General features: G+C 70.0%; 53 protein-coding genes (2 of these 53 only partly in view). 27 read left to right on the forward strand and 26 right to left on the reverse strand.

Translation table 11 applies throughout. From position 1 onward, the window contains the following. Both IM787_RS05990 and IM787_RS05995 read right to left on the reverse strand, forming a co-directional pair. Positions 1-1,077 carry the 5' portion of a VanZ family protein gene (locus IM787_RS05990; RefSeq protein WP_193675736.1) on the reverse strand. Its footprint begins 57 nt before the window's first position, so the window shows 1,077 of its 1,134 coding nt (coding positions 1-1,077); it begins with the start codon at positions 1,075-1,077; the stop codon falls past the left edge of the window. 1 nt (position 1,078) lies between these two features. Continuing rightward, positions 1,079-1,501, reverse strand: a complete 423-nt coding sequence (locus tag IM787_RS05995; protein WP_193675737.1) for a CopD family protein — start codon at positions 1,499-1,501, stop codon at positions 1,079-1,081. A gap of 312 nt (positions 1,502-1,813) precedes the next feature. On the opposite strand from IM787_RS05995, the gene hemB reads away from it, so the two are divergent. The 3 genes from hemB to IM787_RS06005 are packed head-to-tail and all read left to right on the forward strand — an operon-like array spanning position 1,814 to position 4,648. After that, positions 1,814-2,815, forward strand: a complete 1,002-nt coding sequence (gene hemB, locus IM787_RS06000; protein WP_193675738.1) for a porphobilinogen synthase — start codon at positions 1,814-1,816, stop codon at positions 2,813-2,815. Between the two features lie 13 nt (positions 2,816-2,828). Further along, positions 2,829-3,923, forward strand: a complete 1,095-nt coding sequence (locus tag IM787_RS21445) for a magnesium transporter CorA family protein (protein ID WP_354004360.1) — start codon at positions 2,829-2,831, stop codon at positions 3,921-3,923. Continuing rightward, positions 3,920-4,648, forward strand: coding sequence for a DUF72 domain-containing protein (locus IM787_RS06005; protein WP_354004361.1), 729 nt, complete (start codon positions 3,920-3,922; stop codon positions 4,646-4,648). The genes IM787_RS21445 and IM787_RS06005 overlap by 4 nt, the downstream gene beginning before the upstream one ends. Here the strand turns inward: IM787_RS06005 and IM787_RS06010 are convergent. From IM787_RS06010 to IM787_RS06020, 3 genes are read right to left on the reverse strand one after another with little or no spacing between them, the layout of a single operon-like run. Then, positions 4,631-5,284: a glutathione S-transferase family protein gene (locus tag IM787_RS06010; RefSeq protein ID WP_193675740.1), complete on the reverse strand. Its 654-nt coding sequence runs from the start codon at positions 5,282-5,284 to the stop codon at positions 4,631-4,633. The genes IM787_RS06005 and IM787_RS06010 overlap by 18 nt on opposite strands. Then, positions 5,281-6,165: an amidohydrolase family protein gene (locus IM787_RS06015; RefSeq protein WP_193676338.1), complete on the reverse strand. Its 885-nt coding sequence runs from the start codon at positions 6,163-6,165 to the stop codon at positions 5,281-5,283. Before IM787_RS06015 ends, IM787_RS06010 begins: the two co-directional genes overlap by 4 nt. Further along, positions 6,165-6,848, reverse strand: coding sequence for a dienelactone hydrolase family protein (locus IM787_RS06020; protein ID WP_193675741.1), 684 nt, complete (start codon positions 6,846-6,848; stop codon positions 6,165-6,167). Before IM787_RS06020 ends, IM787_RS06015 begins: the two co-directional genes overlap by 1 nt. 125 nt (positions 6,849-6,973) lie before the next feature. Between IM787_RS06020 and IM787_RS06025 the strand changes: the two genes are divergently transcribed. The 3 genes from IM787_RS06025 to IM787_RS06035 are packed head-to-tail and all read left to right on the forward strand — an operon-like array spanning position 6,974 to position 8,868. Then, positions 6,974-7,720 carry an SDR family oxidoreductase gene (locus IM787_RS06025; RefSeq protein ID WP_193675742.1) on the forward strand — a complete coding sequence of 249 codons (747 nt, stop codon included), beginning with the start codon at positions 6,974-6,976 and terminating at the stop codon, positions 7,718-7,720. Then, a complete protein-coding gene (locus IM787_RS06030) occupies positions 7,720-8,220 on the forward strand; it encodes a MaoC family dehydratase (RefSeq protein WP_193675743.1) in 501 nt (166 codons plus the stop codon). Before IM787_RS06025 ends, IM787_RS06030 begins: the two co-directional genes overlap by 1 nt. Beyond that, complete coding sequence (locus tag IM787_RS06035; protein ID WP_193675744.1) at positions 8,221-8,868, forward strand: MarC family protein; 648 nt, start codon at positions 8,221-8,223, stop codon at positions 8,866-8,868. 3 nt (positions 8,869-8,871) lie between these two features. Here IM787_RS06035 and IM787_RS06040 read toward each other — a convergent pair whose 3' ends face one another. Next, entirely contained in the window at positions 8,872-10,827 is a 1,956-nt protein-coding gene (locus IM787_RS06040; protein ID WP_227494139.1) for a cytochrome c/FTR1 family iron permease, read from the reverse strand. A gap of 121 nt (positions 10,828-10,948) precedes the next feature. On the opposite strand from IM787_RS06040, the gene IM787_RS06045 reads away from it, so the two are divergent. The 4 genes from IM787_RS06045 to IM787_RS06060 all read left to right on the forward strand — a co-directional run bounded on the left by IM787_RS06045 (position 10,949) and on the right by IM787_RS06060 (position 16,703). Then, positions 10,949-13,153: a TonB-dependent receptor gene (locus IM787_RS06045; protein ID WP_193675746.1), complete on the forward strand. Its 2,205-nt coding sequence runs from the start codon at positions 10,949-10,951 to the stop codon at positions 13,151-13,153. A 5-nt stretch (positions 13,154-13,158) separates the two neighbouring features. After that, a complete protein-coding gene (locus IM787_RS06050) occupies positions 13,159-14,304 on the forward strand; it encodes a PepSY-associated TM helix domain-containing protein (RefSeq protein WP_193676339.1) in 1,146 nt (381 codons plus the stop codon). Continuing rightward, a complete protein-coding gene (locus IM787_RS06055; RefSeq protein WP_193675747.1) occupies positions 14,301-14,483 on the forward strand; it encodes a hypothetical protein in 183 nt (60 codons plus the stop codon). The genes IM787_RS06050 and IM787_RS06055 overlap by 4 nt, the downstream gene beginning before the upstream one ends. A gap of 108 nt (positions 14,484-14,591) precedes the next feature. After that, positions 14,592-16,703 carry a TonB-dependent siderophore receptor gene (locus tag IM787_RS06060; RefSeq protein ID WP_193675748.1) on the forward strand — a complete coding sequence of 704 codons (2,112 nt, stop codon included), beginning with the start codon at positions 14,592-14,594 and terminating at the stop codon, positions 16,701-16,703. Positions 16,704-16,706: 3 nt separating this feature from the next. Here the strand turns inward: IM787_RS06060 and IM787_RS06065 are convergent, their stop codons facing one another. Further along, positions 16,707-18,422, reverse strand: coding sequence for a methyl-accepting chemotaxis protein (locus IM787_RS06065; protein WP_227494140.1), 1,716 nt, complete (start codon positions 18,420-18,422; stop codon positions 16,707-16,709). Positions 18,423-18,754: 332 nt separating this feature from the next. Here IM787_RS06065 and IM787_RS06070 point away from each other — a divergent pair, with 332 nt between their 5' ends. Together IM787_RS06070 and IM787_RS06075 are read left to right on the forward strand one after the other, a co-directional pair. After that, positions 18,755-19,756 (forward strand): NAD-dependent epimerase/dehydratase family protein, encoded by a 1,002-nt coding sequence (locus IM787_RS06070; RefSeq protein WP_193676341.1) that lies wholly within the window; start codon positions 18,755-18,757, stop codon positions 19,754-19,756. Positions 19,757-19,840: 84 nt separating this feature from the next. Then, entirely contained in the window at positions 19,841-20,818 is a 978-nt protein-coding gene (locus IM787_RS06075) for an ABC transporter substrate-binding protein (protein WP_193675749.1), read from the forward strand. Positions 20,819-20,830: 12 nt separating this feature from the next. On the opposite strand, the gene IM787_RS06080 is transcribed toward IM787_RS06075, so the two are convergent. Then, positions 20,831-21,526, reverse strand: coding sequence for a FadR/GntR family transcriptional regulator (locus IM787_RS06080; protein ID WP_193675750.1), 696 nt, complete (start codon positions 21,524-21,526; stop codon positions 20,831-20,833). A 197-nt stretch (positions 21,527-21,723) separates the two neighbouring features. Between IM787_RS06080 and IM787_RS06085 the strand changes: the two genes are divergently transcribed. The 3 genes from IM787_RS06085 (at position 21,724) to groL (ending at position 25,025) form a co-directional block, all read left to right on the forward strand. Then, positions 21,724-22,725, forward strand: coding sequence for an amidohydrolase family protein (locus IM787_RS06085; protein WP_227494142.1), 1,002 nt, complete (start codon positions 21,724-21,726; stop codon positions 22,723-22,725). 288 nt (positions 22,726-23,013) lie between these two features. After that, positions 23,014-23,334 carry a co-chaperone GroES gene (gene groES / locus IM787_RS06090; RefSeq protein WP_193675752.1) on the forward strand — a complete coding sequence of 107 codons (321 nt, stop codon included), beginning with the start codon at positions 23,014-23,016 and terminating at the stop codon, positions 23,332-23,334. Positions 23,335-23,381: 47 nt separating this feature from the next. Next, a complete protein-coding gene (gene groL, locus IM787_RS06095; RefSeq protein WP_193675753.1) occupies positions 23,382-25,025 on the forward strand; it encodes a chaperonin GroEL in 1,644 nt (547 codons plus the stop codon). 79 nt (positions 25,026-25,104) lie between these two features. Here the strand turns inward: groL and IM787_RS06100 are convergent, their stop codons facing one another. Together IM787_RS06100 and IM787_RS06105 are read right to left on the reverse strand one after the other, a co-directional pair. After that, positions 25,105-26,028, reverse strand: a complete 924-nt coding sequence (locus tag IM787_RS06100; protein WP_193675754.1) for a hypothetical protein — start codon at positions 26,026-26,028, stop codon at positions 25,105-25,107. Further along, positions 26,025-27,200: an AAA family ATPase gene (locus IM787_RS06105; protein WP_193675755.1), complete on the reverse strand. Its 1,176-nt coding sequence runs from the start codon at positions 27,198-27,200 to the stop codon at positions 26,025-26,027. Before IM787_RS06105 ends, IM787_RS06100 begins: the two co-directional genes overlap by 4 nt. A 374-nt stretch (positions 27,201-27,574) precedes the next feature. On the opposite strand from IM787_RS06105, the gene IM787_RS06110 reads away from it, so the two are divergent. Genes IM787_RS06110 through IM787_RS06135 form a run of 6 tightly spaced genes read left to right on the forward strand, consistent with a single transcriptional unit; the run spans position 27,575 to position 33,968 of the window. Beyond that, positions 27,575-29,821 carry a TonB-dependent hemoglobin/transferrin/lactoferrin family receptor gene (locus IM787_RS06110; protein WP_354004362.1) on the forward strand — a complete coding sequence of 749 codons (2,247 nt, stop codon included), beginning with the start codon at positions 27,575-27,577 and terminating at the stop codon, positions 29,819-29,821. 11 nt (positions 29,822-29,832) lie between these two features. Beyond that, positions 29,833-30,906, forward strand: coding sequence for a hemin-degrading factor (locus IM787_RS06115; RefSeq protein WP_193675756.1), 1,074 nt, complete (start codon positions 29,833-29,835; stop codon positions 30,904-30,906). Further along, the gene (locus tag IM787_RS06120) at positions 30,903-31,730 is read left to right on the forward strand and encodes a heme/hemin ABC transporter substrate-binding protein (RefSeq protein ID WP_227494143.1); all 828 of its coding nucleotides are present in this window, start codon (positions 30,903-30,905) and stop codon (positions 31,728-31,730) included. The genes IM787_RS06115 and IM787_RS06120 overlap by 4 nt, the downstream gene beginning before the upstream one ends. Next, on the forward strand, positions 31,727-32,146 hold the full coding sequence (locus IM787_RS06125; RefSeq protein WP_193675758.1) for a VOC family protein: 420 nt from the start codon (positions 31,727-31,729) through the stop codon (positions 32,144-32,146). The genes IM787_RS06120 and IM787_RS06125 overlap by 4 nt, the downstream gene beginning before the upstream one ends. Continuing rightward, the gene (locus IM787_RS06130) at positions 32,143-33,189 is read left to right on the forward strand and encodes a FecCD family ABC transporter permease (RefSeq protein ID WP_354004363.1); all 1,047 of its coding nucleotides are present in this window, start codon (positions 32,143-32,145) and stop codon (positions 33,187-33,189) included. Before IM787_RS06125 ends, IM787_RS06130 begins: the two co-directional genes overlap by 4 nt. Beyond that, entirely contained in the window at positions 33,186-33,968 is a 783-nt protein-coding gene (locus tag IM787_RS06135) for a heme ABC transporter ATP-binding protein (protein ID WP_193675760.1), read from the forward strand. Before IM787_RS06130 ends, IM787_RS06135 begins: the two co-directional genes overlap by 4 nt. On the opposite strand, the gene IM787_RS06140 is transcribed toward IM787_RS06135, so the two are convergent. The 3 genes from IM787_RS06140 to IM787_RS06150 form a co-directional block, all read right to left on the reverse strand. Further along, a complete protein-coding gene (locus IM787_RS06140) occupies positions 33,969-34,364 on the reverse strand; it encodes a VOC family protein (protein WP_193675761.1) in 396 nt (131 codons plus the stop codon). A gap of 69 nt (positions 34,365-34,433) precedes the next feature. Beyond that, positions 34,434-35,408, reverse strand: a complete 975-nt coding sequence (locus tag IM787_RS06145; protein ID WP_193675762.1) for a hypothetical protein — start codon at positions 35,406-35,408, stop codon at positions 34,434-34,436. Positions 35,409-35,542: 134 nt separating this feature from the next. Next, positions 35,543-36,301: an IclR family transcriptional regulator gene (locus tag IM787_RS06150; protein WP_193675763.1), complete on the reverse strand. Its 759-nt coding sequence runs from the start codon at positions 36,299-36,301 to the stop codon at positions 35,543-35,545. A 96-nt stretch (positions 36,302-36,397) separates the two neighbouring features. Between IM787_RS06150 and IM787_RS06155 the strand changes: the two genes are divergently transcribed. The 4 genes from IM787_RS06155 to IM787_RS06170 are packed head-to-tail and all read left to right on the forward strand — an operon-like array spanning position 36,398 to position 40,593. Continuing rightward, positions 36,398-37,732, forward strand: a complete 1,335-nt coding sequence (locus IM787_RS06155) for a flavin-containing monooxygenase (RefSeq protein ID WP_227494144.1) — start codon at positions 36,398-36,400, stop codon at positions 37,730-37,732. Between the two features lie 16 nt (positions 37,733-37,748). Beyond that, positions 37,749-38,678: a bile acid:sodium symporter family protein gene (locus tag IM787_RS06160; protein WP_193675764.1), complete on the forward strand. Its 930-nt coding sequence runs from the start codon at positions 37,749-37,751 to the stop codon at positions 38,676-38,678. After that, entirely contained in the window at positions 38,675-39,667 is a 993-nt protein-coding gene (locus tag IM787_RS06165) for an SDR family oxidoreductase (protein ID WP_193675765.1), read from the forward strand. The genes IM787_RS06160 and IM787_RS06165 overlap by 4 nt, the downstream gene beginning before the upstream one ends. Positions 39,668-39,684: 17 nt before the next feature. Next, the gene (locus IM787_RS06170) at positions 39,685-40,593 is read left to right on the forward strand and encodes an EamA family transporter (protein ID WP_435531150.1); all 909 of its coding nucleotides are present in this window, start codon (positions 39,685-39,687) and stop codon (positions 40,591-40,593) included. 10 nt (positions 40,594-40,603) lie between these two features. On the opposite strand, the gene IM787_RS06175 is transcribed toward IM787_RS06170, so the two are convergent. Further along, a complete protein-coding gene (locus tag IM787_RS06175) occupies positions 40,604-41,503 on the reverse strand; it encodes a LysR family transcriptional regulator (RefSeq protein WP_193675767.1) in 900 nt (299 codons plus the stop codon). 52 nt (positions 41,504-41,555) lie between these two features. Here IM787_RS06175 and IM787_RS06180 point away from each other — a divergent pair, with 52 nt between their 5' ends. Then, complete coding sequence (locus IM787_RS06180; protein ID WP_193675768.1) at positions 41,556-41,870, forward strand: hypothetical protein; 315 nt, start codon at positions 41,556-41,558, stop codon at positions 41,868-41,870. 21 nt (positions 41,871-41,891) lie between these two features. On the opposite strand, the gene IM787_RS06185 is transcribed toward IM787_RS06180, so the two are convergent. The 4 genes from IM787_RS06185 to IM787_RS06200 all read right to left on the reverse strand — a co-directional run bounded on the left by IM787_RS06185 (position 41,892) and on the right by IM787_RS06200 (position 46,384). Then, entirely contained in the window at positions 41,892-42,764 is an 873-nt protein-coding gene (locus tag IM787_RS06185) for an alpha/beta fold hydrolase (RefSeq protein WP_193675769.1), read from the reverse strand. Between the two features lie 113 nt (positions 42,765-42,877). Beyond that, a complete protein-coding gene (locus tag IM787_RS06190) occupies positions 42,878-43,849 on the reverse strand; it encodes a Bug family tripartite tricarboxylate transporter substrate binding protein (protein ID WP_193675770.1) in 972 nt (323 codons plus the stop codon). A 40-nt stretch (positions 43,850-43,889) separates the two neighbouring features. Further along, entirely contained in the window at positions 43,890-45,167 is a 1,278-nt protein-coding gene (locus IM787_RS06195) for a DUF1254 domain-containing protein (protein WP_193675771.1), read from the reverse strand. A 5-nt stretch (positions 45,168-45,172) separates the two neighbouring features. After that, positions 45,173-46,384 (reverse strand): CaiB/BaiF CoA transferase family protein, encoded by a 1,212-nt coding sequence (locus IM787_RS06200; protein WP_193675772.1) that lies wholly within the window; start codon positions 46,382-46,384, stop codon positions 45,173-45,175. A gap of 94 nt (positions 46,385-46,478) precedes the next feature. Between IM787_RS06200 and IM787_RS06205 the strand changes: the two genes are divergently transcribed. After that, the gene (locus tag IM787_RS06205) at positions 46,479-47,435 is read left to right on the forward strand and encodes a LysR family transcriptional regulator (RefSeq protein ID WP_193675773.1); all 957 of its coding nucleotides are present in this window, start codon (positions 46,479-46,481) and stop codon (positions 47,433-47,435) included. Here the strand turns inward: IM787_RS06205 and IM787_RS06210 are convergent. The 8 genes in view from IM787_RS06210 to IM787_RS06245 are tightly spaced (at most 40 nt apart) and all read right to left on the reverse strand, a layout consistent with a single transcriptional unit that may run on beyond the window. Further along, positions 47,432-48,166 (reverse strand): SOS response-associated peptidase, encoded by a 735-nt coding sequence (locus IM787_RS06210; RefSeq protein WP_193675774.1) that lies wholly within the window; start codon positions 48,164-48,166, stop codon positions 47,432-47,434. The two genes, IM787_RS06205 and IM787_RS06210, sit on opposite strands and share 4 nt — an antisense overlap. Before the next feature lie 40 nt (positions 48,167-48,206). After that, positions 48,207-49,235 carry a galactofuranose ABC transporter, permease protein YjfF gene (yjfF, locus tag IM787_RS06215; RefSeq protein WP_193675775.1) on the reverse strand — a complete coding sequence of 343 codons (1,029 nt, stop codon included), beginning with the start codon at positions 49,233-49,235 and terminating at the stop codon, positions 48,207-48,209. Then, positions 49,232-50,281, reverse strand: a complete 1,050-nt coding sequence (locus IM787_RS06220) for an ABC transporter permease (protein WP_193675776.1) — start codon at positions 50,279-50,281, stop codon at positions 49,232-49,234. Before IM787_RS06220 ends, yjfF begins: the two co-directional genes overlap by 4 nt. Further along, on the reverse strand, positions 50,278-51,777 hold the full coding sequence (locus IM787_RS06225; RefSeq protein ID WP_193675777.1) for a sugar ABC transporter ATP-binding protein: 1,500 nt from the start codon (positions 51,775-51,777) through the stop codon (positions 50,278-50,280). Before IM787_RS06225 ends, IM787_RS06220 begins: the two co-directional genes overlap by 4 nt. Beyond that, complete coding sequence (gene mmsB, locus IM787_RS06230; RefSeq protein ID WP_193675778.1) at positions 51,777-52,991, reverse strand: multiple monosaccharide ABC transporter permease; 1,215 nt, start codon at positions 52,989-52,991, stop codon at positions 51,777-51,779. The genes IM787_RS06225 and mmsB overlap by 1 nt, the downstream gene beginning before the upstream one ends. After that, the gene (mmsA, locus tag IM787_RS06235) at positions 52,984-54,525 is read right to left on the reverse strand and encodes a multiple monosaccharide ABC transporter ATP-binding protein (protein WP_193675779.1); all 1,542 of its coding nucleotides are present in this window, start codon (positions 54,523-54,525) and stop codon (positions 52,984-52,986) included. The genes mmsB and mmsA overlap by 8 nt, the downstream gene beginning before the upstream one ends. Position 54,526: 1 nt before the next feature. Then, positions 54,527-55,591 (reverse strand): multiple monosaccharide ABC transporter substrate-binding protein, encoded by a 1,065-nt coding sequence (gene chvE / locus IM787_RS06240; RefSeq protein ID WP_193675780.1) that lies wholly within the window; start codon positions 55,589-55,591, stop codon positions 54,527-54,529. A gap of 22 nt (positions 55,592-55,613) precedes the next feature. Beyond that, a protein-coding gene (locus IM787_RS06245) for an ABC transporter substrate-binding protein (protein WP_193675781.1) crosses the window boundary here: on the reverse strand, positions 55,614-55,773 show its 3' portion. 803 nt of this gene lie beyond the right edge of the window; only the last 160 of its 963 coding nucleotides appear in the window; the start codon falls outside the window, past its right edge; it ends in the stop codon at positions 55,614-55,616.

The following is a 55,773-nucleotide window of genomic DNA, read 5'->3' on the forward strand; positions in this document are numbered from 1 at the left end:
CAGTACCGCGTAAGGCCACAGCCACCCGAGCCACTGGGCCAGGCCGTGGAAGCGGATGAAGCGGCCCTGCTCCCACTCCTGCAAGGTCACGGTGAAGTACGCGCTGGCGGGCGCCTGGTTCAGCACGGCCAGGTGGATCACCAGCACCAGCAGCAGCACCGCCGCGCAACCTCGCCGCGGCACCGCGAGCATCAGCATCGCCAGCACCAGTCCGAACAGGAGGCCGACGCGCACCGGCATGCTGAGCCAGGCCCAGGCATGTTGCGGGCCCCAGCTCAGCGCGGCGGACAAGGCCGTCACGCTGGCGCCGAGGGCGACGGCCACGACGGCGAAGACGGCACGGTGGCGGGCAGATCGCAGGATGGTGTAGCCCAGCAGGCAGGGGATGAAGGCGCCGAGCCCGACGCACAGCAATTCGGCCGCGGGCACCAGCGGCTGCAGCTCCACCTCGCGCAGCGGCATCCATTCGAGGAAGGGCGTCTCCTCCAGCCACTCGGCCACGGCGGTCTCCAGCCGTTCCAGCACCTGGCCCAGGCCGAGCGGCACCGCTGCCGGGAACAGCAGCGCGAAGGGCCAGAGCGCCAGCAGCACCAGCGCACCGCGCGCGTGCGGGATGAACCAGCGCTCGCGGAAGCGGCTCCAGCGGTCGATCGCGCCGCCGAGTTCCAGGCCCGTCGCCGTGATCGCACCGATGAGCGTGCCCGACACGTTGAGGCCGAAGTCCACGTTCGAGGCCACGCGTGAAGGCAGGAAGGTCTGCACCGCCTCCATCACGAAAGACAAGGCGGTGCCCGCCACCAGAGCCACCGCAATCGACGCCAGGTTCGGATGCGTCGCGAAGTAGCGCACGTTGCCGCGGCGCATGAAGCTCAGGGCCAGCAGGAAGCCGAGCGGCACGTAGCCGATGACGTTGGCGACCAGGTCGAAGACCGTCCAGTACTTCGGCCAGCCCGCGAACAGGAACTCCCAGGGCGGGATCTCCTGGTTGCGCCAGCCGGAGAAGGGATACAGGCTCGCGTAGACGATCAGCAGCGCATAGGCGCCCGCCAGCGGCCAGGCGGAAGTCTTGTGCTGCATGTCAGAACGGCTTCACGACCACCAGCACGACGGCGGCAACCAGGAAGAGGACGGGAAGTTCGTTGAACCAGCGGAACCAGCGGTGGCTGCGCCGGTTGGTGCCGGATACGAACTTGCGCAGCACCAGCGCGCAGGCGTGGTGGTAGCCGACCGCGAGCACCACCACCGCCAGCTTGGCGTGCATCCAGCCCGCGCCGCGCCCGATGCCCCAGTGCAGCCAGAGCACGAGGCCGAGCGCGAGCGCCGGCACCGCCAGCAGGGTGGTGAACCGCAACAGCTTGCGCGCCATGACGAGCAGCCGCTCGCGTTCGGCGTCCGACCCCGGCGGCACCATGGCCAGGTTCACGAAGATCCGCGGCAGGTAGAACAGGCCCGCGAACCAGCTGGCCACGAACACGATGTGGAAGGCCTTGACCCAGAGCATGGCCGCGAGTGTACGGACCGGCTGCGTGCCGCGGTGGCGAAGCGCGCGTTCCGCCGGCGCGAAAAAAAACCCCGGTCGCAGCGCGCCGGGGTCAGGAAGCCTTTTTGCTGTCACACATCAAGGCGCCCGCTCAGGGAGGAAAAGCGGGGGGCGGCAAGCCGCCCGACGCGTAATTTAACAGCGGCCCCTGGCCCTTTCAAGCCTGGAGTCCCGGGAATCCCGCCTTCGCGGCAGGCGTGCGCTTCCCGGTGACAGGCGGCCCTGGCGGCCGGTCGCGCAACGCGCCGCGCGGCATCGGGCACAATTTTCACCATGACTTCCTACGCACCCTATCCCCAGGGCCGCCCGCGCCGGTTGCGGCGCGACGAGTTCACGCGCAACCTGGTGCGGGAGCACGCGCTCACGCCGCACGACCTGATCTACCCCGTGTTCGTGCTCGACGGCCAGAAGCAGCGCCAGGAAGTCGCCTCCATGCCGGGCGTGCAGCGCGTGAGCCTCGACCTGCTGCTGCCGGTGGCGGAGCAATGCATGAAGCTGGGTGTCCCCGCGCTCGCGCTGTTCCCCGTGATCGATCCGGCGCAGAAGACGCCCGATGGCCGCGAAGCCTGCAATCCCGAGGGCCTGGTGCCGCGGGTGGTGCGCGCCCTGAAGAAGGAGTTCCCCGAACTGGGCGTGATGACCGACGTCGCGCTCGATCCCTTCACCAGCCACGGCCAGGACGGCCTGCTCGACGACACCGGCTACATCCTCAACGACGAGACCATCGCGGTGCTGGTGCGGCAGGCCCTCACGCAGGCCCAGGCCGGGGTGGACATCGTGGCGCCTTCCGACATGATGGACGGGCGCATCGGCGCGATCCGCAACGCGCTGGAGAAGGACAACCACATCCACACGCGCATCATGGCGTACAGCGCCAAGTACGCGAGCGCCTTCTACGGCCCGTTCCGCGACGCGGTGGGTTCTGCGGCCAACCTGGGCAAGAGCAACAAGAAGGTCTACCAGATGGACCCGGGCAACACCGACGAGGCCCTGCGCGAAGTCGCGATGGACCTTGCCGAGGGCGCCGACATGGTGATGGTCAAGCCCGGCATGCCTTACCTCGACATCGTGCGGCGCGTGAAGGACGAATTCCGCGTGCCCACCTTCGCCTACCAGGTCTCCGGCGAGTACGCGATGCTCAAGGCCGCTGCCGCCAACGGCTGGCTGGACCACGACCTCGTGATGATGGAAAGCCTGCTCGCCTTCAAGCGGGCCGGTGCCGACGGCGTGCTGACCTATTTCGCACTGGACGCAGCCCGCAAGCTGCGCGCCTAGCCGAGGGCCGCACGTGCACATCGTCGAATTCGGTGCCGGCACCCTGCGCTTCCTGGAGCAGCCGCCGGCACGCGTGCCCGAAGGCGGCTTCGTGTGGATCTACATCGAGCGCGAGGAACTGCAGGAGCGGCTGACCGAGCTGCAGCGCGCGGCGAACACCCTGGGCGGCTCGGCCCTCCTCGACCTGCACGTGAAGGACCTGGGCAACCGGTCCCACCCGTCGCACTACGACTACACGTCGGTGTACGACCTGGTGATCTTCCGGCGGCTGGCCACGGAGCAGGAAGTGCGCGTGGAGCTCGGCGAGGACGTGCCCGCCGATCGCGCGCTCGCCTCCTTCGGCCGCATCCGCACGCGGGCCATCGGGTTCGCCGTGTTCGACCGGCTGCTGATCACCGTGCATCCTTCCGGCTGCCAGTCCGCGCGCACCTTCATCCAGCGCTACCTCGGCGACGTCGTGCAGAGCGAAGGCGTGACCGCGGTCGCGCGCACGCGCCTGCCCGCCAGCCCCGCGGACCTCATGCTGCGCATGGTCAACATGATGGTCGACAGCTACCTGGAGCTGCGCAAGGTGCTCAGCGCCGAGCTCGACGACTGGCAGCACGCGCTGCTGGCCGCGCGCGCGCGCGGCGCGGACTGGGCGGCACTGATGTCCGCGCGCAATGCGCTGCACACGCTGGAGGACCTCTGCGAGGAGCAGAACGACGCCATGCAGGAATGGCTGGACGGGCAGCAGGAGCAGCCCCCGCCGTGGATGGGACAGGCGGAACGGGACTCGCTGCTGGCGCGTGCGCGCGACGTCGTCGAGCACATCGAGCGCGTGGTGCACCACGTGCGGCGCATGGAACACGGCGCCGAGACGGCGGTGCAGATCCACTTTTCGGCGCTCGGCAACCGCACCAACGAGATCATGCGCACGCTGACCGCGCTCACCGCCATCTTCCTGCCGCTGAACCTGATCGCGGGCGTGTTCGGCATGAACTTCGAATTCGTGCCGCTGATCCATGCGGCCACCGGCTTCTGGTGGACGCTGGGCAGCATGGTGTTCATCGCGGTCGCGCTGGGCGTCGTGTTCTGGCGCAAGCGCTACCTGGCGCGCACGCGGTGATCCGCATCGGCACGGCGGGCTGGAGCTTGCCGCGCGAGGTGCAGGACCGGTTCGCGCCGGGTGACTCGCACCTCGCCCGCTATGCCTCGGTGTTCCCCGTGGCGGAGATCAACTCGTCGTTCCACCGGCCGCACCAGCGGTCCTTGTACGCGAAGTGGGCCGCCGCCGTGCCGGAGGATTTCCGCTTCTGCGCCAAGCTGCCGAAGACGGTCACGCACGAGCGGCGGCTGGTCGGCTGCGAAGACCTGCTGGACGCCTTCCTCGACCAGGCGGGCGGCCTGGGCGGGAAGCTGGCGTGCCTGCTCGTGCAGCTGCCGCCCAGCTTTGCGTTCGACCATGCGCTCGCCGACGCCTTCCTGCGCGCATTGCGCGCCCGCTTCGCCGGTGCGCTGGCGCTGGAGCCCCGCCACGCCACCTGGTTCGACGCCGAGGCCGACGCCTTGCTGCGGCACTGGGAAGTCGCCCGGGTCCTCGCCGACCCGGTGCGGCACGACGCGGGCCGTCTCCCCGGCGGCTGGCCGCGGCGCGTGTACCTGCGGCTGCACGGCACGCCGCGGGTGTACTACTCGGCGTACGAAGATGCGGTGCTGCGCGCGCTGGCTGCGCGCATGCGCCAGGCCGAAGCCGAAGGCGCCGACGTCTGGTGCATCTTCGACAACACCGCCTCCGGCGCGGCGGCCGGCGACGCGCTGGCGCTGCAGCGCCTGCTAGAACCAGGGCGGTGAGAGCTGCTCGTGGGCGAACACCCGCTGGACCGCGGGCCGCTCGCTCATGCGCTGCAGGTACGGGCCGAGGTTCTTCCGGTCACGTGCCTTGGCGCCGTGGAAATTGCGCGTCCAGCGGCACAGCGTGAACACGTAGGCGTCGATCGCGCTGTACTCCTTGCCGAAGGCCCACGGGCCGCCATTGCGTTCCACCAGCGCATCGAGCTGGTCGACCAGGCCGTTGACCTTCTCCTGCGCCTTCGCCTTCACCTCGGCGGCCCCTTCGGTGTTGCCCTCCTTCACCCAGCGCTCCGGGTAGAAGTAGACGATCAGCGCCTGCTGCAGCGTCGTCGCGCACCAGGACAGCCACTTGTAGAACTCGGCCCGGGCCGGCGTGCCCAGGGCGGGCGCGAGCTTCGCCTGCGGATGCGTGTCGCACAGGTGCAGCACGATCGCGGCCGTCTCGTACAGCACGAGCTCGCCGTCCGTCAGCACCGGCATCAGGCCGTTCGGGTTCAGCTTCAGGTACGCGGGCGCCTTGTGCTGGTCCTTCGTGCGGTCGACCAGCACGCGCTCGTACGGCGCGCCGAGTTCTTCCAGCACGATGTGCGGGATCATGGCCGCGGTGCTGGGGTAGTAGTGCAGTTGCATCGTCATGGAGCGGGAGCCTTCAGGCCGAACAGGTTGGCGCCATTGTCCCAGGCGATGCGGCGGGCCACGTCCGCCGGCAGGTCCGCCAGCCAGGCGCGGTAGCCCTTCATGGTGTCGTCATAGGACTGCCACCGCTGGTTCACCCAGGTGTCGGAACCGAGGAGGAAGCGGTCGGGATACTTCAGGAACAGCTGCCGCCATTCGGGGCACAGCCTGCCCCCCTCGCAGGTGAGGCCGGGCCGGTACGAGAGCTCTCCCATCAGGAGCGGGTAGCGCGCCATCATCTGGTCCACGCGGGCCACGGGCGTTCCGCCGATGCCGGTATGGGCCCAGATCAGCCGCAGCTTCGCGCCCTTGGTGGGCGTGTGCGCCATCAGCAGGTCGACGGCGGCATCGTCCACGTGCGCCAGCACGGCCAGCTGCTTCTCCTCCGCCAGGACCATCAGCTTGCGCGCGACCGGGCCGTTGGCGTTGCCGGACTCGTACAGGTGGAACTCGCCGATGCCCCGGAACGGGCCGGCGGCCGTGCCGCGCGCCAGTTCGGCCTGCACCATCTCGTGGATGCTCTCGTCGCGGAACCAGTTCGAGTAGTCGGCGCGGTTGCGGTACAGCCGGACGAAGGGCACGACGGTCACGCCCGCCTGCCGCGTCTGCGGGATCTGCGCCAAGAGCTTGCTGCCGTCGTTCGGCCGCGAGTTCGCGATGATCGCGCGAACGCCGTTGCGCTGCATGCGCGCCAGCACGTCGGCCGGCGGGTGCGGGCCTTCGCGGCCGTTCCAGGCCTCTTCGTTGTAGTGCAGGTGCGCGTCGAAGATCGGGCCGGTGTATTCCGCCGCGGCCAGGGCCGACGCGAGCGACAGGGCGAGGAAAGTGGCGAGGCGGCGCATCATCCGACGTGCTTGCGGAAGAAGGCGAGCGCGCGCTCGCGGGCGAGCTTCGCCGCGGCCGCGTCGTACGAGCCGCGCTGGTCGCAGTTGAAGCCGTGGTTGGCAGCGTAGACGTGCACCTCCACCTCCGGGTGCGCCCGGCGGAAGGCTTCGACGCCGTCGAGGGGGATCCACTTGTCCTGGTCGCCGAAGTGCGCCAGCACCGGCACCCGCGGCTGGCGCTGGGTCTCGTCGGGTGTCGTGACGCCGCCGCCGTAGTACGGCACCGCCGCGCTCAGGCCGGCGAGTTCGCACGCGGCGCGCCACGCCAGCAGCCCGCCGTAGCAATAGCCGACGATGCCGACCTTGCCGGCCTGCCCGGCGTGGCCGATCGCGGCTTGGATGTCCTGCAGGACGCCGGGCGCGGGGAGCGCCTCGGTGGCCGCCTTCAAGGCCTGGCCGGCCGCCATGTCGTCGGCCTGGTAGCCGAGGTCCACGTCGGGCTTGACGCGGTGGAAGATGGCGGGCGCGACGGTCAGGTAGCCGTCGGCCGCATAGCCATCGGCGACGGAGCGGATGTGCGAATTGACGCCGAAGATCTCCTGGATGACGACGATGCCGCCGCGCGGCCGGCCCTGCGGCTGGGCGACATAGGCGGGAATGGACTGGCCGTCGGCGGCCCGGAGCTGGAGGAAGGTTCCCATCGCGATTTCCTGTTGTTCGAGCACTGCGGAAGGCCGCGAGCTTCCCTCAGCCGCCGCGGGCCGTCAATCCGCCGCCTGTTTTGATCTAATGGCAGCGTGCCGCAACGCGGCAGTGGAGACATCGAGTGGACGAAGTCCTGTTGGTCACCGGCGGCAGCCGGGGCATAGGCGCGGCGACGGCCATCCTGGCGGCGCGCAAGGGGTATGCGGTCGCCGTCAATTTCGCCAGCAACGAGGCCGCGGCGCAGGACGTCGTGCGGGCAATCGCGGCTGCGGGTGGGCGGGCCCTTGCGGTCCAAGGCGACGTGGCCGACGAAGCGCAGGTACTGCGCATGTTCGCCGACGTCGATGCGAAGCTGGGGCGCCTCACGGCGCTGGTGAACAACGCCGGTGTCGTCGACCGCGCGCAGCGCGTGGACGAGATGGACTTCGGGCGCCTGAAGCGCATGTTCGACATCAACGTGATCGGCAGCTTCCTCTGCGCGCGCGAGGCGGTGAAGCGCATGAGCACGCGCCACGGCGGACGCGGCGGTGCGATCGTCAACGTGTCCAGCGCGGCGGCCCGCCTGGGCGCGCCCGGACAGTACGTGGACTACGCCGCGGCCAAGGGCGCGATCGACGCGATGACCATTGGACTGGCCAAGGAGGTCGGGGCCGAAGGCATCCGGGTGAACGCCGTGCGGCCTGGGCTGATCGAAACGGACATCCATGCGTCCGGCGGCCTGCCGAACCGCGTGCGCGACCTGCAGCACCAGGTGCCCATGCAGCGCGGCGGCACCGCGGATGAAGTGGCGCAGGCCATCGTCTGGCTGCTCTCGCCGGAGGCGAGCTACACCACCATGTCCCTGGTCGACGTGTCGGGGGGCCGCTGATGCCGGTCACCATCTTCTGGGAAGACCTGGCGCCGGGCAGCGTGCGCGAGCTGGGTTCGACGATGGTCGACGCAGCCGAGGTCAAGGAATTCGCCGGCAAGTACGACCCGCAGCCCTTCCACCTGGACGAGGAAGCCGGCAAGGCCTCGCTGTTCGGCGGCCTGTGCGCGAGCGGCTGGCACACCTGCGCGATGGCGATGCGGCTCACCGTCGACAACCTGTTGCGCCATTCGGCGAGCCTCGGCTCGCCCGGGCTGGAGAGCCTGAAGTGGCTCAAGCCCGTGTTCCCCGGGGACCGGCTCACGCTGCGCCACACCATCCTGGAGTCGCGTGCCATGCGCAAGCGGCCGGACGCCGGCATCGTGCGTTCGCGCTGGGACCTGTACAACCAGGACGGCGCCAAGGTGCTGGAGATGGAGGGCTACGGGATGTTCCGCCGCCGCACGCCGGCCACGCCGGAAGAGATCGCGCGCCTCGACACGCAGCGGCCGGCGGGCTGAATGGACTACAAGGCGCTCATCACGCTGCTGGCCATCGTCAACCCGCCGGCGATCGTCCCCTTCTTCATCCACTACACGCAGGGTTTCTCGCGCGCGCACCGGCGCCACACCGTGGTGGTCGCGTCGTTCACGGCCTTCCTGGTCATCGCGGCCAGCGCCGTGTTCGGCATCCGCATCCTGGAGTTCTTCGGCATCTCGCTGGCGAGCTTCCAGGTGGGCGGCGGCATGCTGCTGCTCACGAGCTCCCTGAACATGCTGAACGCGAAGCCGGCCGAAGTGAAGCCCGCCACCAACGAACTGGAGGAAGGCGCCGAGAAGGCGGCGATGGGCGCGAGCATCGCGGTGGTGCCACTGACCATCCCGCTGCTCACCGGACCGGCCACGATGTCGACCGTGGTGATCTACGCCGAGCGCGCGCAGACCGTCTGGCAGCTCGCCACGCTGGTCGGCTTCGGCGTGGTGATCGCGCTGGTGACGGCGGTGTGCTTCGCGCTCGCCAACCCGATCGCGCGCGTGCTGGGCCAGACGGGCATCAACGTGCTCACGCGCCTGATGGGGTTGATCCTCGCGGCACTGGCCGTGGAGGTGATGGCCGAGGGACTGGGCAAGCTGTTCCCGGTGCTCGGCCGCGCGGCACTCGGGGGCTGAGCGCTAGCGGGGCTGCGCCGCGGTCACCGGACGCTGGTTGCGGCGCCGGTGCAGCAGCCAGCCGCCGATGACCGCGGCCAGCGCCGCGCCCTGCCAGGCGAGGCCTTCCGCCGTCGGGTGCACGCCCAGCAGCGGCCATTCGACGAACTCCACCAGCGTGGAACGCAGCACGCCGGCCTCCTGCAGCGCCGCGATGCCGTGGCCCACGAAGACGACCGCGAGCAGCGCCAGCAGCGCGGAAGTGGCGCCGAAGAACGGGCCGATCGGCAGGCGCACGCTGTACTTCAGGATCGCGCCGCCGATGACGGCCAGCAGCACGGCGGCCGCGGCGATGCCCCAGAGCACCGCATCGCGCCCACCCGCGCCGGCCTGCACCCACAGCGTCTGGTAGAACAGGACGACCTCGAACAGCTCGCGGTACACGGCGAGGAACGAAACCCCGGCCATCGCCCACAGCGTGCGCCGTCCCAGCGCGCTGGTCACCTGCTGGCGGATGAAGGCGTTCCAGGCTTGCGCGTACGACTTGCCGTGCAGCCACCAGCCGACGTACAGCAGCATGGCGGCGGCGAGCAGCGCGGTCACGCCCTCGGTGAGCTCGCGGTTGGCACCGGACACGGCGATGACATGGGTGGCGACGAACCACGTCACCACGCCCAGCAGCACCGCGGCGATCCAGCCCGCGTGCACGTAAGGCAGCGCGTCGCGGCGTCCCGTCTTCACCACGAAGGCGCCGATGGCGGCCAGCACCAGGATCGCTTCGAGCCCTTCGCGCAGCAGGATCAGCAGCGAGCTCACGAAAGCGGTCGTCGGCGACAGCCCTTCGTTGCCGAGCTTGGCGTCGGCCTGGTCGAGGAGCCCATCGATGCGAGCGACCCGCGCCGCGATGTCTTCGACGGGGGCGCCGTCGGTGATCGCTGCCCGCAGCGCGATCATCTCGCGCTCGGTGTCGCGGCGCAGCGCGGGATCGACGTTGTCGAGCGCGGCCTCCACCAGCTCGAAGCCTTCGAGGTACGCGGTGATGGCATGCTGCCGCGCGGCGGCGCGGTCGTTGGCGCGCACCGCCTGGACCGCGTCGGCCAGCCGCGAGCGCGTGAACTGCAGGGGCGGCTCGCCGGCGGCCGCGAGCGCGGCCGGATGGCGCACGAGGTAGGCGTGAAGCGGCCCGAGGTCGGGGCCCGCCGCCGCGATCTCGCCCGGCGCCCGCATCACGAGCGACTGCAGGGCCTGGAAGCTTTCGCGGCCCTTGCCCTCTTTCCACGCCGCCTCGCCGCGCGCTGCGAGCTCCGGCGTCGTGCGCAGGTCGGCGGCGAAGAAGGCCAGCGCCCAGCGGTCCGCCTCGCTGAGTTCGTTGAAGCTGCGCATGGGCGTGCCGTTCACGCCGAGGCTGATGGTGTTGTAGAGGCCATAGAGGCTGCGCTGGTCCATGCGCGCCGCGTCGTGGAAGTTGCTCGGCGCGGGGTCCATGCCCCTGGCGAGCGGACCGTCGCCACGGCCCTGCGCACCGTGGCACGACGCGCATTGCGCCTGGAACAGCGTCGCGGCGCGCACCAGGTCGGGCGCCGCCCGCGGCGCAACGGCCACCTTGTACATGCGCACGACGTCGCCGCGCACTTCGGCCGCGCGTCGCGAGACCTCCGCGCCCGGTGCCTTGGCCTCGATGCGGGCGAGCAGCTCGCGCGCCTTGGCCACCAACTGCGCCTGTTCGGCATGCGCGGGCAGTTGCTGCACCAGGGCAAGCGATTGCGTCGCGAACTCCTTCTGCTCCTGGTACTCCGCTTCGTCCAGCACCTTGCCGTCCTGCACGAACTCCGGGTAGTCGACTCCGACGTAATCGAGCATGTGGATCACGGTCTGGGCCGCTTCGGCCGGCGTCGGTGCGGCGAGCGCCGGACGCGCCGCGCCCAGGGTGAGCAGCAGGAGGCACAGCGCCGCTGCGGGCAGCCAACGGCCCGCGCGCAAGGAAAGGGAAGCCTGGGGTTGCATCGGCGAAAACCTTGAAATCCACACGTATTTAAACGCGAATCATTCTTATTATGGTTTAAAGTCGCGCTCCCGTCAGCCTCCTCCAACGAAAAAGAACATGCGCACCCGCTCCCGTGCCGCCTGCATCGCCACCGCGGCCGCCCTCTCCCAAGGCCCCGCCTGGAGCCAGTCCGCTGCCCCGGTCGACCCGACGCCCACCCTCCGCACCGTCACGGTGAACGCCAGCGCCGACGCTTCCGCCCAGGGCCTGTCGCCCGAGTACCCCGGCGGGCAGGTCGCACGCGGCGGGCGGGCCGGCATCCTCGGCACGCGCGACCCGCTGGCGTCGCCGTTCTCGATCACCAGCTACACGAACCAGCTGATCCAGGACCGGCAGGCGCGCGGCGTCGGCGAGGTGCTGCAGAACGATCCGGGCGTGCGCGTGGCGCGCGGCTTCGGCAACTTCCAGGAGTCGTACTTCATCCGCGGCTTCATCCTGAACTCGGACGACGTCGCCTACAACGGGCTGTTCAGCCTGCTGCCGCGCCAGTACATCGCCACCGAACTGTTCGAGCGGGTGGAAGTGCTGCGCGGCGCCTCTGCCTTCCTGACCGGCGCCAACCCGGGCGGCGGCGGCCTCGGGGGCGCGGTCAACCTGCTGCCCAAGCGCGCACCGGCCGACCCGCTCACCCGCGTGACGGTGGGCGCCGCCAGCGGCGGCCAGGGGCAGGTCGCCGCCGATATCGCGCGCCGGTTCGGCCCCGACGGCGCCACCGGCATCCGCGTGAACGCGGCTTATCGCGATGGGGGCACCGCCGTGGACGAGGAACGCGCGCGCCTGGGTGTGGTGGCGGTCGGCCTCGACTGGCGCAGCCGCGACGTGCGCCTGTCCGGCGACATCGGCCACCAGGACCACCGCCTGCGCCGCACGCGGCCGAACGTCTCGATCGCGCCCGGCGTTGCCAGCGTGCCGGCGCCGCCGGATGCGTCGTCGAATTTCGCGCAACCCTGGTCGTACTCCAACGAGCGCGACGTCTTCGGCACCCTGCGCGGCGAATGGGACCTCACGCCCGCCATCACGGCGTGGGCGGCGTATGGCCTGCGGCGCAGCGAAGAAGCGAACTCGCTGGCCAACCTCACCGTCGACAACCTCGGCGGGACCGGCGCCGCCCGCACCTCGCGCTTCGACAATGCGCGCGAGGACGATGTCGACACCGGCGAGCTGGGCCTGCGCGGCAAATTCCGCACCGGCAGCGTCGGCCACGAGTGGGTCGTGGCCGCCAGCGCCTTCTCGCTGGACAGCCGCAATGCGTTCGCGTTCGACCTGTTCCCGCTGCGCACGAGCCTGTATGCGCCCACCGCGCATCCGCAGCCGCCGCTGGGCGCCACCACCTTCTTCGGCGGCACCCTCGGGTCGCCGCTGCGCACCACCCGCACGCGCCTGCAAAGCTTCGCCCTTGGCGACACCCTGTCGATGATGGACGACCGCCTGCTGCTCACGCTGGGCGTGCGCCACCAGCGGCTGGACCTGGGCAGCTACGACTACACCACGGGCACGCAGCTCTCCCGCTACGAGGCCCAGCGCAACAGCCCGGCCGCCGGCATCGTCTGGAAGGCCAGCCCGGAGCTGTCGGTCTATGCGAACTACGTCGAGGGCCTGACCCAGGGCGAGAGCGCGCCGGCCTCGGCCGCCGGCGTGCCCGTCGTCAACGCCGGCGAGTCGCTGCCGCCCTACGTGAGCAAGCAGAAGGAAGTCGGCGTGAAGGTCCAGCGCGGGACGCTTGGCGGCAGCCTGGCCCTGTTCTCCACCACCCGGCCGCGCGCCTACGTGAACGCGGCGAGCGTCTTCACCGCGGGCGGTGAAGACCGCCACGACGGCCTCGAGTTCAACGTCTTCGGCGAGGCGGTGCGCGGCGTGAAACTGCTTGGCGGAGCGACCTGGCTGTCGGCGAAGCAGCGCGACACCGGCTCCGCCGCCACCGATGGCCGGCGCGTCATCGGCGTGCCCCGGTTCCAGGCGTCGGTCGGCGCCGAATGGGAAGTGCGGGCCGTCGAAGGCCTCGCGCTGGATGCGCGCGTGGTGCACACCGGCGCGAGCTACGCCGACGCCGCCAACACACTGCGCGTCCCCGGCTGGACGCGCCTGGACCTCGGCGCCCGCTACCTGATGGAGGTCGGCGGCCGGCTGGTGAGCCTGCGCGCACGCATCGACAACGTGGGCGACCGCAACCACTGGGCTTCTTCCGGCGGCTTCCCCGGCGCCGGCTACCTCGTGGTCGGCGCGCCCCGCACCTTCTCCCTCAGCGCCTCGGTGGACTTCTGACCATGATGACCCAACAAGCCATCCGCACCTGGTCCTGGGTGCACAAGTGGAGCAGCCTCGTCTGCACGGTGTTCATGCTGCTGCTTTGCCTGACCGGGCTGCCGCTGATCTTCACGCACGAGATCGGCCACCTGCTCGGGACCGAGATGGAGGCGCCCGCGATGCCCAAGGGCACGCCGCACGTGAGCCAGGATCGCCTGAACGAGGTTGCCCGCTCCAAGCACCCGGACCGCGTCGTGCAGTTCTCCTTCCCCGACGAGGACGACCCCAACGTCTGGTACTTCACCATGACGCCGACGCCGGCCCCGACCGACGACTTCCGTTCGGTGGTCCTGGACGCGCGCACGGCCGACGTGCTGGGGCAGCCCCGCTTCGACGAAGGCTTCATGTGGGTGATGTTCAAGCTGCACGTCGACCTCTTCGCGGGCCTGCCGGGCATGCTGTTCCTCGGCTTCATGGCGCTGCTGCTGCTGGTGGCCATCGTCTCCGGCGTGGTGCTGTACGCGCCCTTCATGCGCAAGCTGGCCTTCGGCGAGGTGCGCCGCGACAAGTCTCCGCGCATCCGCTGGCTGGACCTGCACAACCTGCTGGGCATCGTCACGCTCACCTGGGCGTTCGTCGTCGGCGCCACGGGGATGATCAACACCTGGGCCGACCTGCTGATCAAGTACTGGCAGCACGACCAGCTGACGGCGCTGCTGGCGCCGTACCAGGGCCAGCCGACCGTGCCGGTGGCCGAACGCGCGTCGCTGCAGAAGGCCTACGAGGCCGCGCTCGCGCACGCCCCGGGCACCAAGCTGTCGTTCGTCGCCTATCCGGGCACCGCCTTCTCGAGCCCGCACCACTGGACCTACTTCCTCAAGGGTGAGACGCCCCTCACCTCGCGGCTGCCGCGGCCGGTGCTGGTGGACGCGCGCACCGCGCAGGTCACGGCGGCGCCGGAGCTGCCCTGGTACCTCACGGTGCTGCTGGTCTCGCAGCCGCTGCACTTCGGCGACTACGCGGGCATGCCCATGAAGATCCTGTGGGCCATCCTCGACATCGCCACCATCTTCGTGCTGGGCAGCGGCCTGTACCTCTGGTTCAAGCGCAGGCAGCCGCGGACGCTGCTGCAGGAGGCCGGCGTCGTGGTCCCGGGGACGGCGCCATGAGCGATCGCCAACGCATGTGGCGCGCACCGGTCGTGCTGGGCGTGCTCACCGCCAGCGGGCTGGTGAGCGCCCTGGTCTCCGACAGCTGGGGCGACGCCTGGTCCTGGGTCGGCCTGGGCATTCCCGTGGCGGTGATGGCCTGGTACGCCCGGCCGCGCAAGCCTCGCCCGCCGGCCTGACCGGACCGCAACCGACATCGCGGCCGCGCGCCGCAGCCAGCCCCGCCGGCCTTCCGGTGCAGCCAGCTCCCGCATCCCATCACGGATCGAACAAGAGGAGAAAGCACCATGAGAAGGAAGAAGCTCACCCGCCTCGCGGGTGCCCTGGCCACGGGCGTGTTCGCCCTGGCCCAGCCCGCGGCCCGCGCGCAGGACACGCTGCCGGAAGTGAAGATCCGCGCCGACCAGCAGCGCGAGTCGGCCACTTCGCCGGTCATCGGCTACAAGGCCCGCAACGCGGCGACGGCAACGAAGACGGACACGCCGCTCAACGAGACGCCGCAGTCGGTGACCGTGATCACGCGCGACCAGATGGTGGACCAGGGCGCCACCACGCTGCAGGAGGCGCTGAACTATGCGGCCGGCGTCCGCTCCGACGCCTACGGCATCGACTCGCGCACCGATTCCTCGCGCATCCGCGGCAGCGAGCCGACGGAGTACCAGGACGGCCTGCGCCGCCTGTTCGACTGGTACACCAGCAACACGCGCACCGAGCTCTTCACGCTGGAGCGCGTCGAGGTCCTGCGCGGTCCCGCCTCCATGCTGTTCGGCCAGGGCAGCACCGGCGGCGTGGTCAACATGGTCAGCAAGCGACCGCAGCCCGTGCGCCAGGGCGAGGTCGGCGTGCAGCTGGGCAGCTGGGGCCGCAAGCAGGTGCAGCTGGACCTGACGGGCCCGCTGGACGCGGAAGGAAAGTGGCTCTACCGGCTGGTCGCCGTCGGACGCAACGCGGACACGCAGGTCGACCACGTGCCGGACGACCGCGCCCTGCTCGCGCCATCGCTCACCTGGCGTCCGAGCGGCGCCACCTCGCTGACGCTGCTGGGACACTGGCAGAGGGACCAGAGCGGATCGACCGCGCAGTTCTTCCCCTGGGAAGGCGTGCTGCTGCCCAACCCGAACGGCCGCCTGCCCACCAGCCGCTTCATCGGCGAACCGGGCTTCGACCGCTACGATTCGGAGCGCGCCTCCTTCGGCTGGCTGTTCGAACACCGCTTCCACGGCGCGCTGGCCTTGCGCCAGAACGTGCGCTATTCGCGCAACGAGGTCGACTACTTCACCCTGTACGGCGACTCCTTCCTCGCGCCGGGCACCTGGGCCGGTGACCCGGTGAACAAGCGTCTGTTCGGCCGCTTCGCCGACGCCACCAGCACGACCGCGCGCATGCTGTCGGCGGACCAGCACGTGGAGGCCGACTTCACCACCGGCAGCGTGAAGCACAAGCTGCTGGCCGGCGTCGACGCGCTGCGCTACACCAAGGAGACGCGCTCGTTCTTCGACTTCCCGGTGTATGCCGGCGGCTCGGTGCCGCTGATCGACGCCTACGCCCCGGTCTACACCGGCTACACACCCGGCCCGCAGACGGCGGACCCGCGCTCGACGCTGCGCCAGGCCGGCTTCTACCTGCAGGACCAGCTGCGCCTCGGCTCCTGGGTGGTGGTCGCCGGCCTGCGCCACGACCGCGCCACCAACACGCTGGAAGGCAGCCCCGACGAGGACACGCGCGCGACGACCAAGCGCTTCGGCGTGCTCTACGCCGCGCCCAACGGCGTTTCGCCCTATGTGAGCTACAGCGAATCGTTCACGCCGGTGGCCGGCCTGAACTTCTCCAACGAACGGTTCCGCCCCCTGCGCGGCAAGCAATGGGAAGCCGGCGTGAAGTACGAGCCGCCGGGCGGCGACACGACGTTCGGCGCCGCCGTGTACGACCTGCAGGAGACCAACCAGCGCGTCCCGGACCCGTCGAACCCGCTCAACAGCCTGCAGTCGGGCCGCACGAAGACGCGCGGGCTGGAGCTGGAGTTCAAGGGCCGCGTGACGCGCAGCGTCGACGTCCTCGCGCACTACAACTACACCGACATCGACCCCGCCCTGGAGCAGCTGCCGCGCCACCAGGCGGCGGTCTGGGCCAAGTACCGCTTCGCGATCGCCGGCAGGCCCGGCTTCTCGGTCGGCGCGGGGCTGCGCCACTTCAGCGCTTTCCGCGACGGCGCGGCGCCGGAGACGCCGGCGGTGACGCTGGCCGACCTGCTGCTCGCCTACGACACCGGCAACTGGCGCTATGCGCTGAACGTCACCAACCTGGCCGACAAGGTCTACGCCAGCACCTGCCTGTCGCGCGGCGACTGCTGGTACGGTGCGCGCCGCAACGTCGTCGCCACCGCCACCTACCTGTTCTGACGCTCAGAACTCCTGCCACTCGCCGCTGCCGGGCCGTGCGGCGGCCGGCCGGCTCCAGGCCGGCAGGGCCGGCGCCGGCGGCTGCCGCTGGGCGCGCAGGGGGACGGGGGCCGTGCGCACAGGCGCGGCCGCCACCGGTTCCGGCGCGGGCGCATCGTCGCCCAGCCGGAAGCGCGACACGCTGCGCAGCAGGGCGACCGCCTGGCCCTTCATCGACTCGGTCGCGGCGGCCGCCTCCTCCACCAGCGAGGCGTTCTGCTGCACCACCTGGTCCATCTGGGTCACGGCGGTGTTCACCTGCTCGATGCCGCCGCTCTGCTCCTGGGAAGCCGCGGCGATCTCGGCGATCAGCGCGCTCACTTCCTCGACCGAACGCACGATGTCCCCCATCTTGCTGCCGGCTTCCGCCACCTGCGTGGTGCCCGCTTCCACCTGCTGCACCGAGTCGCCGATCAGCGACTTGATCTCCTTGGCCGCTTGCGCGCTGCGCTGGGCCAGGCTGCGCACCTCGGCGGCCACCACGGCGAAGCCCCGGCCCTGGTCGCCCGCGCGTGCCGCTTCCACGGCGGCGTTCAGCGCCAGGATGTTGGTCTGGAACGCGATGCCGTCGATCACGCCGATGATCTCGGCGATCTTGCGCGAGGACTGCTGGATGCCTTCCATCGTGTGCACCACGCGGCCCATCGCGGCACCGCCCGCGCGCGCCTCGCCGGCGGCGGTGGTCGCCACCTGCTTGGCCTGCCGCGCGTTGTCCGCGTTCATCGTCACGGTGGACGTGAGTTCCTCCATGGAGCTCGCCGTTTCCTCCAGCGTGCTGGCCTGCTCCTCGGTGCGCTGCGACAGGTCCTGGTTGCCCTGCGCGATCTGCGAGCTGGTGTCGGCGACCGTGCGCGCGCCTTCCGCCACGTCGCTCACCAGCGAGCGCAGGCGGTCGGTCATCTCGCCGAGCGCGCGCAGCAACTGGCCCATCTCGTCGCGCGCGTCGCTGTGCACCCGCACCGAGAGGTCGCCGTCCGCGATGCGGCGCGCCGCGCCCACCGCCTCGTTGACCGAGCGCGAGATCGAACGCGTGATCAGGGTGGCGGCCAGCAGCGCCAGCACGAGGCCGCCGATGCTCAAGGCGATGAGCAGGTTGCGCCCCTGCTGCGCGCTTGCGGTCGCGTCCCCGGCACTGCGGCCGACTTCAGCGCTGAAGTGATCGGACATCGCCTGGATCGAATCGACGTAGCGGTCGATGGCCGGCACCATCTCGGCGTCCATCATGCGCATCGCCGCCTCGGGGTCCGCCTGCTTGAGTTCCAGCACCTTCTTGCGCGAAGCGAGGTAGGCCGCGCGGCGCGCGCCGACTTCGGCGAACAGTTCCTTGGCCCTCGGCGTGTCGAGCAGGCTCTCCACCTCCTGCTGCAGGGTGGAGATGCGCTTGGTCGTCGCCTCCATCGCCGGCGTCAGCATCCGCTTGAGGTCCGGGTCGTCCGACCGCGTCAGCACCACGGCGCGGACCGCGTTCGCCCGCGTATTGGACAGCCAGTTGCCCACCACGCGCTCCAGCCGCAGGTGCACCTGCGCCAGGTCGTTGACGACGGCGCTTTGCTGCGCCAGGCGCCAGGCGCCGACGGCGGCCGTGGCGGCCAGCAGCAGGATGAGGGCGGTGAAGGCCAGCGCGAGGCGCAGGCGGATGCTGCCCCGTCCCCAGGCGCCGGCGGCATGCATTTCGTTCATGACTGATTTCTCCCCGGCGACGCCGATGCAGCCCCCGCATGCGTGCGCGGGGGCTCACTGTCGAGGCTAGCAGCGGGGAGCGGGTTCGTCCTCGGGGAAGCGCCGGCGTGTGACCGGAGCGGCACACACTTTGTCACGAAGATCGCGACCTTTTCATCAGCGAAAACGAATGTATGACACGGGCGCCGGTGCCAAGACGCGGCCGCCCCGACCGGTCGGCCCTCTTGGTCAGGCCAATAAACAGAAGTACAGTATTGGCCTGACCAATTTCAAGGCACGGCCCGCACGATGAACCCGAAGCTACCCCACGGCGGCGCCCGCCGTTGCTGCCCGTGACGGCGCCGCGGTCCTCCGGCGTCCTCCTGGTGACCGGCGCGACCGGAAAGGTCGGACGCACGTTCGTCGACCGGATGCTGGCCGACCCGCGGTTCGACGGCTTCCGCATCCGGGCGCTGTGCCACAAGCGCACGCTCGCCCCGCACCCGCGCGTCGAGACCGTGCACGGCTCGATCCGGCAGCGCGACGACGTGCGGCGCGCGGTCGAGGGCGCCACCCACGTGCTGCACCTGGCGACCAGCAAGGAGACGCCCGACGAGGTCATGGACGTCGCGGTCAAGGGCATGTTCTGGCTGCTGGAGGCGTGCCGGGCGAGCCCCGCGCTGCGGCAGTTCCTGCTCGTGGGCGGCGACGCCGCCGTCGGCCACTTCCATTACGCCCATCCGGTCCCCGTCGTCGAGACGCAGCCGCACAGCGCCTACCCCGGGTGCTACGCGCTGTCGAAGGTGCTCGAGGAGGTGATGCTGCAGCAATACCAGGTGCAGTACGGGCTCAACGGCTGCTGCCTGCGCGCGCCGTGGATCATGGAGAAGGACGATTTCCGCTACACGCTGTCCTTCGGGGAGGACGTCTTCGGCGGACCGCGCTGGCACGAACTCGTCGGCCCGGAACGCGCGCGCGAATACGTCCGCAACGGCGCGGTGCCCGTGATGCTGGATCCGGAGGGGCGCCCGGTCCAGCGCAACTTCGTGCACGTCGACGACCTCGTGGATGCGCTGCTCCTCGCCGTGGATGCGCCCCGCGCACGCCAGCAACTGCTGCACGTGTGCATGGACGAACCCGTCGACTACGGCGCGCTGGCCGCGTACCTGGCGCGCACCCGCGGCCTGCCGGCCGTGCCGGTGCCCACCGTCTACCGCTCGACCTGGCTGGACAACAGCAAGGCGAAGTTCCTGCTCGGCTGGCGGCCCCGCTACGACATGGCCCGCCTGGTGGAGTCCGCATGGTCGTACCAGCGCGCGCCGGACGACCCGCGCGTCGTCTGGTACCCCGGATAGGCATGCCGGCCCGCCCGTCGCAGCACCGGGCGGCGCCCTCGAACCGAGTGCTGGCCGTCCACGACATCAACTGGAGACATCGGAATGAAAGTCATGCAGCGACGCAAGTTCACGACCGCCCTGGCTTGCGCCGGCCTCGTGCTGGCCTGGAGCACGCCGTCCCGGGCGCAGGCCCCGCGCAAGAAGCTCGTCATCGGATTCGCGCAGACCGGCGCCGAAAGCGAATGGCGCACCGCGAACACCGAATCCATCAAGGCGGCGGCGAAGGCCGCGGGCCACGAGCTGAAGTTCTCCGATGCCCAGCAGAAGCAGGAGAACCAGATCAAGGCCATCCGCTCCTTCATCAGCCAGAAGGTGGACGTGATCATCCTCGCGCCGCTGGTCACCACCGGCTGGGACACCGTGCTGCGGGAGGCCAAGGCCGCGAAGATCCCCGTGATCCTCGAAAGCCGCAACGTGGTGGTGAAGGACCCGACGACGTGGACCACCTTCGTCGGTTCCGACTTCGTGGAGGAGGGGCGCCGCGCCGCGCGCTGGCTGGTCGAACACACCAAGGCCACGCAGGGGGACGTCAACATCGTGGAGCTGCAGGGCACCGTCGGCTCGGACCCCGCCATCGACCGCAAGAAGGGCTTCGAGGAAGTGCTCAAGGGCCACCCGCGCTACAAGATCATCCGCTCGCAGACGGCGGACTTCACCCGCGCCAAGGGCAAGGAGGTGATGGAAGCCTTCCTCAAGGCCGAGCCGGGCCGCATCAAGGTGGTCTACGCGCACAACGACGACATGGCGATCGGCGCGATCCAGGCCATCGAGGAGAGCGGCCTCAAGCCGGCCAAGGACGTCCTGGTGATCGGCGTCGACGCGGTCAAGGGCGCCTTCGAGGCGATGATGGCCGGCAAGATGAACGTGACGGTGGAGTGCAATCCGCTGCTGGGACCGCAGCTGATGGAAGCAGCCGCCAAGGCCGCGGCCGGGGAGCCCTTGCCCCGCTGGATCAAGTCGATCGAAGGCGTGTTTCCCGCCGAAGTCGCGGCGAAGGAATTCCCGAACCGGAAGTACTGAGCCGCGCAGGCCTCAGTCGCCGACCCAGCGCAGTTCGGAAGCGCGCAGGTGCGACAGCATGGCGGCCTGCGCCGCGATGGGGTCGCGGCTCTCGACCGCGCGCAGGATGGCCTCGTGCTCCTTCAGCGCGGCCTTCCAGGTGCGCGAGTTCTCGTAGCGCGACGAGAGCTTGGCGGAGATCGGGCTGTGCCGCTCGTGGAACAGCTCGGCGATCAGGTGCCCCATCACGGCGTTGCCGCTCATCTCGCACAAGGTGAGGTGGAAGCGGCGATCCAGCTCCATCGGCGCCCGGTTGTGCCCGATCTCCTCGCGCATGCCGTCGATGATCTCGGCCAGCTTGCGGATCTGCTCGCGCGTGCCGTGCGCGCAGGCGATCACGACCACCGCGCTCTCCAGCGCGGCCCGCGCCTGCATCAGCTCGCGCGGGCTTTCGCCGAGGGCCGGCGTGCGCTTGCGTGCCGCGGGGCCTTGCGGCGGCCGCGACACGTAGACGCCCGAGCCGCCCCGGATCTCCACGTGCCCTTGCACGTCCAGCGCGATCAGCGCTTCGCGCAGCGAAGGACGCGACACGCCCAGCTGCTGGGCCAGGTCGCGCTCCGGCGGCAGGCGGTCGCCGGCCTGGAACAAGCCCTTGTCGATCAGCTCCCGGATGTCGTCGGCGATCTGCTGGTACAGGCGCCGGGGTTCCGCGGCTTTCGTGGCGCTCATGGGATGGGCTGGAAGTGTGCCGAATGATACGTCGCGCGGCCGAGCTCCCGCCGCGGGTGCGAACGGGTGCCCGGCATCAGGGATTGCCCGCATGGGTGACCCCGCGTTGGTCAGGCCAAATGCGATACTTCCTTAATTGGTCAGACCAATCCCCAACCCACCAGGAGAGGCAGATGAGAGACGCAACCGGAAAACGGATGGCATTCTGGGCCGCAGCTGCGGCCCTGCTGATCGCGGCGTGGAGTCCCACGGCCCGGGCGAACGAGAGCAGCGAGGACCGCGCGCTGCGTGGCTCCGTCGAGCATGCGGAACGCATGGCCCCACCCGGGCGTCGGCCGATCGTCGACACCCACATCCACTTCTGGCAGGTCACGCGGCCGGGCGGCGTGCCGTGGCCCACGCCGGCGGAAGGGCCGATCTACCGCGACGTGCTGCCGCCGGAGTACAAGGCGGTGGCCATCCCGCACGGCGTGGTGGCGGCCGGCGTGGTCGAGGCGAGCGGCCTCGTCGAGGACAACCAGTGGATCCTCGATCGCATCCGGCACGACCGCTTCTTCTCCTTCTTCGTCGGCAACCTGGAGATCGGCGCGCCGACCTTCGCGCGCGACCTGGAACGCTTCTCGCACGACTGGCGTTTCGTGGGCATCCGGGGCTACCTCACCGGGCCGGCGGAAGGCATCACGCTGAGCCCCGCGCAGCTCGCGAGCCTGCGTGACCTGGCGCGGCGCGGCATGACGCTGGACATCATCAGCCGCGGCGCGAAGAACCCGAAGGACCAGGTGCAGGCGCTGTGCACGGCCGTCCCCGACCTGCGCATCATCATCGACCACCTGGGCGGCGCCAAGGGGCCGCCCCCGGTGGATCCCACCTGGGAGCTCGAGATCCGCCGCCTCGCCGACGTGTGCCCGAACCTGCACATGAAGTTCTCCTCCTTCTACGACATGTACGCGCCCGGCGACGTGGTCTATCCGACGCCCACGGACCTCGCTTCGTACCGGAGGCATTTCGACGTGTTGATGACGGCGTTCGGCGCCGATCGCCTGGTCTGGGGCAGCAACTGGCCCGTGATCACGCTGCACGGGACCTTCGAGGCGCAGATCGCCATCGCGGAGGAATACCTTGCGCCCTTCGGCGTTCACGTCCGCGACAAGGTGATGTTCCGCAACGCGCTGAAGTTCTACCGTGTGCGGCGCCCCTGAGCCGGCGCGCCGCTGCTGACCTTGCGGCCCGGCGAGTCCGCAACGGCCGAGCCATCTGCGGATGGCTCGGCCTTTTTCATGCCTCCGACAAGGTGCGCGGCACGCGTAGGCGCTCGACTACGTCCCGCCCCGCTTGAAACCGACACAAAACCCCTTATCATTAGCACTCGCTGGGGATGAGTGCTAGCAGCCGAGCTGCCTTGCCCGTCCTCCACGATAAGTTAACGAGCGCCAACTTCGGGTTGGTGCTCCTTGGCAACCACCCCTGATTCCATTGAAGGAGATGCAATGAAGCTTCGCCCCCTGCACGACCGTGTGATCGTCAAGCGCCTCGAGCAAGAAACCAAGACGGCCTCCGGCATCGTGATTCCGGACAACGCCGCCGAAAAGCCGGACCAGGGCGAGATCCTGGCCGTGGGCCCGGGCCGGAAGTCGGACAAGGGTGAGCTGATCGCCCTGAACGTCAAGGTCGGCGACCGCGTCCTCTTCGGCAAGTACTCCGGCCAGACCGTCAAGGTCGATGGCGACGAGCTGCTGGTCATGAAGGAAGACGACCTGTTCGCGGTCGTCGAAGGCGCCCCCGCCGCCGGCCTGAAGAAGGTCGCCTGAGCGGCGCCCCTCCCCCAGTTTTCCCCGCATTCAAGAGGTAACGAACAATGGCAGCAAAAGACGTGGTTTTCGGCGGTGACGCCCGCGCCCGCATGGTCGAAGGCGTGAACATCCTGGCCAACGCGGTCAAGGTGACCCTGGGCCCGAAGGGCCGCAACGTGGTGCTCGAGCGCTCCTTCGGCGCCCCCACCGTGACCAAGGACGGCGTGTCCGTGGCCAAGGAAATCGAGCTGAAGGACAAGCTCCAGAACATGGGCGCCCAGATGGTCAAGGAAGTCGCTTCCAAGACCAGCGACAACGCCGGCGACGGCACGACCACCGCCACGGTGCTGGCCCAGGCCATCATCCGCGAAGGCATGAAGTACGTGGCCGCGGGCATGAACCCGATGGACCTCAAGCGCGGCATCGACAAGGCCGTGATCCAGCTGACCGAGCAGCTGAAGAAGGCCTCCAAGCCCACCACCACGTCCAAGGAAATCGCGCAGGTTGGCTCCATCTCCGCCAACAGCGACTCCAGCATCGGCGACATCATTGCCGAAGCGATGGACAAGGTCGGCAAGGAAGGCGTGATCACCGTCGAGGACGGCAAGTCCCTGCAGAACGAGCTGGACGTTGTCGAAGGCATGCAGTTCGACCGCGGCTACCTGTCGCCCTACTTCATCAACAACCCGGAAAAGCAGTCCGCGCTGCTCGACAACCCGTTCGTGCTGCTGTACGACAAGAAGGTGTCCAGCATCCGTGACCTGCTGCCCGTGCTGGAGCAGGTCGCCAAGGCTTCCCGCCCGCTGCTGATCATCGCGGAAGAAGTCGAAGGCGAAGCGCTGGCGACCCTGGTGGTCAACACCATCCGCGGCATCCTGAAGGTCGTGGCCGTCAAGGCGCCGGGCTTCGGCGACCGCCGCAAGGCCATGCTGGAAGACATCGCCATCCTGACCGGCGGCAAGGTGATTTCGGAAGAAGTCGGCCTGACGCTCGAGAAGGTCTCGCTGGCCGACCTGGGCCAGGCGAAGCGCATCGAAGTGGGCAAGGAAAACACCACGATCATCGACGGAGCCGGTGCCGCCGCCGACATCGAAGCGCGCGTCAAGCAGATCCGCGTGCAGATCGAGGAAGCCACGTCCGACTACGACCGTGAGAAGCTGCAAGAGCGCGTGGCCAAGCTGGCCGGCGGCGTTGCGGTGATCAAGGTCGGTGCCGCGACCGAAGTGGAAATGAAGGAAAAGAAGGCCCGCGTGGAAGACGCGCTGCACGCCACCCGCGCTGCCGTGGAAGAAGGCATCGTGGCCGGCGGTGGCGTGGCCCTGCTGCGTGCTCGCCAGCAAGCCGGCGAGATCAAGGGTGACAACGCGGACCAGGACGCCGGCATCAAGCTGGTCCTGAAGGCCGTCGAAGCGCCCCTGCGCGAGATCGTGGCGAACGCCGGTGGCGAGCCGTCCGTGGTGGTCAACGCCGTGCTGAACGGCAAGGGCAACTACGGCTTCAACGCCGCCAACGACACCTACGGCGACATGATCGAGATGGGCATCCTGGACCCGACGAAGGTCACGCGCACCGCGCTGCAGAACGCCGCGTCCGTCGCGTCGCTGATGCTGACGACCGAAGCCATGGTCGCCGAGGCGCCGAAGGAAGAAGCCCCGGCCGGCGGCGGCATGCCCGGCGGCATGGGTGGCATGGGCGGCATGGACATGTAAGGTCCGGCGCCTGAAGCTTCCGCTTCAAGCCCACGAAAGCCCGCGGTGCAAGCCGCGGGCTTTTTTTTGCCGAATTCACCTACACATCGCCAAGGAGCCTCGTCAGTTGGCGCCGACGTCGCGAACAACATGTGCATGTTGGGCTATTCCCAACCTGTGCGACCAGTGCAGTGAGAACCTTCTGGCCAGCCAACTGAACGCTAATGTCGGGGATCCCAATTCTCCGGCTTGCGTCCTTCTCCAGGATTGGCGCGAGCCATTTGCCCTTAAAGAGCCGCAGCGGCTGCTCTGAGGACCCACACTTGAGAATCTCCTTTCGGTACCGGTCGTACATGCGGCTAAAGCGAACCCCTGAGCAGCCGAGTTCCGACTTCAACTTTCTTTTGAACTCTCCTAGCTGTGCTTCGTCTGTGGCCCCCAATATGTCAGGGTTGATCGCTGACATGCGGTCGAACGAGGCACCCACCTTTACTTGGCGAGCTTGCGAGATGACGCACAACGTCGCCCAGTCTGCCCAACGTTCGACCTGCGCCTGAATCCAGGTTGAAGGAAGTCCAAGGAAAGCGCCGGCTTGCTCTCGAGTCATCCCTAACGCATCCGACACGGCCGCGACTAAATCGGCGTTCAGGAAGAGGTCCCCTTCCAAGTCGTATGACTCTGTATAGATCACATGATCAGATCGCAGTCCCCGACGCGTAAGATCGTCGATATCCTTGTCTAGAAAGATCATGCAGACCGACTCTTTGCTGTACGCATTGAATCGCAGCATGCCCTTCTTTCTTAGCCATGCGTACAGTCTCACCAGCCTGGGCTTGCCACCTGTTTCGCCTGGCAGTTCCTTCGCCCCGATTACCTGATATCGCCAAACTCCCTTGCTCTCCGCGCGCAGCAGCCGGTCGGCAAACGGTCGATCCAAACCACCTTCCACAAACGCGAACACCTTCGAATTAGACACTTGTAGCTTTCGCGCAAAGGCCCCGTTGCTAAAGGTCAATCGGCTCATATTCTGAAAATCTTCTTATCATCGAGCTCGGCCATGATTTCCGGTGAATGTGTCGCCATGATCAACTGGCAGCTAGGGTTAAGCGCATGAACAGTTCCAACAAACTCACGCTGCCAATCGATGTGCATGGAAAGTTCTGGTTCGTCGATAATGACGGAATTTTCTGATGCATTCATTGCTGTTAAGAGCAGCTTCAGCAGATGCTTTTCACCCGAAGAAAGTGACGCGACAGAAAGCCGATTTCCATCTTCAAGAATCACGCTGAGCTCATTCCCGTGCGCACTCACCGTTTTGCCACGGGAGAATAGACCCTGAATAGTCGCAAGGAAGCGTTCAGTAGGCGCGAAGGCGGCTTCAACACTTCGCTCCACTCTATCCAAGTTGGTCACGACCCGACGCAATTCCTCATCTGTTTTATATCGCTCCCGAAACTTTTCTCGAGACCCAAGCATTCGCGAGCCAGCCGCTGCTTGCCGCTCTAAGAATCGCCGAACCCGTACATACACGTCATCAGGATCAACATCTGGATCTGCGACCTTGTCGCGCTTCGAAGACAGTGCAGAGTAGAGGACGGCACGGAGCCCGTCCTCCTGAATCGCGTTGACTTCGCGTACCGTTCTGGTGTTGAACAGGAGCCATGCCCGATTAAGGGACTCGGTGAAAACTGCATCGAGCTGATCGTCCGACAGCCTGTTGTTCGCTAGGGCCTGGCTGCTGTCGCCTACGTATAAGCGCGTGGTCGGCAGGAACGAGTGTGCCCACCTCGTCAAAGGCTTACTGTCCGGCTTCCGTTCGGGGAATCGGCGCCAAGCAGGCGTCTCGGCCTGCCGAAGTTTGGCCCAACGCATCCGGTCTGTGGCTCCCAGGGAAAGCGGATCGATTAAGGCAAGTTGTTCGTCTTCAGGTACTCCAGCCTTTTTCTTCCGATCCCAAACGTACTTGACTGTTTGATCTTCGGACAGCGAGAAGATGTGCACCTCAGCTCGGGCGACAGGAAGCTTGGCAATAGCTGCCGCATCGATGTTCATCGCCGCATCGAGAATTCTTAAGAGCGTAGTCTTTCCGCTCCCGTTCTCGCCGAAGAACACATTGACGTCCCTCTCCAAATTGAAGTGAATGGGTTCCGTTCGACCAAGAAGACCGTCGACTCGAAATTCTGTGATGTGGGCCAACGATGCTCTCCTAATGGGGCAGTTGAGCTCGGCAATGTACTCGACCCCGCTCGCGAACTCGCGTGGTCTCGACGTTCGGCCAAGCCATGGTGTGAGTCCGACAGGACGAACCACCTATGGACCCATCTTTCTTGGACCAAGCCAACGGGTATCTAACGTGCGCCGCGCGAAGCTTCCGCTTCAAGCGAACGAAAGCCCGCGGTGCAAGCCGCGGGCTTTTTTCATGGCCCGGCCGTTCGTCGTGCGCCCTCTTCCAAATAAGAATGATTCGCATTAGAGTCGCGTTCCTGCTTTCCCCCATCGCGAGCGAACCCTAGCGCCTCCCCGCGCCAGTCAGCCAGCGGTTGTCCATCAACCCGCCCCAGGCTGACCTCGTGAGATCCCTGCTTCCTCCTTCGTTTTTCACCCTTCGTGCGGCCGCTGCCGCCGCGGCCGCCTGCGCCGCGACCTCCGCCTTTCCCCAACCGACGACGACCGCCGAAGCGGCCGGCACCCTGCGCCCCATGGTGATCAGCGGTTCGCGTGCCGAGCAGCTCGCCGACGACCTGCCGGCCAGCGTCGACGTCATCGAGCGCCAGCAGCTGGAGGAGCGGCAGATCCACGACATCCGCGACCTCGCGCGCGAGCTGCCGAACGTCAGCGTGCAGCGGGCGCCCGCGCGCTTCACGCTCGCCGGCCAACCCGCCTTCGGCCGCGACCGCAACGCCGGCTTCAACATCCGCGGCCTCGACGGCAACCGCGTGCTGATCCTCTCCGACGGCATCCGGCAGCCGCGCAGCTACGTCTTCAGCGCCAACGCTTTCGGCCGCGACTACCTCGACATCGGCCTGGTGCAGCGTGTGGAAGTGGTGCGCGGCGCCGCGTCCGCCCTCTACGGATCGGACGGCCTGGGCGGCGTCGTCAACTTCGTCACCGCCGACCCCGCGGCCTTCCTCGCGCCCGGCAAGGCCGTCGGCGGCAGCGCCAGCATCGGCTACGACAGCGACGACGACGGCAAGCGCGTCGGCGCCACGGTGGCCGGCCGCTTCAACGACACGACGCAGTGGCTGCTGGGCGGCGCGTGGACCGGCGCGCATGCGCTGGACAACCAGGGCACCAACGACGCCGCCAACGTCGACCGCACCACGCCCAACCCGGAGGACGCCGGCAGCCGCGCCTTGCTCGGCAAGCTGGTGTTCACCCCCGGCGGCGGCCAGCGCCACGCGCTGACGCTGGAGCACGTGGAGAAGAAGGCCGACTACCTGCTGCTGTCCAACATCGCGCGGCCGCCGCTCGGCGCCACGTCGACCGTCGCCGCCAACGCCTTCACGCGCCAGGAGCGCCACCGCATCACCTGGGACGGCCGCTGGCAGCTCGGCGCGCCCATCGCCGACGACGTGCAGGCGGTCCTCAGCTGGCAGTCGACCGATGCGCGCGAGTACAGCTTCGAGGACCGCAACACGGCGGCCGACCGCGTCCGCGACACGACGTACCGCGAACGCACGCTGCAGGGTTACCTGCAGGCCACGCGCACGCTGCGGCTGCCCGGCGGCTGGGCGCACCGCTTCACCTATGGTGCGGAACACGTGCGCTCCGACATTCGCACGCTGCAGACCGGCCTGACGCCCGCCGCCGGCGAGACCTTTCCGCTCAAGCGCTTTCCCGACACGCGCGAGGCGAGCAGCGCGATGTTCCTGCAGGACGAGATCATGGGCGGCGCCTGGACCCTCACGCCCGGACTGCGCGTGGACCGCTTCACGCTCGATGCGTCTCAGGAAGGCTTCTCGCCGCCCGCGACCACGCCCGCGGCTTCCACCTCGGGCACCTCGGTGTCGCCCAAGTTCGGCGTGCTGTTCCAGGCCACGCCGGTGTGGAGCGTGTTCGGCCACTATGCGCACGGCTTCAAGGCGCCCAACGCCGGCCAGGTGAACGCGTTCTTCGAGAATTTCCTCGCCAACTACAAGAGCATTCCCAACCCGAACCTGCGCCCGGAAAAGAGCCGCACGTTCGAGCTCGGCGCGCGCGGCCGCATGGACCGGCTGACGCTCGACGCGGCCGTGTTCACCGGCCGCTATTCGGACTTCATCGAGGAGTTCCGGCAGGTCTCCGGTACCGGCGCGCCCGGCCATCCCATCGTGTTCCAGACGGTGAACATCGGCAAGGTGCGCATCTCGGGCTTGGAGGTGAAGGGCGACATGCGCTGGGGCCGCTACGCCGGCGGCGTCTGGTCGACGCCGTTCGCTTTCGGCGTGGCGCGCGGACGCGATCTCCTGACGGACCGGCCGGTCAACTCGGTCAACCCGGCGCGCCTGGCGGCGGGCCTCAAGTTCGACGCGGGCCCGTGGGCCCTGCGGCTGGACGCGACCCACCGCGCGGCCAAGAAGGCCGACGACATCGACAGCGCCTCGGCGATCGCGCCGCCGGCGCAGCAGTTCGCCACGCCCTCCGCGACCACATTCGACCTCAGTGGCCAGTGGCGCGTGCGGCCCGGCACGCGCATCACGGCTGGGATCCACAACCTCACCGACCGCAAGTACTGGGAATGGTCGGACGTGCGCGGCGTCGCCGCCACCTCGCCGGTGCGCGACGCGTTCACCCAGCCCGGTCGCAGCTTCCGCGTGTCCATCGTCACCGATTTCTGAAGGAGAGCCCCATGCCACCCAGCCAACTCCGCGACCGCTTCGCCGCCGCGCGCGCCCAGGGCCTGCGGCACAAGGAAGCCGCCGCCGCCTGCGGCGTGAGCGAAGGCGAAGCCATCGCCGCCCATGCCGGCGACCACGCGATGGCGCTCAAGGCGCTGCCGCTGCGCGGCCCATGGATCGCGCTGCTGCAGGCGCTGGAAGCCTGCGGACCGCTGCTCGCCCTCACCCGCAACGCATCGACCGTGCACGAGAAGACGGGCGTCTACACCAAGCTCTCGGCCAGCGGGCACGTGGGCCTGGCGCTCGGCGAGCAGATCGACCTGCGCCTGTTCCTCGACCGCTGGCACGCGGGCTTCGCCGTCACGGAAGCGGCGGCGAACGCCGTCAACCCGCCGTCGCTGAGCCTGCAGTTCTTCGACCGGCACGGCTGCGCGGCGCACAAGGTGTTCGCGCGGGAGGGCAGCGACCGCGAGCGGTTCCGCGCGGTGGCGGCGGACTTCGGCGCCCCCACGCTGGCCCCCGCGTTCGAGGCGGAAGCGGTGCCCGGGCGGCCGCGCCCCGACGCCTTCTTCGACGCCGCGGCGCTCACGGCCGACTGGGCCACGATGACGGACACGCACCAGTTCTTCGGGCTGCTGCGCAAGCACGACGTGGAGCGGCAGCAGAGCTTCCGCCTGGTCGAAGGACGGTTCGCGCGGCGGCTGCCGCCGGCCACGGTGCGCACGCTGCTGCAGGAAGCGGCTTTCGACGGCACGCCGATCATGGTGTTCGTCGGCAGCCCTGGCTGCATCCAGATCCACACCGGGCCGGTGAAGAACGTCGTGCCCATGGACATCCGCGGGATCTCCTGGCTCAACGTGCTGGATGAGGGCTTCAACCTGCACCTGCGCGAGGATGCGATCGCGCAGGCCTGGGTGGTGGAAAAACCGACGAGCGACGGCGTGGTCACCTCCGTGGAAGCCTTCGACCAGGACGGCGGGCTCATGGCCATGTTCTTCGGCGCGCGCAAGCCGGGCGTGCCGGAACGGCAGGAATGGCGCGCATTGGTGCAGCGACTGCAGGCGCACGCGGAGGCCGCGGCATGAAGCGGCGGCCCTTCCTGCTGGCGGCGGCGGCACTGCCGCTGGCGCGCGCGCAAGCCGTGCCGCGCCTGGTCACCATCGGCGGCGCCATCACGGAAGTCGTGTACGCGCTGGGTGCGCAGGAGCAACTCGTCGGCACCGACACCACCAGCCTGTATCCGCCAGCGGCGCAGCGCACCGCCAAGGTCGGCTACATGCGGCAGCTGTCCGCCGAAGGCGTGCTGGCGCTGCGGCCGAATGCGCTGGTCGCCACCACCGAGGCGGGGCCGCCGGTGGTGCTGGACCAGCTGCGCAGCGCCGGCGTGCAGGTCGAACGCGTTCGCGCGGACCACACCTGGGCCGAGGTGCAGCGCAAGGTGCAGGCCGTGGGGCGCGCCTGCGCGCGCGAGGCCGGCGCGCGGGAGCTCCAGCAGCGGCTGGACAGCGAGTGGAACGCGGCGCTGGCGGAGGTGGCGCGCAGCAACCGTGCCCGGCCGCGCGTGCTGTTCATCCTGTCGCACGGCGCATCGCCGCAGGTGGCCGGCGGCCACACGGCGGCCCACGCCCTGATCGGCTTCGCCGGCGGCACCAACGCGATCGCCGGCTTCGACGGCTACCGGCCGCTGACCGCGGAGGCGATGGCCGCGGCGGCGCCCGACGTGATCCTCACCACCACGCAAGGCATCGAGGCGCAGGGCGGCGAGCAGAAGTTCTGGTCGCGCCCGGAGCTGGCGCTGACGCCGGCGTTCGCCCGCAAGGCGCTCGTGAGCCTCGACGCGCTGCTGCTCCTCGGCTTCGGCCCGCGCCTGCCGCAGGCCGTCGGCGAGGTCCACCGGAGGATCGCATGAACCCGCGCGCAAGGCTCTGTCCGCAGTTGCCGGTGCCGGTGCTGGAAACCGCGGACCTCGCCGCCAGCGTGGCGTGGTACGCAGGCGTCCTCGGGTTCGTCGTCGAACAGCGGGTGCCGGGCGTCGTCGCCGTGCTGCGCATCGCCGGCGGCGCCCGCCTGCAGCTGTGGCAGGTGCCCGAGGCCGAGCCGCAGGACTGTTGCATCGTCGTGGAAGCGCCCACCTGCATCTTCCATTGCCACGCCCGCATCGCATCGGCCGCGCGCACCTGGGTCTCCCCCACGCCGGCCCTGCGCGCCTGGGGCGCATGGGAGTTCTGCGTGCCGGACCTGCACGGCAACCAGCTGCGCTTCATCCAGTGGGCCAACGCCGGCGCGGAGACCGAACCGGTGCGGCGGCAGGGGCGCCGCGCGTGAACGGCACGGTGCACCGGCTGCCGCCGCGCACCGTGCTCGTGCTCGGTGCGGCGCTGGTCCTGGCGGCTTTCGCCTGGGGCAGCGCGCGCGGCGCGTTCACGATCTCGCCCCTGCAGCTGCTGCAGGTCCTGGCGGATGCCGCCACGGGCGCCGGCCAGCCCTCGCAGGAGCGCACCGTCTTCCTCCACATCCGCCTGCCGCGACTGCTGCTGGGCGTCGGGGCCGGCGTGGGCCTCGGCATCGCGGGCGCGCTGATGCAGGGACTGTTCCGCAATCCGCTGGTCGATCCGGGCCTGATCGGCATCAGCAGCGGCGCCGCACTGGCCGCCGGCACCGTCATCGTCCTGGGCAGCGTCTGGTGGCCCGAGCTCCCGCGCGCGCTGGGCAGCTGGACGCTGGTGCTGGCCGCCTTCGCCGGCGGGCTGGCCGTGACCCTGGCCGTCTACGCCCTGGCGCAGGGTGGGTCGGGCACGCACATTGCCCTGATGCTGCTGGCAGGCGTGGCCGTCAACGCGCTCGCGGGCGCGGGCCTCGGGCTGCTCAACTTCCTCGCCACCGACGAACAGCTGCGCAACATCCAGTTCTGGTTGCTGGGCAGCCTCGGTGGCGCGCGCTGGAGCGCGGTGCTGCTGGTGGCCGCCGTGGTGGCGCTCGCCACCACCATCGGCTGCCGCCTGGCACGCGCGCTGAATGCGATCGCCCTTGGCGAGGCACAGGCGGTGCTGCTCGGGGTGCCGGTGGAACGCGTCAAGCGCCTGGCCATCGTCGCCACGGCCCTGGCGGTCGGCGCCGTCACCGCGACCACCGGCATCATCGGCTTCATCGGCCTGATCGCGCCGCATTGGGTGCGGCTGGTGGCGGGGCCCGACCACCGCATCGTGATCCCCGCGTCCGGGCTGCTGGGCGCCGCGCTCGTGCTGGCCGCCGATGGCGTGGCCCGCACGGTGCTCGCGCCGGCGGAACTGCCCCTGGGCGTGCTGACCGCGGCCATCGGCGTGCCCATGTTCCTGGCGCTGCTGCGCCACTTCCGGGAGCGCACGTGACGCTCGCATTGCGCAAGGCCGAAGTCCGCGCCGGCCCGAACGTGCTGCTGGCCCCCGTCACGGCCACGCTGCGACCTGGAAGGCTGACCTGCATCGTCGGGCCGAACGGCGCGGGCAAGTCCACGCTGGTGTCGCTGCTGTCGGGCGCGCGCCGGCCCGATGCGGGCGAGGTGCTGCTCGATGGCGCTCCGCTGCAAGGGGTGCCGCTCGAGGCGCTGGCGCGCCGGCGTGCGGTGATGTTGCAGGAAAGCGCGGTGGCCTTCGATTTCTCCGCGGCGGAAGTCTGTGGCCTGGGCCGCTATCCGCACCGCCTGCAGCCGAGCCGGCACGAGGACCGGATCGTCGCCGAGGCCCTCGCGGCCGCTTCCGTCGCCGCACTCGCATCCCGCAGTTTCGCGACGCTTTCGGGCGGCGAGAAGGCGCGCGTGCAGCTGGCGCGCGCGTTGGCGCAAGTCTGGGAACCCGACCCCGCCGGCGCGTCGCGCTGGCTGCTGCTGGACGAACCGACCGCGGCGCTCGACCTGCGCCACCAGCACGAAGTGCTGCAGCGTGTGCGCGCACTCGCCGAGGAAGAGGGCGTGGGCGTGGTCGCCGTGCTGCACGACGTCAACCTGGCCCTGCGCTACGGCGACGATGCCTTGCTGCTGGCCGCCGGCCGCGACGCCCGCTTCGGCACGGTCGGCGACGTGCTGGTGCCGGAGCGCATCCGCGACGTCTGGCAGGTGGGCTGCGAGTGGGTGCGCGACGCAGGCGGCCGGGCGCACCTCCTGTTCGGCTGATCAGCCCGTCCGGCCCACCGGCCGGAAGCCCGGCGTGTTCTGCCCGATGTGCCAGCACACGCCCGCAGGGTCGATGACCACGAACTCCGTGATGCCCCACGGCTGCTCCGTGACGGGCGTGACCTTCGCGCCGTAGCGTCCGGCCAGGTCGGCCTGCTCCACGTGCCGCTGCCACGCATGCACGTCCGCCACCAGCAGGTGCATCACGCAGTTGTCGGCGAATTCCGCGAGGTAGTAGTCCTGCAGCAGGAAGGCGCAGGGGCCGCAGGCGAAATAGGCGACGCCGCCGCCCTCGGATCTTTGCGTGAACCCGAGGTCCGCATAGAAGCGCTTCGACAGCGCATAGTCCTTCGCCGGGACGAAGGCCTTGATCTCGATGGCGGACAGTTCGTGCATGCAGCGCTCCGGGTTTCGCAGCGATTCTCGCCTGTCGCGGAAGCTGCGGCCCGGAGCGCACGCCTTCATTCAGCCCGGAGACGGCAGGTCGATCCGCTGGGCCTGGAAGCGGCCGGCCGCGCCTGCCTTGCCGTCCTGTCCAGACTGGCCGGCACTGGCGTCCCGCCCCCTCGGGCCGTTGCCCGGATCGGGGCTGTTCCAGGAGCACGGGCTGCGATTGCTGCCGCGTGGCCCGCCGGGCCCGCCCTTGCCTCCCGCGCCCGCCTCGCCCTTGCGGCCCGGCGCACCGGCGTCCACGTCGTACACGAGGCGATCGACGTGGACCGGCGCGTTGTAGAACACCACGTTCAGCAGCCCGCCGGCGCCGCCGTCGCCACCGTTTCCGCCGTGCCCCCCGGGTGCACCGTCGCCGCCGGGACCGCCCGGCTTCGCGCCACGCTTGCAAAAGCCGTGCTTCACCTTGGAGCTGCGCCCCTTGGCACCGGCGGCACCGTCCGCACCCTTGCCGCCATCGGCACCGTCCTGGCCGTCCTGGCCTTCGAGGTCCAGCACGAGGCGGCCTTCCACCGGCTTCAGCATGTACAGCTCGACCTCGCCGGCGGCGCGGCCCCCGCGGCCGTCGGGGGCCCTGCTGCCGGCGGGACCGGGCGGCTGCTTGCGCGGCGCGTCGTCCGCGACGGCGACGACCTTGCTGGCCCCATCGGCAACGACCTGTTCCGCATGGATCACCAGCTTGTGGCCGTTGGTGACGATGGTCGAACCCTCCAGCTTCAACGCGCGGGCCGTGAGGTGCACCGTCTGCGGCGGCTGGTCCGCGGCGCCGATCACCAGCACCGTGCGGTTCAGGGTGAGGTCGCCGGCGGCGCGCAGGGCGTCGCGCAGCTTGCCGACATCGCCCTTGTCCGGCAGCGACCGGAAGGCAGGGGCGAGCTCCTCGTACTTGTTGAGCGGACCGCCGATGACGACCTGGGCGGAGGCCATCGCGGTGGTGCAGGCGATCAGGAAAGCGCAGGCGATGCGGGGAACCGGGGTGACGGGCAACATGGACTTCCTTTGCGATGCGTTGGCGGTGCGCGCCAGGGTGACCTGGGGCGCGGCCAGTATCCGGCGCGTCCTCCGCATCGCGCATGGGCCGGAAGTCGGAACCGGGCCTCAGCCTTTCGTCGCAGCCGCGCGACTCACAGGGTCCGCGCCACCGCCCGCGCGGCCTCCGCCAGCCGCGCGACATGCAGGAGCGCCTTCTCCAGCGGCATGCGCGCCGCCGGGGCCTGCAGGGCCACAGCGCAGCGGACGTCCTTGCGTCCCGGCGATTGCACCGGCACCGCGACGCACACCAATCCCTGCACGAACTCCTGCGCATCCACCGCATGGCCCTCGCGGCGGATCCGCTCCAGCTCCTGGTCCAGCGCCTTGCGACGCGTGATGGTGTGCGGCGTGTGCGCCACGAGCGGCAGCGCATCGAGCAGCGCCTTGCGACGCTGCGACGGCAGGTGGGCCAGGAACAGCTTGCCGCTCGCGGAGCAGTGCAGCGGCACGCGCGTCCCCGGCCGCAACTCCATCCGCAGCGGGAACGCGCTCTCCACGCGATCGAGATAGACGACGTCGGCGCCGCTCAGCGCGGTGAGGTTGCAGCTCTCGCCGATGTCCGCGGCCAGCTGGCGCAGCACGGCATGGCGGATGCCGTGCTGGCTGCTCGCGGCCAGCGTGGATTCGGCCAGCGCCAGCAGGCGTGCGGTGAGCGTGTAGCGCCGGCCGTCGGCGCCGCGCACCAGCCAGCCGCCGTCTTCCAGCTGTCCCAGCATGCGGTGCACGCTCGGCTTGGGCCAGCCCGTCATGGACACGGCGTCGGCCAGGCTGAACGGCGCCCCGTGGCGGGCAGCGGTCTCCAGCAGTTCCAGCACGCGCAGGCTGGGGGAAGAGGCGGTGGCGTGGGGCATGCGGATCTCGGAAACCGAGACGGGAAGGCAAATAGTTCCGGGATTCTGCCGCACCGCGGCTAAGCTGCGCCGCGGCACGCCGACCCCGGCGGCCGCATGCAGGAACGACCCGACAAGATGACCACGGAGACCCCCCGGCCCATCGCCCTCATCGGCGCGGGCCCCAGCGGCCTGGCGGCCGCGCGCAACCTGCAGAAGGCGGGCCTGGCCTTCCAGGGCTTCGAGGCGCACACCGACGTGGGCGGGCTGTGGAACATCGACAACCCGCGCAGCACGGTCTACCACTCCGCCCACCTGATCTCGAGCAAGCGCACGACCGAGTTTGCCGAGTTCCCGATGGGCGGGACGGTGGCCGACTATCCGAGCCACCGCGAACTGCGCGACTACTTCACCGCCTTCGCCGACCACTTCGACCTGCGCCGCCACTTCCGCTTCGGCGCGCGCGTGCAGAAGGTGGAGCCGCTCGACGAGAGCGCGGCGCCGCCGTGGCGCGTGACCTGGACCGGCGCCGACGGGGCGACCCACAGCGAAGTGTTCGGTGGCGTGGTGATCGCCAATGGCACGCTCGCCGAGCCGAGCCTGCCGGAATTCGACGGCCGCTTCGACGGCGAGCTGCTGCACACCGCCGCCTACAAGCACCCGCAGCTGTTCACCGGCAAGCGCGTGCTGGTGGTGGGCGCGGGCAACTCCGGTTGCGACATCGCCGTGGACGCGGTGCACTACGCCCGCAGCGTGGACCTCTCCGTGCGGCGGGGCTACTACTTCGTGCCCAAGTACGTGTTCGGCAAGCCGGCCGACACGCTGGGCGGCAAGCTCAGGCTGCCGGCCTGGCTGAAGCAGCGCATCGACGCGAAGGTGCTGCAGTGGTTCACCGGCGACCCGGTGCGCTTCGGCTTCCCCAAGCCGGACTACCGCATGTACGAGTCGCACCCGGTCGTGAACTCCCTGGTGCTGCACCACATCGGCCATGGCGACATCGCCGTGCGGCCGGACATCGCGCGCTTCGAAGGCCGCACCGTGCACTTCAAGGACGGCAGCGCGCGCGACTACGACCTGGTGCTGTGCGCCACCGGCTACAAGCTGCACTACCCCTTCATCGACGCGCGCCTGCTGGACTGGGAAGGCATGGCGCCGCGCCTGTACCTGAACATCTTCCCGCGCCGCCACGACAACCTGGCCGTGATGGGCATGATCGAGGCGAGCGGCATCGGGTGGCAGGGCCGCTACGAGCAGGGCGAACTGGTGGCGCGCTTCTTCAAGGCCGCGGCGGAAGGCTCGCCCAGGGCCGACGCGCTGCGGCAGGCCAAGGCCGGTCCGCCGCCCGACCTGAGCGGCGGCTACCGCTACCTGAAGCTGGAGCGGATGGCCTACTACGTCCACAAGGACACCTACCGCGAAGCCGTGCGGCAGGCCGCCGCCGGACTGGCCTGAACCGCAAGGAGCGTCCATGCTGCCCGTCGACGAGATCCGCCTGAACTTCAACCCGGCTTCGCTGGTCGTGCTGAACGTCGTGCTGGCCTTCCTGATGTTCGGCATCGCGCTCGACACGCGGCTGGCCGACTTCCGCCGCGTGATGCGGATGCCGGGCGCGATGGCGGTCGGCGTGGCGGCGCAGTTCCTGGTGCTGCCGGCGGTGACCTTCGTCCTCACCCTGCTGCTGCAGCCGGAGCCCAGCATCGCCCTGGGCATGATCCTGGTGGCGTGCTGCCCGCCCGGCAACGTGAGCAACATCCTCACGCACCGCGCCCGCGGGAATGTGGCCTTGTCGGTCTCGATGACGGCGTTCTCGAACGCGCTGGCCATCGTGCTGATGCCGCTGAACTTCGCCTTCTGGGGCGCCCTGCACCCGACGGCGGCTCCGCTGCTGCGCTCGATCGCGCTCGACCCGCTGGAAATGGGCGGGCACATCGTCGCCATCATCGCCGTGCCGTTCGTGCTCGGCGTCGCCTGTGCCGAGAAGCTGCCGCGGTTCACGCTGCGCATCCGCAAGCCGGCGCGCATCCTGAGCTTCGTGTGCCTGGTCGGCTTCATCGTCGGCGCGGTGGCCGGCAACTGGCGCTACTTCCTCGACTACGTCGGCCTGGTGCTGGTGGCGGTCGCCCTGCACGACGCGCTCGCCTTCGGCACCGGCTGGCTGTGCGCGCGCGTCAGCGGCCTGAGCGACTACGACCGGCGCGCGGTAGCCATCGAGGTCGGGATCCGCAACGCGGGCCTGGGGCTCGTGCTGATCTTCAGCTTCTTCGGCGGTCTCGGCGGCATGGCCGTCGTGGCCGGCGTCTGGGGTTTCTGGGACATCATCGCGGGCCTGGCGCTGGCCAGCTGGTGGGCACGCAAGCCCGCCGACGGTGCTCCCGCCCCGGCGGCGGAGGCCGCATGACGGACGCCGGCTCCGGGCGGCGCGTGCTGGTCACGGGTGCCGATGGCTTCCTCGGACGCGGCCTCCTGGAGGCGCTCGCACGCGAGCCGGGCATCGAGACGGTCGTTGCCACCGATGTCCGTGCGGTCCCTTCGGAGCGCCGCCACAGCGGCGTGACTTATCTCGTGCAGGACGTGCGGGACGCGGCGCTCGCCCAAACGCTCGTGACCCATCGCATCGACACCGTGGTCCACCTGGCGTCCATCGTCACCCCCGATCCGCGACTCGGCCGCGAACTGGCGTACGACGTCGACGTGCGCGGCACCCGCAACGTTCTCGAAGCCTGCGTGGCGGCGGACGTCACGCAGATCGTCGTGAGCTCCAGCGGCGCGGCCTACGGCTACCACGCCGACAACCCCGCCTGGCTGCGCGAGTCGGATGCGCTGCGTGGCAACGAAGCGTTCGCCTATTCGCACCACAAGCGGCTGGTGGAGGAGATGCTGGCGGAGTACCGCGCGCGCCATCCGCGGTTGCTGCAGACCGTGCTGCGCATCGGCACCATCCTCGGCGAGCGGGTGGACAACCAGATCACCGCGCTGTTCGAGAGGCCCCGCCTGCTGGCCGTGCGCGGCAGCGACAGCCCGTTCGTCTTCGCCTGGGACGAAGACGTGGCGGGCGCGATCCTGCACGCGCTCCGCACCCGCCGCGGCGGCTGCTTCAACCTGGCCGGGGACGGCGCGCTCACGCTGCCCGAGATCGCGGCGCGCCTGGGCAAGCCTCTGCTGGCCTTGCCCGCCGCACTCCTGCGCGCCGGCCTGGCGGTGGGCAAGGCGCTGCGCCTGACCCGCTACGGCCCCGAACAACTCGGTTTCCTGCGCTATCGTCCGGTGCTGCTGAACACCGCGTTGAAGGAGGATTTCGGCTACATGCCCACGAAGACCAGTGCCCAGGCGTTCGAGGCCTTCGTCGCCGCGCGCGCGGCCCAGGGAAAGCCGGTGACCGCACGATGAGTTCCGGCGTGCGTCCCCTGAGCACCGGCGACTGGCTGGGTGCGGCCGGCGTGGTCGTGATCTGGGGCCTGAACTTCGTCGTGATGAAGGTGGCCCTGCAGGACTTCAGCCCCATGCTGCTGGGCGCGCTGCGCTTCGCGGCCGCCTCCCTGCCCTTCCTGCTGTTCCTGGCACGCCCCCGGCTGCCGTGGCGCTTCATCGCGGCGTACGGCCTCGCGCAGGGGCTGGGGCAGTTCGGCTTCCTGTTCCTGGGCATCAAGCTCGGCATGCCGGCCGGCATGGCGTCGGTGGTCATGCAGACCCAGGCCTTCTTCACCCTCCTCCTGGCCGCGCCCTTGCTCGGCGAGCGCGCCACCGCCTGGCAATGGGGCGGGCTGGCCGTGGCACTCGCCGGGCTGCTGGTGATCGGCAGCGCGCATGGCGCCGGCCCGGCCGACATGACGCTGGCGGGCTTCGCGCTCACGCTCGGCGCCGCGTTCATGTGGGCCGTGTCGAACCTGGTGGCGCGGCGCGCCGCCGCGTTCGGCGCCTACGACGCGCTGCCCTTCATCGCGTGGAGCAGCCTGTTCCCCATCCTGCCCTTCTTCGCCCTCGCCGCGTGGATGGAAAGCCCGCAAGCCGTCGCCTCCCAGCTGGCCGCGGCGCGCTGGCCCGCGTGGGCGGGCGTGGCCTACCTCGCCCTGCTCGCCACGCTGCTGGCGTACACCCTATGGACCCGCCTGCTGCAGCGGCACGCGGCAGCGCGCGTGACGCCCTTCTCGCTGCTCGTGCCCGTCGTCGGGCTGCTGGCCGCGGGCTGGGCGCTGGGCGAATGGCCGAACGGCCTGCAGTGGATCGGGACGGCCGGCGTGCTGGCCGGGCTGGTGGTGAACCAGTTCGGCGCGCGCGCGACCGGATGGGTTCGGGCACGCGGCGCACGCGCCTGAGGCCGGCGCGTCAGCCGCCCCTGGCGGGGCTTTCGCGGCGCGCCAGTTCCCAGAAGGCGCGGCCGGCCGGCGAAAGCCGCGTTGCGTCCAGGCAGGCCAGGGCCACGCGCCGTGCCACGCGGGGCGTGATCGGCAGGAAGACCAGGCCTTCGCGCGGCTCCGGCACCGTCAGCGAGGCCAGCACGGAGACGCCGTTGCCATGGGCGACGAACTCCAGGATCGACACCACCTGGAACAGCTCGTGCGCGATCTTCGGCCGCACGCCGGCGCGGTCGAACATGCGCATCACCATGTCCTGCGATCCCGCCTGCGTCAGGATCAGCGGGTACTCGGCCAGATCGCGCACGGCCACGGTCGCGCCTTTCGCGAGCGGGTGCCCTTTCGGGAGCACGGCGACCAGTTCGTCCGTCGCCAGCGCGAGCGTGTCCAGCGAGGGCTGCGGCAGCCGCACCACCCCGATCTCCACCTTGCGTTCGACGAGGTCCTGCTCGATGTCGGCGTCGGCCCGCTCGGTCACGTTGACTTCCACGCCGGGATAGCGGCGGCGGAACTTCTCCAGCAGCGGCGGCAGCAGGCGCAGCGACGTGCTGGGCCCGATGGAGCCGATGCGCAGCCGCCCGGTCTGCAGGCCCGCCGCGGCCGCGGCGACGGACTGCACCTGGTGCAGCGACGCGAACACGTCGCGCGCATGGGCCAGCGCCAGTTCGCCGGCATGCGTCATCACCACGCCGGCGGCCATGCGGTCGACCAGCGCGCAGCCGAGGCCCGTTTCCAGCGCCCGCAAGGCATGGCTGGTGGCGGAGGCGCTCATGCCGACCTTCGTGCCGGCCGCGGCGATGCTGGAGGCGCCGGGCAGGGCCACCAGCAGTTCCAGTTGCCGCAGCGTGGGGAGGCCGGCTTCGGCGCGCATTGAATCTCGATTCAATTGAATGTGAAGGTCGTTGAATCCTAGACTGTCCCCCATGAACACGCAACCACGCTCCCACACGCTCCCCGCCGGGCAGGCGATGCTGCTTCCTGCGCGCGCCGCCTCCGCGGTGCTCGTGCAGGGCGAAGTGCTGCTGCAGGCGCCCTCCACCTGGCTCGCCGGCCGCCTGGTCGTGCCGGCCGCCGTCCGCATCGCAGCGCCGGCGATGCTGCCGACGGACACCGAAGGCACGGTGTTCGCCGTCCACGATGCCGTCGTCGCGGTGCAGGAGGCGCCGTCGCTGCGGACGCTGCTCGCCGGCCTCGTTGCGCGCCTGCGCACCGGCCGCATCACGCGACAGCACGCCTAGGCGGATCGCGGACGGCGAGGGTCAGCGGCGCGCGTGCACGCGCCCGAGGAAGTCGCGCATGCGCGTCACGACTTCGTCGAGGTTCGTCTCCAGCAGCCAGTGCCCGCCGTCCAGCAGGTGGAACTCGGCCTCCGGCAGGTCGCGCAGGTAGGCGCGGCCCGAACGTTCGGGCATGTAGTGGTCCTGCGGGCCCCAGACGATCAGCGTCGGCGGCCGGTGTTCGCGCAGGTAGCGGCGGTGTTCCGGGAACCAGGCGCGGTTCGCCTGCAGGCCCACCAGCAGGTCCGCGGCCGCTTCCCTGCGCTGCGGCGTCATCAGCGACCAATGCAGTTGCCACAGGTCCGGCGGGATCGTGGCGGCCAGCTCGGGCCGCACGTCGTTGAGGAACTCCTCCCGGAAGGCTTCCTCGGTGACCGCCTCGACCATCTTCGCCCGCATCTGCGCCGCGGGCAGCTTCCACGTGGCTTCGATGTCGGCGTATTTCGGGCCGAGCGCGTCCTCGTAGGGGATGTCGCCGTTCTGGATGACCAGTGCCGCGACGCGCTCCGGCGCACGGATGGCCAGGCGCGCACCGATCGGCGAACCGAAGTCGTGCAGGTAGAGCGCGAAGCGTTCGACGCCGAGCGCCGTCACAAAGCCATCGAGGAAGCGCGCGTAGCTGTCGAAGCTGTGCTCGAAGCCTTCGGGCGCCACGCTGTACCCCGCCCCCGGGTAGTCCGGCGCGAGCAGGCGCCAGCGGTCGGCAAGCGGCGGCATGAGGTTGCGGAACTCGTACGACGAGCACGGATAGCCGTGCGGCAGCAGCACGACCGGCGCATCGCTGGCACCCGCTTCGCGGTAGAAGGCATCGACGGCGCCGATCCGGATGCGGCGATGCCGCACGCGCGTGTCCATAGGGTCTCCTGGGGGAGTCCCGAAGTTACCGCGCCCGCGGCTCTGCCGTGTTTTGCGGATGTTGCGGCCGTATGCAAACGCATCGGCCCCGCGGCAAAGCCCAGGCGGGCGCGCTACTCTGCCTGGATGTTCGCCGCCTTGATCACCTGCGCCCACTTCTTCGCTTCGGCGTCGATGAAGGCACGGAACTCGGGCGCGGTGCCCCCGCGCAGTTGCAGTCCGGCGGCCTCCGCCTTCTTGCGCACTTCCGCATCGGCGATCGCGGCGTTGGTCTCGGCATTCAGCCGGCGCACGATCGCTTCGGGCGTGCCCGCCGGCGCCATGAGGCCGTACCAGCCGTAGCCGACCACCGTGGGCAGGCCCGACTCCACGAAGGTCGGCGCGTCGTGCAGCGGCGTGCGTTTCTCGTTGGCCACCGCCAGCACGCGCAGCTTGCCGGCCTGCACGTGCGGGACGGCCGTGGAGATGGCGGTCAGCGTCGCGTCGATGCGGCCGGCCAGCAGCTCGGCGTAGGCCGGTGCATCGCCCTTGAACTGCACCACCACGCCCTTGCCGCCGGCCGCGCGCATCAGCAGTTCGGCCGTGAGGTGCGGCGCCGATCCGGCGCCGGGCGAGCCGAAGGTGAAGCCCTTGGGGTTCGCCTTGCCCCAGCGCACGAACTCCGCCACGGTCTTGTACGGCGCTTCGGCGTTGACCACCAGGAACAGCGGCGCGATCGCGGTACTGACGATCGGCTCGAAACTCTTGCGCAGGTCGTAGGGCAGGTTCGGGTACAGGGCCTCGCCGATGGCGATGGGCGCCGCCGCGTGCAGCAGCGTGTAGCCGTCCGGCGCCGCCTTCGCGACGAAGTCGTTGGCGATGCGCGTGCCGGCGCCGGCCTTGTTCTCCACCACCATCGCCTGGCCGAGCCGCGCGCCCAGGAAGTCGCCCAGCACGCGCGTGAGGATGTCGCTGGCGCCGCCGGCGTTGTACGGCGAGACGAGGCGGATCGGGCGCGCCGGCCAGGCCTGCGCCGCGACCGGCAGGCCCAGCGGGGCGAGCGCCGCGGCGGCGGCTCCGAGCAGGTGGCGACGGGTGATGTCCATGGGAGTCTCCTTGATGATCTCAGGTTCTCGCGCGCCCGGCTCACCTGCGGCGCAGGGGCGGATAGGCATAGAGGAAGGCCAGGTGTTCGTGTTGCGGCTGGTACAGGCGCAGCACGACGTAGAACAACTCGCCCGCCGGCGTGGGCAGCCAGTTGCCCTCCGGGCCGGGATCGTCCGCCTGCAGCCCGATCACCAGGCTGCCGTCGGCCTCCAGCCGCAGGCCGGGCGTGCGATCGCCGATGGAGTAGCGGTCGATGGGATTGGCGACGAAGAGGCAGTCGCTGCGGCGGTACAGCGTGAGCGACCAGAACGCGCCGACGCGCGGGCCGCCGCCGGGCGGGAAGCGCAGCTCGTAGCGGTTCGATCCGTGCAGCGGATCGCCCGCGGCGTCGACTTCCGCCGTGGGGTACATCGCCTCGTCGATGCCCAGCGCCCCGATGAAATTGCGCGCCACGCGGGCGCGGGTCTGCACGTCCTCGCCCCAGTGGCTGCGCACGGCCACCGCCAGGGCCCAGCCGCCGCCCAGGGCGTGCGGCTGCTCCGTATGGCGCAGTTCCTCGAGCACGTGCGGCAGTTCCCGCGCGAGGGCTTCCTCGCCGACGGGCCACGGCAGCGTCTCGCCTTCGGGCACCGGGTTGCGGGCAAGGGCCGCGTCGACGATGCGCCGGTACAGCGCGGCCGGCGGCACGGCGACCGCGCGGCCGTCCAGCAGCGTGTCCACCCGCATCGCCGCATCGCCCCCGTCCAGGCGGCGGGCCACGATCTGCGCCTGCAGCGCGCGCACCTGCTCCAGGTCCGCCGGCGTGTCGTCCACGAGGATGCGCCCGATGATCCACACGTCCTCGCCCGGTGCCGCGATGACGTTGTCCATGCCCGCAGGCACCGTGCCGCGCCAGCCGGGCCCATGCACCAGCGTGCGTTGCGCGCGGTTGCCGGTGGTGCGGCGGCCGACGTAGGCGAACGGATTGGTCCACGCGTCCAGCAGGCCGAGCGTCCAGTAGCGGTCGCCCATGTCCGGGGTCTCGACCAGCACCGGTCCCGCCGACAGGTCGAGCCAGGTGTTGCTGTAGACGGTGTCGTTGTTCGGGCTCACGACCTCGCGGTCGTCGGGGCCGAGGCGGCGGTGCGTGTGGGTGAACTGGTTGACCCAGCGCATCGTGGAATCACGCTGCTCCGACGCGAAGCCGAGCCGCGGATGGCGCCGCGCGGTCGTGGCCGCGCGCATGCGCATCATCTCGAACAGCGGCAGGGTCTGCAGGACGGCGGCGCGCACGGCGGCGCGGCCAAGCACTTCGGTCGGGAGGACGGCTTCGGTCATGGTGTTCAGGCGAGGATCCCGGCCTGGCGCAAGGCCGCGATCTGTGCATCGGAGTAGCCGGCTTCCGCGAGCACGGCAGCGCCGTCGGCGCCGCAGGCCGGTGCGGCAGGCGGCGCGGCGCGCGGCGCATCGCCCATCCGGTAGGGAAGGCCCAGGGCACGGTAGTGCCCGCCGTCCGTTCCGGCCGCATCGACGAGGATCCCGCTGGCGGCGACGTCCGCACTGGCCAGCACGTCGCGGTACCGGCGCACCGCACCCACCACGATCTGGTGGCGGCTGAGCAGGTCGACGCATTGGTCACTGGTGTAGCCGGACAGGCAATCGCGCAGCACGTCGCGCAGTTCCGCGCGGTGCGCGACGCGGCGCTCGTTGCTGCTAAAGCGCGGGTCGACGGCCAGCTCCTCGCGTCCCATCGCCCGGCAGAAGCGCTGCCAGTGGTCCTCGGCATACGCGGACAGCACGACGTGGCCGTCGCGCGTCGCCACCACCTCCGCCGCGGGCGCGTTGTGCGGCTGGCCGTCGCCGATGCGCGTGGGTTCCGGCGCGCCGGCGAGGTATTCGCACCAGGTCGCCGCCTGCAGGTGCAAGGCGGTCTCCAGCAGCGAGACCTCCAGCGTCTCGCCGACGCCGCTGCGCTCGCGGCCGTACAACGCGGCCAGCACCGCCTGCGCGCCGAGCTGCGCGGCGGCCGCATCGACGATCGGCACGCCCACCTTCTGCGGCAGCCGGTCCGGCTCGCCCGTCACCGACATCAGTCCGCTTTCCGCCTGCGCCGCGATGTCGTAGCCGGGGCGCTGGCGCGACGGGCCGCTGCTGCCGAAGCCGGAGATCGAAAGATAGATGACGCGCGGATGGCGCGCCCGCACTTCGGCCGGGCCGATGCCGAGCTTTTCGACCACCCCGGGCCGCAGGTTCTGGATGACGACGTCGCTGCCCGCGACCAGCCGCAAGGCCGCTTCGCGCCCGGCTTCGCTCTTCAGGTCCAGCGCGATCGAACGCTTGCCGCGGTTGTAGGCGCGGATCATCGATTCGCCGTAGCGCCCGATGTGGCGCGCCTGGTCGCCGCCGATGGGTTCCACCTTGATGACGCTGGCACCCAGTTCGGCCAGTGCCATGGCCGCGCCCGGGCCCGCGATGTACTGGCCGAAGTCGATCACGCGCACGTCCGCCAGCGGAGCGGCGGGTGGGCGGACGCCCTGGGGGGAAGCATCAGGCATGGCCGCACGATAGTCGGCGGTGCGATTCCTGAAAATTCAATAATGCTGATGCCGCGATCACATCGGGTGATCGGCAACGCTCCTGGACCCTCGCATGAAACCGAACTCCGACTACCTGGTGCGGCGCCTGCGCCTGCGCCACCTCGAACTGCTGGTCGCGCTCGCCGATGCCGGCACGATGCGCGCGGCCGCCGTGCGGCTGAACCTGAGCCAGCCCGCCCTGAGCAAGATGCTGGGCGAGGTGGAGTCGGGCTTCGGCGCGCGCCTCTTCGAGCGCAGCCCGCAGGGCCTGGCGGCGAATGCGCTCGGCGCAGCCGCGGTCTACCGGGCGCGCGTGATGCTGGGCGAACTGCTGCGCGGCAAGGACGAAGTGGACGCCCTGCGCACCGGCGCCGCCGGCGTGTTGCGGCTGGGGACGCTGTCGGTCACGGCGTCCGTGCCACGCGCCGTCGTGCAGCTGCGGCGGCGCGTGCCGGGCGCGCGCGTGCAGGTCCAGGAAGGGCGCGTGCGCGATCTCGTGCAGAAGCTGCTGGACGGCGAACTCGATTGCGTCTTCGGCGCCATCACGCCGGAGTTGCTGACCAGCGACCTGCTCCCGCTGCTGCACCCCGAGGTGCTGCTGGAAGACGAACTCTGCGTGCTGTGCGACCCCGAGCACCCGCTGGCGCGCAGCCGCAAGCTGCGCTGGGCCGACCTGCATGCGGCCGACTGGGTGGCGCCGCCCAAGGACACGCTGGTGCGCCAGGCCTTCATGACGGCCTTCCTCAACGAAGGACTGGAGCCGCCCGAGCCGGCGATCGAGGTGCTGTCGTCGGTGACCATCGGCAGCGTGCTGCGCATGGACGCCGCCCTGCTCGGTGCCGTGCGCTTCGAACATGCGCGCGACGAACTGGCGCGCACCGGTCTCCGTCGGCTGGCCGTCACGCCGGCCGTCCCGCTGCCGTCCCTCGGGCTCTACACGCGCCGCGCCGCCGAGGCCCCGGCGCCGCTGGTCCAGGCGTTCGCGGCCGCGTTGCGCCGCGCGGGCGCCGGCGCGCGCGGCCCGGCCTAGAACAGGGAGGGCGTTTCGGGCGGCTTGGGTTTCGGCGGAGGCTTGGGCTTCGGCGGGCGCGTGGTGCGCACGCTGCTCGCCGCCGGTGCCCTCGGCGGCAGGGGCGCCGGCTCCCCTTCGAGCGGGCCCGGCCAGGTGCGGAAGAACTGCGGCGCCTCCTGCACGCTGCACGCCAGCCAGGCGTCGTACTCCGCGGGGGCCAGGATGACCGGCATGCGCTTCTCGTCGCCCGGCCGCTGGAACCGGCTGTAGAACGCGTGGCCGTCGGCGTTGACGGTCAGCATCGCGAAGCTGAAAAGCTCGCGGCCGTCCGGATGCCGCCAGCGCGTGTAGATGCCGGCGATGCCGATGGGCACGGCGCCGGGTTGCTGGATCGCCCAGCGCACCGCCTTGCCGCTCTCGTAGTTCGGCTCGAAGATGATCTCGACCGGCACGATGCAACGCTGGCCGCGGCGCCAGGCATCACGGAAGCTCGGGAGCTGGTGCACCGTCTCGCTGCGCGCGTTGTAGGTCTTGCGGCCGAAGGCGAGTTCCTTCGCGAAGCCGGGCAGCAGGCCGAAGATGCCCTCTTCCGCCACGCGCCGGTGGCCGGAGCCCGGTTCCGCCAGCCGGATGAAGGGCGCGAGGCCGGTGGGGAAGGTGTCCACCGGCGGGTCGTCGCGCTCGCGGTGCACCCCGAAGAAGCTGAGCAGGCGGTCGGCCCGCGAGACCGCGACGTAGTTGGAACACACGCGGCGATTATCGGGCCCCTTCCTGCGGGGGCGAACGGCCCTAGCGCCGCCGGCCGGCTTCGAACACCCTCTGCAGCAGGCAGAACGCGAACAGCAGCGCGCCGATGGCGATGCGCGTCCACCAGGAGCTGAGCGTGCCGTCGAACATGATGAGCGTCTGGATGATGCCCAGCAGCAGCACGCCGAACAGCGTGCCGAACACGTAGCCGACGCCGCCCGTCAGCAGCGTGCCGCCGATCACCACGGCGGCGATGGCGTCGAGCTCCAGGCCCACCGCGTGCAGGCCGTAGCCGGAGAGCATGTAGAACGCGAACACCACGCCGGCCAGCGCCGAACAGAAGCCGCTCAACGCATACACGCCGACCAGCGTGGAGCGCACCGGCAACCCCATGAGCAGCGCGGAGTGCTCGTTGCCGCCGATCGCGTACACGGTACGGCCGAACTGCGTGTAGTGCGCCAGCCAGATGCCGGCGGCGACCGTGACGAGCGCGATGACCGCGCCGATCGAGAGGGAAGCCTCGCCCACGAGGGGGATGCGGACCTGCGACACCTCGGAGAAGAAGGCGTTGCCGATCGGCACGGAGTCGATGCTGATCAGGTAGCAGAGGCCGCGCGCCAGGAACATGCCGGCCAGGGTGACGATGAAGGGCTGCAGCCGGAAACGCTCGATCAGCAGTCCCATGAAGCCGCCGAAGGCCAGGCCCATGGCCAGCACCAGCGGGATCACCACGCCGGCGGGCAGCTGGTGGTGTTCCAGCAGCGAGGCGCAGACCATGGTGGTCAGCGCGATCACCGCGCCCACCGACAGGTCGATGCCGCCCGAGAGGATCACGAAGGTCATGCCGACCGCGACGATGCACAGGAACGAGCTGTCGATCAGCAGGTTCAGGAACACCTGGGCGGAGAAGAAGCCGGTGTAGGCGAAGGACCCGTAGCCGGCCAGGGCGGCGAACAGCGTGACCGTCACCAGCAGCGGAAGGTACTTCGGGTCCAGCCGGGTCGCACGGCGGGTGGCGGCCTGCGGCGGGGCGGCGGGCACCAGGTCGATGTCGTCGAGGCGGGCGCTCATGCGGTCGGACTCCCGGGAGCGGGTTGCGGGCGGCGCATCCAGCCGGTGACGGTGCGGCGGAACTCGGGCGACTGCAGCAGCATCACGGCGAAGACGACCGCCGCCTTCACCACGAGGTTCACTTCCGGCGGCACGCCCAGCGAGTAGATGGCATAGGTCAGCGACTGGATGATCAGCGCGCCGATCACGCTGCCGGCCAGGGTGAAGCGGCCGCCGGTCAGCGCGGTGCCGCCCAGCGTGACGGCGAGGATCGCATCCAGCTCCAGCAGCTGGCCGGCGTTGTTGCCATCGGCGCTCTTGACCGTGGAGCTCACGATCAGCCCGGCCACGCCCGCGCACGCGCCGGCGAAGGCGTAGACCCAGAAGGTGATGCTGCGCGCCGGCAGGCCGGCCAGCCGCGCCGCCGAGGGATTGATGCCGACCGACTGGATGAACAGGCCGAGCGCCGTGCGCCGCGTGAGCAGCAGCAGCACGGCGAACACCGCCATGGCGATCCAGAAGGCGAAGGGCAGGCCGAGCAGGTAGCCGTTGCCGATGAAGAAGTACGGTGCGTAGTAGATCGTGATGATCTGCCCGTTGGTCACCAGCTGCGCGACGCCGCGCCCTGCCACCATCAGGATCAGCGTGGCGATGATGGGCTGCATCCCCACCACCGACACCAGCAGCCCGTTCCACGCGCCGCACAGCAGGCCGACGCCGATCGCCGCGGCGATGGCGGCCCACATGGGGAAGCGGCTCACGTGCGTGGCCACGCCGTCGACCACCACCAGCGAGCCGCCGATCATCCAGGCGGCCACGGCGGCGGCGATGGCCACCACCGCGCCCACCGAGATGTCGATGCCGCGCGTGGCGATCACCAGGGTCATGCCCAGCGACACGAGGATCAGCGGGGCCGCGCCCTTGAGGATGTCGACCAGGCTGCCATAGAGGTGGCCCTCGCGCCACTGCAGCACGAGGAAGTTGGCGTTGAAGCCCGCGTTGACGGCCAGCAGCAGCGCCAGCGTCGCGAGGGGCCAGAACAGGCGATGGCGCCAGATGCCGCTCATGGCTGCTCCGCGATGAGGTGGTACACGTCCTGCTCGGTGGCGCCCGCGGCCAGCTCGCCGGCCTTGCGCCGGTCGCGCAGCACGGCGATGCGGTGCGACACGCGCACCACTTCCTCGATCTCGGACGAGATGAAGAGCACCGCCATGCCGTCCTTCGCCAGCCGCAGGATCTCGTCCATGATCTCCTGCTTGCCGCCGACGTCCACGCCGCGGGTGGGCTCGTCCAGGATCAGCAGGCGCGGCTGCGTCGCCAGCCACCGCGCCAGCAGCACCTTCTGCTGGTTGCCGCCTGAGAGTTGCGCCAGCGGCGTCTCGATGCCCGCCGTCTTGATGCCCAGGGCCTGCACGAAGCGCTCGGCCAGGCGCGCCTGCTCGTCGCCGGAGACGTTGCGCCAGACGCCGCGCTTGGCCTGCAGCGCCAGCGCGATGTTCTCGCGCACCGACAGTTCGGCAACGATGCCGTCCGTCTTGCGGTCTTCCGGCAGCATGCCCATGCCCAGCGCCACGGCGTCCGAGGGGCAGGTGACCCGTTCGGCGCGGCCCTGCATCCGCCATTCGCCGGCGTCCGCTGCGTCGAGCCCGAAGACGAGGCGCGCGAGTTCCGTCCGCCCGGAGCCGAGCAGCCCGGCCAGCCCCAGCACCTCGCCGGCGCGCAAGGCGATGTCGGTGGGGTGCAGTTGGCCCTTGCGGCCGATACCACGCACCTCGAAGTCGGCCTCGCCATCCACGGCCCGCTCCGGCGGCGCGGACGCAGCCTGGCGCGCGGCCAGCTCGCGGCCCACCATCGCGGCGACCAGCGCGGGCGCGGGCAGCTGCGGGGTCGGCCACTCGCCCACCAGCTCGCCGTTGCGCAGCACGGTGATGCGGTCGGCGATGGCGTACACCTGGTCGAGGAAGTGGGTGACGAACAGGATCGCCATGCCCTCTTCCCGCAGCCGGCGCAGCACGGCGAACAGGCGCTGCACCTCGTCCTCGTCCAGGCTCGACGTGGGCTCGTCCAGCACCAGGACCTTGGCCGACACGCTCAGCGCGCGGGCGATGGCCACCATCTGCTGCACGGCCACCGGATAGCTGGAGAGCAGCCGCGTGACGTCGATGTCCAGGTTCAGGCGCGCGAGCAGGGTCCGCGCTTGCGCGTTCATGGTCTTCCAGTCGATGCGCAGCCGCTTGCGCGGATAGCGCCCGGCGAACACGTTCTCCGCCACCGACAGGTTGGGGCAGAGGTTGACCTCCTGGTACACGGTGCTGATGCCCAGCCGCTGCGCGTCGAGCGGCGAGCGCGGGCGGATCGTTTCGCCGGCCAGCGTGACCGTGCCGGCATCGGGCGCGTGGACGCCCGTCAGCACCTTGATCAGCGTCGACTTGCCGGCGCCGTTCTGTCCCATGAGGGCGTGCACTTCGCCGGGGAAGAGGCGCAGGCCGGCGCCCTTCAGCGCGCGCACGCCGGTGAACGCCTTGTGGATGCCTTCCAGCTGCAGGACGGGAGCGTCGGCCATCACTTGTTCTTGTTGTACACGTCGACGTACACCGCGGCCAGCAGCACCAGGCCCTTGATCACCTGCTGGTAGTCGATGCCGATGCCCAGGATCGACATGCCGTTGTTCATCACGCCCATGATGAAGGCGCCCACGACGGCGCCGGTCACGCGGCCGATGCCGCCGGTCGCCGAGGCGCCGCCGATGAAGCAGGCCGCGATGACGTCCAGCTCGAAGCCCAGGCCCGCCTTGGGCGTGGCCGTATTCAGGCGCGCCGCGAACACCAGGCCGGCCAGCCCGGCGAGCATGCCCATGTTGGCGAAGGCCAGGAAGGTCAGGCGCTCGGTGCGGATGCCGGACAGGCGCGCTGCCTTCTCGTTGCCGCCCAGGGCGTAGATGCGGCGTCCGACCGTGGTGCGCCGCGTGGCGAAGTCGTAGCCGACGATCAGGATCGCCATGACCACCAGCACGTTCGGCAGTCCCTTGTACGACGCCAGCAGCCAGCTGAAGAGCGCGATCGCGGCGACGAACAGCAGGGTCTTGGCGAAGAAGAAGGCGGCCGGCTCGGTCTCCATGCCGTGCCGCATGCGCTGGGCGCGGCCGCGCAGGCTGGCCGCCCCGAGTGCCGCCGCCGCGGCCAGGCCGATGGCCAGCGAGGTCGCGCGCAGTCCGCCGCCCGACGTCAGCTCCGGCAGGAAGCCCGAGCTCAGGCCCTGGAAGGTGTCGGGGAAGGGGCCGATCGACTGGCCTTGCAGCAGCGCAAGGCACAGGCCCTTGAAGACCAGCATGCCGCCGAGCGTGACGATGAACGAAGGGATGCGCGGGTAGGCGACCAGCCAGCCCTGGGCGGCGCCGATCGCGGCGCCGGCCGCCAGGCAGACGACGGAGGCGGGCAGCCAGTGCCAGCCCTGGTTGACCATCAGCACCGCGGCCAGCGCGCCGATGAAGCCGCAGACGGAACCGACGGACAGGTCGATGTGGCCGGCGACGATCACCAGCAGCATGCCCAGCGCCATGATGACGATGTAGCTGTTCTGCAGGACCAGGTTGGTCAGGTTGAGCGGCTGGAACAGCGTGCCGTCGGTGAGCACCTCGAACAGCACCATGATCGCCACCAGCGACAGCAGCATCCCGTACTCGCGCAGGTGCTGGCGCAGGAACCCGCGCCAGGCGGGCGGCGCGTCGGCGGCCGGCGCGGCGTCGACCTGCAGCGGTGCGGCGACGGGATCAGGCATGCGCCACCTCCCGCGCCGTGCCGGCGCCGACGATCGCGCGCAGAATCGCCTCCTGCGAAGCTTCGTCGCGGGCCAGCTGGGCCACGAACCGGCCCTCGTTCATCACGTAGATGCGGTCGCACATGCCGAGCAGCTCCGGCATTTCGGAAGAGATCATCAGGATACCCTTGCCCTCGCGGGCCAGCTCGTTCATCACGGTGTAGATCTCGTACTTGGCGCCGACGTCGATGCCGCGCGTGGGCTCGTCCAGGATCAGCAGGCGCGGCTGGGCGAACAGGCACTTGGCCAGCACCACCTTCTGCTGGTTGCCGCCGGACAGGTTCACGCAGGCCTGGTGCACGCCTGCCGAGCGGATGCGCAGCCTCCGCCGGTAGTCGCTGGCGACCTGGTGCTCGTCGCGGTCGGAGATCACGCCATGCCGTGCCACGGCGCGCAGGTTGGCCAGCGTGGTGTTGAAGACGATGTCCTCGCCCAGCACCAGGCCCAGGCCCTTGCGGTCCTCGGTGGCGTAGGCGATGCCGGCGGCCAGCGCCTGGTCGACCGTGCGCGCCTCGACGCGCCGGCCCTCCATCCACAACTCGCCGCCCGCATGGCGGCCCCAGCTGCGGCCGAAGACGCTCATCGCGAACTCCGTGCGACCGGCTCCCATGAGGCCGGCGATGCCCACGATCTCGCCGCGCCGCACCTGCAGGCCCACGCCGCGGATGAACTCGCGGTCCGCATGCAGCGGATGCCGGACGCGCCAGTCGCGCACCTCGAACAGGACCTCGCCGATGTCCGGCGTGCGCGGCGGGTAGCGGTCGGCCATCTCGCGGCCCACCATCGCGCGGATCACCGCGTCTTCCGACAGCACGTCCTCCGCGCAGTCGAAGGCCTGCACGGTGCTGCCGTCGCGCAGCACGGTCACGCGGTCGGCGACCTGGCGCACTTCGTTGAGCTTGTGCGAGATCAGGATCGAGGTGACGCCGTGCCCCTTGAACTCCAGCAGCAGCTTCAGCAGCGCTTCGCTGTCCGCCTCGTTCAGGCTCGCCGTGGGCTCGTCCAGGATCAGCAGCTTCACGTCCTTGGCCAGCGCCTTGGCGATCTCCACCAGCTGCTGCTTGCCGACGCCCAGGTCGGACACCAGCGCCGTCGAGGGCTCCCGCAGCCCCACCTTGCGCAGCAGTTCGCGGGTGCGGGCGTGCGCCTCGAACCAGTCGATCACGCCGCCGCGTGCCGTCTCGTGGCCGAGGAACACGTTCTCCGCGATGGACAGCTGCGGCACGAGCGCGAGTTCCTGGTGGATGATGATGATGCCGGCCGCTTCGCTGTCGGCGATGCCGGCGAAGCGCCGCTGTTCGCCGGCGAAGTGGATCTCGCCGCCGTAGCTGCCGTGCGGGTAGACGCCGGAGAGCACCTTCATCAGGGTGGACTTGCCGGCGCCGTTCTCCCCCACCACCGCATGGATCTCGCCCGCGCGCACCCCGAGGTCGACGCGGTCGAGCGCGACGACCCCCGGGAACGTCTTGCGGATGCCCCGCATCTCGAGCAGCATGTCAGCGCAGCTGGCTTTCCTTGTAGTAGCCGCTGTCCACCAGCACCTTCTTCCAGTTCGCGTTGTCCACGGCGACCGGCTTGAGCAGGTAGGACGGCACGACCTTCACGCCGTTGTTGTAGGTCTTGGTGTCGTTGACCTCGGGCTGCTTGCCCGAGACCACCGCATCGACCAGGTTGGCGGTGACCTTCGCCAGTTCGCGCGTGTCCTTGAACACCGTCGAGCTCTGCTCGTTGCGCAGCATCGACTTCACCGACGGGATCTCGGCGTCCTGCCCGCTCACGACCGGGCAGGGTTGCTGCGCCGTGCAGTAGCCCACCCCCTTCAGCGAGGACAGGATGCCGATCGACAGGCCGTCGTAGGGCGACAGCACCGCGTGCACCTTGTCCTTGCCGTAGAAGGCGGACAGCAGGTTGTCCATGCGCGACTGCGCCACCGCGCCGTCCCAGCGCAGCGTGCCGACCTTCTCCATCCCCATCTGGCGGCTGCGCACCACCAGCTTGCCGGAGTCGATGTAGGGCTTGAGCACCGACATCGCGCCGTCGTAGAAGAAGAAGGCGTTGTTGTCGTCCGGCGAGCCGCCGAAGAGCTCGATGTTGAAGGGACCCTTGCCCTGCTTGAGCCCCAGCTTGTCGACGATCGAGTTCGCCTGCAGCACCCCCACCTGGAAGTTGTCGAAGGTGGTGTAGTAGTCCACGTTCTTCGAGCCGCGGATCAGGCGGTCGTACGCCACCACCTTGATGCCGCGGTCGGCCGCCTTCTGCAGCGCGCCGGACAGCGTGGTGCCGTCGATGGCGGCGATCACCAGGACCTTGGCGCCCTTGGTGATCATGTTCTCCACCTGCGCCAGCTGGTTCGGGATGTCGTCGTCGGCGTACTGCAGGTCGGTGCGGTAGCCCTTCTCCCGCAGGTACTTCACCATGTTCTCGCCGTCGGAGATCCAGCGCGACGACGACTTGGTCGGCATCGCGATCCCGATGGTGCCCTTGTCCTGCGCCGCGGCCGGCAGGCCGAGCAGCAGGGCGCCGGCGGCCAGCGCCGCGGCCGCGAATTTCATCAGCTTCATGCCCTTGTCTCCCTGGTGCGGATCAGTACTTGCGCTTCGGGAATTCCTTGGCGGCGACTTCCATCGGGAAGATGCCCTCCTCGGTGACGATGCGCTTGGGCACCGGCTTGCCGGCGACCACGTCCTTCACGGCCTGCATCAGCTGGGGGCCGAGCAGCGGGCTGCACTCGACGCTGACGTTC

It is taken from the genome of Ramlibacter pallidus (genome assembly GCF_015070875.1).
In the GTDB taxonomy this organism is placed as follows: domain Bacteria; phylum Pseudomonadota; class Gammaproteobacteria; order Burkholderiales; family Burkholderiaceae_C; genus Ramlibacter; species Ramlibacter pallidus.

Excerpts from the sequence above, each read along its gene's own strand:
- IM787_RS06010 (WP_193675740.1), bottom strand. The coding sequence starts at position 5,284 with ATGACGATGCAACTGCACTACTACCCCAGCACCGCGGCCATGATCCCG.
- mmsB (WP_193675778.1), bottom strand. The coding sequence starts at position 52,991 with ATGCCTGATCCCGTCGCCGCACCGCTGCAGGTCGACGCCGCGCCGGCC.
- IM787_RS05995 (WP_193675737.1), bottom strand. The coding sequence starts at position 1,501 with ATGCTCTGGGTCAAGGCCTTCCACATCGTGTTCGTGGCCAGCTGGTTC.
- IM787_RS06205 (WP_193675773.1), top strand. The coding sequence starts at position 46,479 with ATGAAACCGAACTCCGACTACCTGGTGCGGCGCCTGCGCCTGCGCCAC.
- IM787_RS06160 (WP_193675764.1), top strand. The coding sequence starts at position 37,749 with ATGCTGCCCGTCGACGAGATCCGCCTGAACTTCAACCCGGCTTCGCTG.
- IM787_RS06140 (WP_193675761.1), bottom strand. The coding sequence starts at position 34,364 with ATGCACGAACTGTCCGCCATCGAGATCAAGGCCTTCGTCCCGGCGAAG.
- hemB (WP_193675738.1), top strand. The coding sequence starts at position 1,814 with ATGACTTCCTACGCACCCTATCCCCAGGGCCGCCCGCGCCGGTTGCGG.
- IM787_RS06145 (WP_193675762.1), bottom strand. The coding sequence starts at position 35,408 with ATGTTGCCCGTCACCCCGGTTCCCCGCATCGCCTGCGCTTTCCTGATC.
- IM787_RS06175 (WP_193675767.1), bottom strand. The coding sequence starts at position 41,503 with ATGCGCGCCGAAGCCGGCCTCCCCACGCTGCGGCAACTGGAACTGCTG.
- IM787_RS06055 (WP_193675747.1), top strand. The coding sequence starts at position 14,301 with ATGAGCGATCGCCAACGCATGTGGCGCGCACCGGTCGTGCTGGGCGTG.
- IM787_RS06015 (WP_193676338.1), bottom strand. The coding sequence starts at position 6,165 with ATGCGCCGCCTCGCCACTTTCCTCGCCCTGTCGCTCGCGTCGGCCCTG.
- IM787_RS06185 (WP_193675769.1), bottom strand. The coding sequence starts at position 42,764 with ATGGACACGCGCGTGCGGCATCGCCGCATCCGGATCGGCGCCGTCGAT.
- IM787_RS06220 (WP_193675776.1), bottom strand. The coding sequence starts at position 50,281 with ATGAGCGGCATCTGGCGCCATCGCCTGTTCTGGCCCCTCGCGACGCTG.
- IM787_RS06065 (WP_227494140.1), bottom strand. The coding sequence starts at position 18,422 with ATGAACGAAATGCATGCCGCCGGCGCCTGGGGACGGGGCAGCATCCGC.
- IM787_RS06225 (WP_193675777.1), bottom strand. The coding sequence starts at position 51,777 with ATGGCCGACGCTCCCGTCCTGCAGCTGGAAGGCATCCACAAGGCGTTC.
- IM787_RS06155 (WP_227494144.1), top strand. The coding sequence starts at position 36,398 with ATGCAGGAACGACCCGACAAGATGACCACGGAGACCCCCCGGCCCATC.
- IM787_RS06100 (WP_193675754.1), bottom strand. The coding sequence starts at position 26,028 with ATGAGCCGATTGACCTTTAGCAACGGGGCCTTTGCGCGAAAGCTACAA.
- groL (WP_193675753.1), top strand. The coding sequence starts at position 23,382 with ATGGCAGCAAAAGACGTGGTTTTCGGCGGTGACGCCCGCGCCCGCATG.
- IM787_RS06050 (WP_193676339.1), top strand. The coding sequence starts at position 13,159 with ATGACCCAACAAGCCATCCGCACCTGGTCCTGGGTGCACAAGTGGAGC.
- IM787_RS06115 (WP_193675756.1), top strand. The coding sequence starts at position 29,833 with ATGCCACCCAGCCAACTCCGCGACCGCTTCGCCGCCGCGCGCGCCCAG.
- IM787_RS06020 (WP_193675741.1), bottom strand. The coding sequence starts at position 6,848 with ATGGGAACCTTCCTCCAGCTCCGGGCCGCCGACGGCCAGTCCATTCCC.
- IM787_RS06150 (WP_193675763.1), bottom strand. The coding sequence starts at position 36,301 with ATGCCCCACGCCACCGCCTCTTCCCCCAGCCTGCGCGTGCTGGAACTG.
- IM787_RS06165 (WP_193675765.1), top strand. The coding sequence starts at position 38,675 with ATGACGGACGCCGGCTCCGGGCGGCGCGTGCTGGTCACGGGTGCCGAT.
- mmsA (WP_193675779.1), bottom strand. The coding sequence starts at position 54,525 with ATGCTGCTCGAGATGCGGGGCATCCGCAAGACGTTCCCGGGGGTCGTC.
- IM787_RS06195 (WP_193675771.1), bottom strand. The coding sequence starts at position 45,167 with ATGACCGAAGCCGTCCTCCCGACCGAAGTGCTTGGCCGCGCCGCCGTG.
- IM787_RS06080 (WP_193675750.1), bottom strand. The coding sequence starts at position 21,526 with ATGAGCGCCACGAAAGCCGCGGAACCCCGGCGCCTGTACCAGCAGATC.
- IM787_RS06035 (WP_193675744.1), top strand. The coding sequence starts at position 8,221 with ATGGACTACAAGGCGCTCATCACGCTGCTGGCCATCGTCAACCCGCCG.
- IM787_RS06060 (WP_193675748.1), top strand. The coding sequence starts at position 14,592 with ATGAGAAGGAAGAAGCTCACCCGCCTCGCGGGTGCCCTGGCCACGGGC.
- IM787_RS06190 (WP_193675770.1), bottom strand. The coding sequence starts at position 43,849 with ATGGACATCACCCGTCGCCACCTGCTCGGAGCCGCCGCCGCGGCGCTC.
- yjfF (WP_193675775.1), bottom strand. The coding sequence starts at position 49,235 with ATGAGCGCCCGCCTCGACGACATCGACCTGGTGCCCGCCGCCCCGCCG.
- IM787_RS06120 (WP_227494143.1), top strand. The coding sequence starts at position 30,903 with ATGAAGCGGCGGCCCTTCCTGCTGGCGGCGGCGGCACTGCCGCTGGCG.
- IM787_RS06180 (WP_193675768.1), top strand. The coding sequence starts at position 41,556 with ATGAACACGCAACCACGCTCCCACACGCTCCCCGCCGGGCAGGCGATG.
- IM787_RS06030 (WP_193675743.1), top strand. The coding sequence starts at position 7,720 with ATGCCGGTCACCATCTTCTGGGAAGACCTGGCGCCGGGCAGCGTGCGC.
- IM787_RS06045 (WP_193675746.1), top strand. The coding sequence starts at position 10,949 with ATGCGCACCCGCTCCCGTGCCGCCTGCATCGCCACCGCGGCCGCCCTC.
- IM787_RS06125 (WP_193675758.1), top strand. The coding sequence starts at position 31,727 with ATGAACCCGCGCGCAAGGCTCTGTCCGCAGTTGCCGGTGCCGGTGCTG.
- groES (WP_193675752.1), top strand. The coding sequence starts at position 23,014 with ATGAAGCTTCGCCCCCTGCACGACCGTGTGATCGTCAAGCGCCTCGAG.
- IM787_RS06085 (WP_227494142.1), top strand. The coding sequence starts at position 21,724 with ATGGCATTCTGGGCCGCAGCTGCGGCCCTGCTGATCGCGGCGTGGAGT.
- chvE (WP_193675780.1), bottom strand. The coding sequence starts at position 55,591 with ATGAAGCTGATGAAATTCGCGGCCGCGGCGCTGGCCGCCGGCGCCCTG.
- IM787_RS06200 (WP_193675772.1), bottom strand. The coding sequence starts at position 46,384 with ATGCCTGATGCTTCCCCCCAGGGCGTCCGCCCACCCGCCGCTCCGCTG.
- IM787_RS06075 (WP_193675749.1), top strand. The coding sequence starts at position 19,841 with ATGAAAGTCATGCAGCGACGCAAGTTCACGACCGCCCTGGCTTGCGCC.